The organism is Latilactobacillus parafuchuensis (assembly GCF_055271665.1).
This window is the reverse complement of the sequence record NZ_CM143875.1, coordinates 1,095,760-1,153,430: the sequence shown is the minus strand read 5'-3', so window position 1 is coordinate 1,153,430 and position 57,671 is coordinate 1,095,760. Positions and strand designations below refer to the sequence as shown.

Here is a 57,671-nt window from a genome sequence, read left to right as displayed (position 1 = left end):
CCGGTTTGGATAAAGGCATTAAAAAGTTAAGTGCTTGGCACATTTACACCGCCATTGGTTTCTTATTATTGGTCTTATTAATCGGCCCAACCGTCAAATTGATTGGTGCAGAAGGCTTGGATCTTTTCCATCTAGTCGGTAAATTTGGTCGACTCAGTTTAAACGCCACGGGTAAAAATAGTCAATTCGCCCAACATGAAATGCTCTTCTATTGGGGTTGGTGGTTATCTTACATGCCTGTTATGGGCTTATTCATCGCCCGGATTTCACGAGGTCGGACCATTCGCCAAGTCTTACTTGGGATGGCGACTTATGGTGCCTTAAGTTGTATGAGTTTCTACGCGATTTTAGGCGGTTACGCTTTATACCTACAACGCACCGGTGCAGTTGATTTGGTCCACATTCTCAACACACAAGGCCAAGCCAGCGTGATTGCTGCGTTGATTGGCACCTTACCTTGGAAGATTGTCATGCTCACGATTTTCTGTTTGTCATGTTTTATCTTTTTGGCAACCACGATTTCATCGTCCGCATTTATCGTTTCGTCATTTACCAGTCTCGAATTAAAAATTGGCCAACAACCCGATCGTTGGAATCGGATGGCTTGGGTCGTCATCTTCATCCTATTTTCTCTCGGAATTGTGGTCGTCGGTGGTTTCGAAACAGTCCAAGCAATCTGTGTCATAGCGGGCTTCCCACTGATTTTCGTCTGTGCACTGCTCTTGATTTCGATTTTCCATGCCGTCAAGACCAACGAGACCCCGCTTAAATAATTTTCAATAACCTTTAAAAAAATAAATCCGCTTTTCTGAAAAAAATAACTTATGCCACAAATTTTTTTATGGTACGGTTATAACTGTTAACTTTTCAGAAAAGAGGATTTTTTAATGCCCCAAAATAAGAAACAAGGTATTTTCTTCACGGCCATCATGTGTGTCTGCATGGTGATTGGTATGAGTTCTTACAATATGATTATTCGTGATAGTTTCACGATTAAGGCATTCGCAACGATCTTTTTGCCATGTTTTATCATCGCTTTTATCCTAGAAGCATTCATCGTCGGTAATCTGGTTCAATTTGTTTTGGCTAAATTACCATTGAATCATGAGAGCCGTTTTCAAATGATTCTAGGCACTTCATGTTTAACACTTTTATACATGGTGACTTGCATGTCCGTTTTCGGCATGTTGGTCGAAGGTGGGATTCCCACTGACATCATGCACACCTATTTTGCCACTTGGCGGACGAACGTCGTCTTCGCTTTCCCTTGGCAATTAATCATCGTCGGACCTTTCTGTCGCGCGATTCTGGGGCGGGTACAAAATCGCCAGGTCGCCGCACAAGTCGACTAATTTTATTAGAAAAACCTCATCTTCTAAAAAAATCACTTACGAGCGCTATTCGTTTATGCTACGGTGGTAATTGGTTACTTTTAGAAAGAAGGTTTTGTCGATGCCCCAAAATAAAAAAGAAGGTATTATTTTTACAACCCTAATGTGTTTCTGTATGGTATTAGGGATGAGCATCTATAACCTATTGCTCCATGGTGCACTCTCTTGGATTGCACTAGTGACTGGTCTAATTCCCGGCTTCATCGTGGCATTTATATTAGATTCATTTGTAATCGGCGTACTCGCTAAAAAGATTGCGTTCAAATTGCCGTTAAATCAGGACAGCAAATTACAGATGATTCTAACCATTTCATGTCTCATGATTCTTGGGATGGTGACTTGCATGTCACTATTCGGCGTTTTAATTGAAAGCGGGATTCCTAATGATTTATCCGGGGCCTACTTACACGCTTGGCGCATGAACATCATCGTCGCGCTACCACTTCAATTGATAATTGTTGGTCCTTTTTCTCGATTGATTCTTGGTCGAATTCAAGCCAACGCCTAACCAAAGAAAGAAGCAACTCACCCGTTACCAATGGGGAGTTGCTTCTTTTTTAGAATCATTTTTATTTTGTCGTTAATATCTGATTAATTGTTGCTAATTCTGCCGGTTCAAACGTCAGATTATTCAACGCGCGAACGCTGTCTTGCAATTGGCTAATCCGGGAAGCCCCGACTAAAACACTGGCAACAGTTGGTTGTTGTAAATTCCAAGCCACTGCCATTTCGGCTAAGCTTTGACCCCGTTGTTGCGCAACTTGGTTCAACTTTTGAACCGTCGCAATCGTTTGGTCCACCCGTTCTTCGGATAAGAATGGGCTGTCCGGACGCGCTGCTCTGGAATCAGCTGGAATCCCGTTGAGGTACCGGTTGGTCAACAAACCTTGCGCTAACGGACTAAAGGTAATCGCGCCTAATTGTTCTTCCGCTAAAACATTCGTTAAACCATCTTCAATCCACCGATCCAGCATATTATAACGCGGTTGGTGAATGATAAACGGGGTCCCTAACTGGCGGAAAACCTTAGTAATCGCTTGGGTTTGCGCCGCCGAATAATTCGAAATCCCGATGTACAGTGCCTTGCCTTGTTGCACCAATAAATCTAAAGCACGCGCCGTTTCTTCGATTGGCGTATCAGGATCTGGCCGATGGTGGTAAAAAATATCGACATAATCCAACTGCAACCGTTGTAACGACTGATCACAGCTAGCGATGATGTTCTTCTTAGAACCCCATTCGCCGTAGGGACCGGGCCACATATAATAACCGGCCTTTGACGAAATAATCATCTCGTCTCGATAACTTTTTAAATCATCATGTAATATCCGGCCAAAATTGGTTTCGGCACTACCAGCTGGTGGCCCATAATTATTCGCTAAATCAAAATGCGTAATGCCCATATCAAACGCACCAAAAATAATTTCTTTTTGGTTGGCGACTTTATCCGTCTCCCCAAAGTTATGCCATAAGCCTAATGAAAGTGCGGGTAGTTTTAACCCGGAATTACCGACGCGGCGATAAAGCATATCTTGGTAACGATTTTCGTTTGCGGTGTAGGTCATCAAGACCCCTTCTTTCTCCATTTATAATAAACGCTTCTAAATATTAACCAATCTTGCGAATGGCGTCTTCGACCATCTGCCAAAATTTAGCATGGTCTAATTTAACGGCGACACTCGTTTGGCAATCTTCAGGAATTGGATATCTGAAATCAGCAACGGTCATCCCACGGGTGAGCGTGCCATTCAATTCAATATCAACGGGCACTTTTTTGGTAATCATCACCGTCGGATCGATGACGTAAGCGACGGCACACGGATCATGAACGGGCGGCGCATCGAAATTTTGCCCTTTTTTATACATATCGCGGAAGAAGGCCAATAAATCGACCACAAAATCTGACGTTTCCGTTTTAATCGCTTTAATTTGGTCGACAATCTCAGGCGTTGCTAAAGCGGTATGCGTGACGTCTAAGCCGACCATTGTCACTTGCCAACCGGCGTTAAAGACAATCTTGGCTGCTTCTGGATCAAACTTAATGTTGAATTCCGCGACAGCGCTCGCGTTGGCATCGTGATAAGCGCCGCCCATTAAAACGACTTCCTTAACCCGGTCGATAATTTGCGGTTCCTTACGAGTAGCCATGGCGATATTCGTCAGGGCACCCGTTGGTACTAAGGTAATCGTCTTGGCGGGATTTTGCATAATCAAATCAATGATTAAATCAACCGCGTTAATTTCTTCAAGCGGCACGGTCGGTTCTGGTAAAACAACACCGTCCAAACCAGATTCACCGTGAATATCAGCTGCCACTTTAATTTCTTCAATTAGGGGTCGTGAACAACCCGCCGCGATTGGGACATCGTGCATTCCGATTAAAGTTGCGACCGAGCGCGCATTCCGCGTCACCTTGTTCAGCGTTTGATTAGCAGCAACGGTCGTCACCGCTAATAGATCAATCTCCGGATTCCCATATGCCAACATCATGGCAATGGCATCATCATGGCCTGGATCACAATCTAAAATTATTTTTTTACCCATTATTCAAAGCCTCCATTTTGGTGCTAATTCACTTCTTATGATAACATATTCATGAAACGGTTTCATTAGAGGCGCGACGCTAGTCTTTAATGACACTTGCAACCAACTTAGGGAGGATGACCATCATGACCTATACCCCATTCTTTTTCCTAGTAGCAGTCTTATTGGTACTAGAAGCTTGGCTCATTTACAATTACCTGCGACATCGCTCAAAAGTGCTATTAATATTGAGCATCTTTTTAGCTGTCATCATCTTACTCATGTTGCTGCCGATTATTATGTTTTTGATTCAATGAAAAAGCTAACTTATTCCATAGCTAAAAAAGATATCACCGACTGGGGTGATATCTTTTTTGGCTAGCGCTATTTAATTGATTTACGTTGACCGTATGTTTTAAAACGATCCATCATGCTATCCATTTCAGCATCGTCCAAGACAACTGGTTCGCCAATACTTTTAGCACGATAGTAAATGCTAGCACAGTATTCGACTTGTTCTAAGACATTATAAGCCCCTAACATATCATGTTCACCGACTAAAACACCGTGATTGGCTAACAGAACCGCTTTGCGATCTTGCATACCTTCAAAGGCATTTTCGGCGAGTTCCTTGGTGCCATAACTAGCATATTTTGCACATTTCACATCTTTTCCTGCAACAGCAATCATATAATGGGTTGCTGGTAAGTCCCAACGTAATTCAGCAAGAATTGTTGAATAAATCGTATGTGCATGAATCACACAATCAATATCGGTTCGTCTTTCATAGAAATTACGGTGCATCACCCACTCGCTTGAAGGTGTCCGAGTACCTTCGACAATTGTGCCGTCGGTTTTCATCACAACAATATCCTCTGGTTGAATTTCAAAGAAACCAATTCCGGAAGGAGTGATTGCCATGGTCTGATTTTTACGATCAAACAAGCTCAGATTACCACCTGTTCCTAATGTAAAACCGTCATTCACTAATTTTTTCCCATATTCAACTAACTGCTTACGTTCTTTCTCCATTAACATGTTGTTGCCTACTTTCTCTTAATTGTTGATTCATTTCACTTTACTTGGTTCATGCTTAGTTAACGACACCCTTTTTAATAATTAAATTACCATACAGCGCCGTTTCTCCAGTTTGAACCACTGCAAAACATTTCTTTGAATACTGATAAAAGCTTTGACGTTCCATCTTTTTAATAACCGCACCTTCAAAATGTTGTTCCACTTCTGATTGATAATCATCCCAAATCGTGGGAACAACTGGATCACCAGGGACAACCTCCATCAATATTCCTTGATAGTCAGCGTACGAATCCAATGGCATTATTGCTAGTATAGCTTTTAAAATATCAGTTGCACCAATGCCATCAGCTCTAATCACACACTCGTTATTGGTCTTAGCCGGATAATTAGCATCAGCAATCAATATTTCATCACCATGACCCATTTCCATTAACACCTTGACCAACTCTGGTGATAAAATTTTTGGAATTCTATTTAACATCTTAATTAGTACCTTCTTTCGCTTCCCAATAATGTTCTATTTCTTCTAATGATTTACCTTTGGTCTCTAACACATGTTTATGGATATAGATAACCGCAAAGAATGATAATGCCGCGAAAAAGTAGAAAATATTAATCCCAATTTTTTCTAAAATCATCGGAAATACTAAAGAAAAAATGGCATTTAATAAATACTGGGTAAACGTGATAACGCCCACTCCTAATGCCCGTGCCTTCATTGGTAGTATTTCTGGTACATAAGACCAAAAGACAGGCCCCAGACCAAAACCAAACATGAAAACATACAGGAAGATAGCGATGATGGCCACTGTCGCATTATCGGACCAGATGCACAACGCAATTGCGGGTAATACCTGTCCACCTAAACTAATTTCTAACAATTTCTTCCGACCTAATCGATCAATGAAAGGTAAAGAAATAAAGGTTGAAACGACTAACGCAATCCCAACACCGAAGTTAGCCACAATACTAGCATTGGCTAGACCTAAATTATGGAATATTTCTGGTGCATAATAAACCGCAGCGTTAATCCCCGTAAAGACTTGAAAAGCCGTTAGTGTAAATAACAGATAAAGCACTGGTCTAAATTTATGGAACAATTCACCCAGTCCAGCCTCTTGGGTTTTTAAACTCTCCTGAATATCTGAAATTTCAGTTTCAACTTCGATTTTAGAAGTTCTGACTTTCATTAAGACCTTACGAGCTTTACTAACTTGACCATCCCGAATCAACCAACGTGGGCTTTGGGGACTAACTAGCATCCCAATAACAAAGATTGCCGATGGAACGACCCCTAATCCTAAGGTCCATTCCCACGCATTATTATTTAAATTATAGGCCCCGATAATGTAGGCCACCAAAATCCCAATATTGACACTAAGCTGATATAACGACGACATTAATCCCCGAATATGTTTTGGTGCCAGTTCCGAAAGATAAATCAAGCCGTACATATTAGCGATCCCCGCAGCGATTCCTAAAATGAAGCGCCCAATCATTAAAATAATTTTAGTGGGTGCCATCGCACACATCAAGCTACCAAACATGAAGATAATCCCACCAAGAATTAATACGTTACGACGTTCGATTTTCTTTTCAATTGCCGTAAAGACCACAATCGCTGGTAAAGCGCCAAATAGCAGAAAACTCACAACGAGTCCTTTTTCAGCAGCATTTAGGCCAAATGCCATCGTAATTGACGGCAAAGCCAATGAAATTGCTCCTGAATCATACCCATACAATAGCCCCGCAAAACCACCTAGAATGGCAAATAGATAAACAATTGGTGCTGTTTTATTTTTTTCAAGTTGTCCTTCATTCGCTTCCAAAAAAAGCATCCCCTTTATTGAATTAAATCGTTGAACTTAGCTAATTGTGCTTGTAAAGCCGCTTGTTGTTGATTAGGTTGTATTTTTTTAGTCGCAAATGAATTTTTTAAAACCGTGACTTTATCAGCTTCTGATAGTTGATGCGTCACCATTAATTGGCCAACAATATTGCCCATCACACTCGCTTCCACTGGTCCGATAGCAACCGCTTTTTGAGTATAATCAGCGGTTAATTGAACTAGATACTCATTTTGAATACCACCACCAAACATATGAATCGTTTGAATAGTAGCCTGACTACAGTCTTCTAGTAATTGAATCGTCTGTGCATAACTCAACGCTAAGCTTTGATAAATAACTTTTAACAGTTCACCTTTTGATTGAGGTTGTTCCTGATTCGTTTTTGTCAGGAATTGTTCAACTTTTTCCGCCATCTTACCAGGAGTGGCAAATGTCGGCGCCTTTGGATTAATGAAACTAGGGATGTCGCGAGCCGCTTTGGCCAAATTTACCATGTCGCCATAAGAAATCATTTCACCTTGAAATGACCATTCTTTCTGTAATTCTTGAACAATCCAAAGTCCCGTAATATTACTTAATAACCGATTGCCACCACCAAAACACCCTTCATTGGTTAAGCCGTTTTTAGCAACCAATTCATTAATAACCGGCGTATCGGTTTGGATTCCCACAATTGACCAAGTGCCACAACTGATAAAAGCCGTTTGATGTTGGTCTTGTTTTTCAATTGGTAATGCCAACACAGCGGCAGCCGTATCGTGCCCAACGGCATTAATCACTTGAATATCAGATTTTAAACCAACTTCATTCTTGATAGCTGGTAATATTGGCCCTAAGACAGCACCGTGTTGGTTGATTTCACCAAATACCGCTGGTTGTATCTGTAGTTGTTTCAAAACAGTCGGTTGTAACTGGCGACTCTTTTGATCTAGCAGACCGCTGGTTGAGGCGATTGTAAATTCATTTGATTTAATTCCAGATAAGAAATATTCAATTAAGTTAGGCATAAAAAGAATGCTCGCAACTTGCGCCCTTAAATAAGGACGTTTCGAAAATTCAGCAAACAATTGATTGATTGTGTTAATCACATTACTTTGGACACCGGTTTTTTCAAAAAGTTGGCAATTTTCAAAAGTCATCTCAAATTGTGTCTTGGTTTCAGTGGTTCTAGCGTCGCGATAACTGTGTGGTGTCCGTACCAGTTCACCTTCTTGATCCAATAGGCCATAATCGACGCCCCAAGTATCGACGCTTAAACTTTCAATCTGGCCCAAATCTTTTTCCGCAATCGATAAACCATATTTAATTTCTTGAATTATTTTTAGATAATCCCAATACAAGGAACCATTAATTTCGATTGGTTGATTTGAAAAACGAAATTGTTCTTTTAACGTAATCCGATTTCGATCAAAAGTTCCTGAAATTAAACGGCCAGAACTAGCACCAAGATCAACCGCGATTAAATTTTTAATTGCCATGTTGATTCCTCCAATTACCGATATAAAGGTCCAAAAGTTTGGCAAGCATTAAAATCGGTTGCTTCTAAATTTTCAGTGCCTAATGATGACCAAGCGCGTGGTCTGAAAATATCTTCTTCAGCCACATTATGCATATTAACTGGAATTCTTAAGATTGAAGCCAACGTGATTAAATCGGCACCAATATGACCGTAACTAATGGCGCCATGGTTAGCGCCCCAGTTATTCATCACGTCATAAACTGATTTAAAAGCGCCCTTGCCCGTTAAAGTTGGTACAAAGAATGTTGATGGCCAGCCTGGATCAGTCCGATTATTCACTTCATCAAAGACCTTGCCAGGTAAATCAACGGCGTATCCTTCAGCAATTTGCAAGACCGGTCCAACCCCTTTAACTAAGTTAATCCGAGTCATTGTAACGGGCATCCCTTTAGACCCACCCTTAGTCACATAATTACTTGAGAAACCGCCACCTCTAAAGTAGCCAATGTTGGCAGGAATCCAGCGCGTATGATCCAAATTAGCTTGTGCTTCTTTTTCATCTAATTCATAGAATGGTTTGATTCCTGGCGCCCCATTGACACTCTCTTGTCCCGAAGCATCTAACGTTTGTGCACCTGAATTACTTAAATGTAGGAAGCCATTAGCTAATAGTCCGTCCATTTTAACACCAGTTGTTCTTTCAACCGCCTTGCTACTCCAATAGGTCCGAACATCCGCAAAAATCTGAGGGGTATTCGTCAATAAATAATTGAATAACATTGAAGCACCATTCAATGAGTCATTTTCAGTTGCTAATATATTAGGAGCGCGTAAGCCGTTCCAATCATATTGTGAATTTAACATGGCTTCCATGTAATCCCCATTTGGAAAATGATCAGTCCATTGGCGTTGTCCTTGGAACCCTGCGGCTAAGGCATAATGGCCTTCAGCTTCTTCTTTAAAACCAAGTTCGGCTAATTTTTCATTACCTTGCATTAAACCACGTGCAATCATCGCCATTAGAACACATTTCTTTAATTGTTCCGCTTTAACCTCATCGGTAAATTTTTCAGGATTGTCAGCATTATAAATATCGGGGCCAACTGGTGTATATTGTTTAGCCCAGTTATAAGCTTTTTCGAATTCTTCATGATCGTAAATACCTTCATCCCAACGACGAATAATTTCCGACATATCAACATATTCATTACGCATGCCTAAATAGTCTTGGAAGAAATCTGAATCGACAATTGAACCACCAATCCCCATCGCTACGCTGCCAATCGATAGATAAGCTTTGTTGCGCATCATCCCAGTCGCAAAAGCTGCCTTTGCATAACGCAAAATTTTAACTTTAACATCTTCTGGAATTGAAGTATCATCCGCTTCTTGAACGTCTTCGCCATAAATTCCAAAAGCTGGAATCCCTTTTTGAGTATGCGCAGCTAAAACAGCGGCTAAATAAACGGCCCCTGGTCGTTCAGTGCCATTAAAACCCCAAATTGCGTGTGGGATATCTTTGGTCATATCCATGGTTTCGCTACCGTAGCACCAACATGGTGTCACTGTTAAAGTCCCACAAACATTTTCTTTATCAAATTTTGTTTTGGCCTTAGCGGCTTCGCTAACGCCACCAATCGTCGTGTCAGCAATAACTGTTTTAACGGGTGTACCATCCGGATATTTCAAAGTACTTTCAATTAATTTAGCTGCCGCTTGGGCCATTTGCATCGTCTGTGCTTCAAGTGATTCACGGATGCCTTTACGACGACCATCGATTGTAGGGCGAATGCCTAACTTAGGATATTCAAAACTTAACATAGAAATTACCTCCAATATTTTATTTACAAGCATTATTATAAAGCGCTTACACCAACGTGTTCAATACTGTTCAAACTTGTTGAATAAAGTGCACTATTTTCGCTAAAAGTACACCATATTACGTCAATCATTCACCTAATATAAAATTTCGACATCCGCTGCTTCTATAATTTGGGTTAAGTCAGCCCGAATTGGTTCATTAGTGATTAACACATCGATACTTTCAAAACCACATAACTTGATGTAATTTTGACGATCGACCTTTGAACTATCGCATAATAAAATGACCTTTTCCGTTCTTTCAATCATTCTTTGTTTTAAATAACTCTGTTCTTCGTTCGCCATATACACCCCATGTTCGTCAATCCCGGTACAAGAGATAAAAGCGATGTCTGTCTGAAAATTATCTAAATACTGAATTGCACTTTGACCTAAAATTGAACCAGAAATTTTTTTCACTTTACCACTGCAAACAAATACCTCGACACAATCTGATTCAGAAAGCTGTTCAGCTAAATGCACGCCATTGGTAATGACAATCAGATGTTCAATATTCTTGATATAATAATAGAGCTGAAAACAGGTACTACTTGAATCAATCATCAATGCTTGATTCTCGCCAATAAAATCGCTAGCATTTAACGCAATTTGTTTTTTAGCTTCTGTGTGGTCATTGTTACGAATCTGGTATCCAAATTCGACATTATTATCCTTAACCAATGCGACTTGTCCAAAATAACGTTTAATTTTCTGCTCATTTTCCAATTTAATTAAATCTCTTCTCAAAGTTGACCGACTAATAAATAACTCTTTTTCTAAGTCTTTAATACTCACTGTTTTACGTTTAGCAATTAATGCCAACAATTTTTCAAGTCTTTCAATTTGATACATATTGATACCTCCAAATCATTATAAAAAGACCAAATACTGATTATTCAATCATTTGGTCTCTTAATATTATTATATGGCTAAACGATTTTGGAAGCACTTACTTTATTGGATTCTACTTAATCTTTAAAATATATCTTAGCGACTCGATTAATTAAATGGATCCCATAAGCAAACCCATTTGCATAGATTATCAGCGCTCCTGTCTCAATATCCTGCTTAAATTCAAGTTCTTGTTGATTATCCAACCAAACCACCTTTTGAACAGGTCTTGTAAATCGTTTAAAATTAATTTTTCTAGCCTCTTCTCCCCCTAAAACGACATTCCGATTACCAATATTGCCTAAATGATAAACAAATAAATAATCACCTTTAATAAAATCAGAATGCTTACCCTCCGCCTCATATGTTGGTTGTCCAAAATGACTAGTAGTATAAATCGCCTGACCATAAATTGCCATCCAATGACCAACTAATGTGATTAAATCATATGAATACGTTGGGATTGCCCCGTTAAATTCAAGCCCTGTATTAATTAATAAGTTAGACCCTGCTCGTCGTGAATTACAGATTTGATCAATTAATTGTTGTGGTGAAACAAAATTAATATCATCTTTAGCAACACCCCAATGTTTATTGACCGTCATCGACATTTCAGCCGCTAAATACTTGCTATGGCCCAAATGATTAATGACTTGAGGATTACCGCGTTCAAAAGTTAAAACATCTACCAACTCATTATTAATCTGTCCTTGTTGCTCTAACCCGGTATTATTGATAATAATGGCATTAGGTTGTTTGGTTCTGATTAAGTCGTATAATTTCGATTCTTCCCAATCAGCATCCGGCTTATCCCAATTGCCATCAAACCAAAAACCACCAATTTCACCATAATTTGTACATAATAGATCAATTGTCGCTCTAAGCTCGATCAGATAGGCTGAAAAATCATACTGGTACTTGACATCATGCCAATCATAAGTCGCAAAATATAAAAAGGGGACAATCCCCGCTTTATGACACTCGCTAACAAAGTGCTTCACCACGTCATCTGCAAACGGGGTATGCAGACTATCGTATTGAGAGATGCCTTTCGTATCAAACAAATAAAACCCCTCATGGTGTTTTACCGTCAAGACAATATACTTAAATCCATTTTGGACTGCAGTTGTCACTAACTTTTCAATATTGTTTTTATCTGGTTCGAACTGATCAAAAGCGGTTTGATATTCTGGCATATTCAGAATATTTTGCGCCCATTCACCCTTTGATTCTTTAGAATATAATCCCCAATGCACAAATAATCCTAGACCTAGTTTCTCAAAAGAATCAATTCTATCAATAATCTTCATCTTTGTCCCTCTTAATAATAAAAGTCCGAGAAATTTGATAATCTCTCAGACTTCTTTTTTATTTTATGCGGTTTTTTAACTCATTAAGTGCAATATTGGTCTCAATTAACTCTGTTGCAAAATCTAAAAATGTTTCGGCCGAAATCATCTGATCTTCAGCATGCATATATAATGGATCAATCCGATTGACTTGATCTTTAGCATATTGTGACAACACCTTAAAATGGGCTTCTTGAGCTGTTTTCAAATTTTCACGCGCTTCATCAACCAATTGATCAATTACTTCTCTTTGATTGTCGTGACTTCTTGATTTTTCAATGGCAGCCATTACATTAGCTTTTGCTTGACCAGAATTAGTAATAATATCAAAACTAATCTCTTCCATATTTCCCATAATAACCTCCTAATAGTTGTCGTTATCAATCATTTCAAACTTATCCCACGGCTGGATAAAATCAATAAAGCCCAAATTACTCGGAATAATCTTAGCCACTACATTTTTATGTCCCTCCATATTCGGCATCGCTTGTTTAACGATATTCACTTCGCCCTTATATTGACCAAAACTGTTATTGCCGATTGTTATATCTCCTGCTTCAAGTTGCTCAATCGGATTATTAATTGGTATATCAGCCTTTTGGTAATTTAATTTCACAAATGTTGAACGAATTGAATAACTGTTAATATCACCACGATTAAAATGTAAATTATTCAATACAATCTCTTTTTCCAAATTAGTTGTACCTGGTAAGAATTCAATAAAAAATTGAATCATATCCAAGTTTAATTTGGCAACGTCCGCTAATTCCTGATCAGAAGCAAATGCATTACCGATAATAATATCATCAATTAACCTCGTATTAATTAAATATTGGGCCTGTTCACGTAATACTTGATGCCGATGAATTTCTAACGTCGGTAAACCAGCATTATAGGGATGCGGTCCGATTGTACCTTTTTGAGAGGAGATAAAGGCGGCGGTTTTTAGTCCCATTTTTTTATACTTACGCGTGGTCTTTAAGAAATAATCAGTATCTAAACCCGTAAACGGTTGTGGATAAAAATTATGACAGCCAATTATTTTTTGACTTAACGGTCGATAACTGAAGGTATTAGCAATATTTTCAGTGTCGTTACTGATATTAACTTCGATGGACAAGCCCGATTTATCGTAGGTCATAATTGACTCTGGCATCCCATCAAAGTTCATATCTAACCGGACGATATCTGCGCCTAAATCTTTAAAAAAGGTCAAATCATTATAGGTAATCCCCAGTGTTTCAAACAATCCTGGATTAATATCCAAGCTGACCGCCATTTCCCTCGTTTGTGCGTGATGTAAAACTGTTCTAAACGCGGTCATAATTTCATCCGACTGTTCTGGATTTAACTCCAATAAACTAGTGAACAATCTTTGGTAACCTAAATCGGCAGCTTTATCAATGTAGCTGATGCAATCCTGAACAGTACTTTTATTAGGATAAACTGAAATACCAAGCACGGCTAATTACCTTCACTTTCTAATTTCAATTGGTTGTTATCGAAAGCCTTAAAGAATGGCCAGTAAATTAATAGCGAAATTAAAATATTAATAATACATAAAACTGCTGCTCGCCAATCAAAGCCAGTCGCCATCCATGCCCCAATCGGTCCCGGCAAGGTCCAAGGCGCAACTGCTGTTGTATAAGCGACTAAATGTAATTTCATCGCAACATAGGTGACCCCCGCCATAACGGTAGGTGCTAAAACAAACGGTACTGCAAAGTAGGGATTCATGATGATTGGAATCCCAAATATCAATGGTTCATTGATATTAAAAATTGCCGGAATGATGGTTACAGCTCCCATCGTTTTACTAAATTTAGATTTACTGAAAAATGCTAATAGGATTGCCAAAGATAAAGTAGCCCCCGCACCGCCTACCCAGACAAACCATTGGAAAAATTGTTCGGTCATAAAATGAACTGGCGCGTTCCCATGTGCAATGGCTGTTGTATTTGCATTTAAATTCGCGTACCAGTATGGATATAAGATTGGCGTTGCAATAACCATCCCGTGTACCCCGAATAACCAAATGATAGTGATTAAGAATACCGGCACTATAGCTGATAGGAACGTATCATGCCCAAAGTAACCAATTGGTGAGAAAATCCAAGTTAAAATACTATTAATATCTAATTTGAAGATTTCCTTTAAAACAAAGGATGCGACAATAATTAAAACACCAGGTAGTAAAGCACTAAATGATTTTCCTACCGATGACGGAACGCCATCTGGCATTTTAATAATTAAATTCTTCTTATAAAAGAACCGTACGACTTCAACCGCAAATATTGAACATAAAATAGCTGTGAATAACCCTTGCGCCCCCATATTACCAAGTGGTAGATAAGTTCCAGGTTCGAGTCCACCCACCTTATGATCAAGTACATTCGGCGTAATAGCTAGAATAAAGAACGACATTTCAGCCAGTACTGATGTTGAAATAGGATCCAAATCGTAAAATTTTGCCAAATTTGATGTAATTGAAAACACACAATATACTGCCATCAAACTGATTGAATAATACATCGGAACAGATAACATTGCTGCATAAGGCTGAATAAACGCCTTCCAAGCATCAATTGGTAGATTTAATAAAATAGTAAAGAACGAACCAATAATTGATACTGGAATGATAACGGCCATCCCATCGCGGATTGCCGTCAAATATCGATTATTAGCAACCGCTCCCATTTTTTCTGAAATTGTTTCAAATTTCATATTTCAGTCTCCTTATTAACTAATTCAAATAGTTGATTAATTTTAGCAGGCGTATACATCGTCATTGGAATTACAATTAATTTTGCATCTTTTTGGTTGGCAATCTCTTCAATATATTTCTTTCTAAATGATACTTGAGGTGCTAATAAAACGATTTGATAATCTTTGCTGTTTAAATCATCCGATACCTTATCAATACTCGATTCATTGACTACCCAATCTTTACCCTGTTTTTTTGCCTCCTTAATTAGCGCATCCGCTAAAATTGAAGAACTCATCCCGCCACCACATGCTAATAAAATATTCATTTTAGAACCCCCTTTTCAAATTTGAACCGTTTCAATTACGTGTTTATTATAAAATATTGTTCCAATCATTGCAAGCGCTTTTACAAAAAAACTATCGACAAGTCGATAGTTTTTGGTAACACATTTTTAAGAATTCGTTGAGCTCGCAATAATCTTAGTCGCGCAATAAATTTTTTGAAAACTTTTTTCTTTATCACTGCCAATCAACCGATTAATCAAGAGTTCTCCGGCAGCTCTCCCCATTTCACCGATCGGTTGCTTAATAGATGTAATCTCTGGGTAAAAAATATCATTCATTAGAAAATGGTCAAATACGACCATCCCAATATTCTCCCCCGCCTGCAGTCCTCTTTGTCGTAATGCTTTAATCGCACCTAATGCCATATAATAGTTAATCACAAAAATAGCAGTCATCTGTGGATTATTATCCAGTAATTGATTGGTCCCTTTAAACCCAGACTCAATCGTGTAATCTCCCTGCCAAATATATTGTTTTTTTATCTGAACATTTTTTCCTTGTAGAGCATCATGATACCCACGTTCCCGTTCACGAGCGATATAATTCTTATGATTGCCAGCAATGATACCAATATTTTGATAGCCCGTTTGCATCAACTGCGTTACTGCTTTTTTAGAAGTCTCATAGTTATCAACCAATATGACATCCGAATCAATTCCATTAATTGGCGCATCAATTGCGATAATCGGAATATGTTCATCGCTAAGTTTATGTAACATCGGTGTTCCTTCATCCTGATGAAAAACAACTACCGCATCAATTGAGCGATTGTATAAAAAATTCAATTTTTCTTCAAATCGCTGATTATCCCCTTTATAATCACAAATAATAATACTGTAACCAAAGCTTTCGACGTACCCTTCAATTTCAGAAACAATTGAGATTGCAAACACATCACTCAAGCTGTTAATCAAAACCCCGATTGACATACTTCTATTATTTTTTAATCCTTTGGCAATAATATTTTGATGATAGTCTAAGGTATCCATTGCTGCTTGAATGCGGTCACTAGTGGTTGTTTTCAATTTACCGCCATTTAAATAATTTGATACCGAACCAATCGAAACCTTGGCTAATTCTGCCACATCTCGAATTGTACTCATTTAATCGACCCCTATTAACGATTTATTTTGAATTAATGTCACTGTTTTCTATAGCATACTATTAATATAACTTAAATGGGCACCGATAACGTATCTTTCCCATCGTATTTATTAAACTTATTTAAAATCTAAAAGGACTCTATGTTGAAACGTGCTTTTTGTTGCAACAACTTCCGCCTAATCTAAAATATCCAATAATCTTAAAACCAAGATTATTGGATATTTATAATTAGTGCTCAGTTGCTACCCGCAACGAAAAGCACTCTGTTATTTTGAAACGTGCTTTTTCTCACAGATTCTTCCGTCTAGCTACAAATAAAGCGCTTATGACCAAATACCAGGTCATAAGCGCTTTATTTTAGGCTATACTCAGAATCTACCCGTGAGAATCAGCACTCTTTTATTTTGCTGCTCTTTTGACGTATGTGCCTTCTTGAGTGTTGATTTCTAGGACTTCGTCAGCACTGATGAAATCTGGGACGCTGACCACTAGGCCGGTTTCCATTGTAGCTGGTTTACCTGAGCCTGTCACTGTTGCGCCTTTAATTGAAGGTTGGGTTTCAACAACGCGTAAGTTAACCGTTGATGGTAACGTCACACCGATTACTTCTGAACCGAAGAATTGAATCTTGCAGTTCATATTTTCTAGCAAGAATTTAGTGGCTTCTTCAATGACATCGGTTTGGATTTCATATTGTTCATATGTTTCCATATCCATGAAGAATGCGACGTCGTCTTGTGTGTATAAATATTGAACGTCTTTTGTATCGATCATGGCTTGTTCAACTTTAACTTCAGGGCGCATCGTTGTTTCGACGATTGAACCTGTCCGTAAATCACGTAACTTAACGCGCATAACGGTATTGCCCTTACCTGGTTTATGGTGATTAGCTTCTAATACTTTAATTAATTTGCCGTCTTGTTCAAAAGTCATGCCGGCTCTCAGATTAACTGCTTCAATCATGATTAAATATCCCCTTTGATTTCAGAAATGGTTACTCTCTAACTTTAACAAATGTAAGCCGTTTACGCTACTCTATATCTAACTTCGGCACACTTGTGCTTGACTGTGGCGTGTAGTGTTGATACATCTTCGTAATTGGGACGGTTGGCAACCCGGTTTTAATCAAATAAACGTGTTGTTTCAAATAGCGTTTGTCCGCCGAGTTTTTAAGTTTGTAACATTGAATCGCCATCTTACCAGTACTATTGGCGTTATCCTGTCCTTCGAATTGGACCTTGGCCAGTGGCAAGCTAATCACATCTTGATTCACTTTAAAATACGCCTGGTCTTGATTACTACCGAGATAACTGGTTTTAGCGGTCCCGACCGGTTGATAGAATTGTTTAATCTGTTTTAAACTGTGGTCATCGACCATTTTAACGACCTGCGCATCACTCTTGAAAAGTTGCAAACCGGTTAAATCGTTGCGCACATTTTGCGAACTCATCATCAACCAAACAATCACCAAAATACTGATGAAATATACGATATGCAAGCTTAAACTACTAGCCGCATGGGATAATTTAAAGATATAACTTTCTTCTAAATCTTTATCCATCACTTGGCGCATGATGCGGTGTGCAATTAACTTATACGATAAATACCAAATCGCTAAGGCCACTACCGTTGAAGCCAGTGCCGTTAAAATGGTATTATTTAAAATTTCTGAATCGGTCATCAACGGACTAAAGCCGCTCACGATTTTGACCGTTAAGCCCCCTAGGACTACGATAACAATCATCTGTAAGGCGAAAAAGCGTGTGCGAATACTACTACTAATGGCCGTTGGTGTGACCGTTTTATCTGATTTATGCATGCCAACAAATCCTCCCTCATTAACCTACCCATATTTTAGCATAACCGACGCTCACTAGCTTGTTTAAACCGACTGAATCCCCTTATTTTCGCCAAGACAATAACGTATAAGTCATCGTCGTTCGGCTCGTTAAAGTCGCTTGATCTTGGAATAATCGGTCTAACTCGCGCTTTAATCGGACTTGATCTGGATAATCCGCATAATATTCAGCAACTAATTGGCGTTCAATCAATTCCGAATACTGATATTGAAACGGCTGTTCAACAACTGATTCTGGCAATTGCTGTTTAAAAGCCGCAATGATTTGTGCATCTACATTTGGATCGAACTCGTCAATCCCTAAGCGTCGGGCAAGCGGACTAAATAAATCATCTTCATTTAACGTTAATCGAAGCAATACCGTCCACTTTTGATTCTTTTGACTAATCGCTTGAAGCTTATCAGGTGATACGCTTGGGTTTAAAGCGCTAAAAACAACCTGATAGGTGTCATTGGGCGTCGTCGTCAACCATTGGTCTAGCGATTCTTGACGGTAATCAACATTAGTCATCTGATTTTTCTGGGCTTCTTGTTGCGCGTAATTTAGCATCCCACCTGAAATATCAGAGATTGTATACTGTTGGCTGTTGCTTGCTAAGGCCGGCAAGTAACGCCCACTGCCCCCGCCTAAATCCAAAAGTGATTCGGTTGGTAAAATCCGTTGTGCTTTTAAAAACGCCAGGACATCCTGAACAATCGGTACTTGCGACGCCTGTTGAATCTGATAATAATCGGCCGCAAAATCATCCCAGAATGTTTGAACATCATCGTCCATCTTCACTACCTCGTCTTTTTCCGCTAACTGTCCCCCTAGCTTACCAAATAATTCGTCAAACGCCAAAAAGCAGCCTTCTGGTTTGGAAATCAACCAAAAGACTGCTTTTTTATAGGCTTGTTTGAAACGCGCTTTTGGTTGCAATAGCTTCCGCTTAATCTAACCTAACCAATAATCTTAAAATCTAGATTACCGGTTAGGTTTTATTAATGCTCAACTATGCCCGCAACCAACGCGCTCTTACTTGAAACGCGCTCCTGAGCTAGCTCCTTCCGTCTAGCTACAAATAGCGAATCATGACTAAGCCCACGTCATAATTCGCTATTTTAGGCTATACTCAGAAGCTGATCAGCTCAGTCACGCTCTGTCTGAAATGCGCTTCTCAAGCAAACCTTTCCGCTTAACTACATAATGACAATTATGGTCAAGTTCAACCACAATTGTCATTATTAGGTTATGTTCGAAGATTAACCGTTCAATCAGCACTCTAAACGCGTTCGTCCTCACTGCTTCCTGTGCTTAGCTACGTTTCGCAAACAAAGTCTAAAAATCAGACTTTATTCACGAAACTAGGCTAATGCTCAGAAGCACCCGTGAGGACTCACGCTCTTCTATTCTTCAAACCCATCTTTATCTGCTACTTGTTTGAACCAGTGGCCCGACTTTTTGATTGTTCTTTGACAGTCGTTGTCTAAATCGACTGAGATGAAACCGTAACGGTTCTTGTAGGCGTTGGTCCATGACCAGTTATCCATGCAGGTCCACATATGATAACCCAGACAGTGGCTGTCTTCTTGAATGGCTTGGTGGACGTATTTCAAATGATCTTTGACGAAATCAATTCGATAATCGTCGTCAATCTGACCGTCTGCATTGCGGTAACGTTCTTCGCCTTCAACGCCCATCCCATTTTCTGAGATGAAACAATCGATGTTCCCGTAATTTTCGCGAACGTTAGTCAAAATATCGTAAATGCCTTTTTCGTAGATTTCCCAACCACGATACGGATTAATTTTCTTACCTGGCATCTCGTAGTTGTCGAAGAAATCATCTGGCATAATCCCGTGAGTATGATCAATTGGCGTTTCTTTAGCTTTCACCCGGCGTGGTTGGTAATAATTAATCCCCAACAAATCAACCGTATTGGCCTTAACTATCGCTAAATCACCGTCTTGATGATCAGGAAGCAATTGATTATCTTTCAATAATGCGACTAGATTGCTTGGGAATTCACCCTTTACGGCGGGGTCTAAGAATGACCGGTTGAAAAAGGCATCTGCTATCTTGGCTGCTTTAACATCAGCCGGATTCTTAGCATCGCGTGGATAACTGGGCGTTAAATTCAAAACAATCCCAATTTGACCGCCTTGGTTAAGCGCATGATAGGCTGCAATCGCTTTGGCACTCGCCAACGTTTCGTGATACCCAACTTGCACAGCGTGTTGCAAATTAATTTCATTGGGATAATGGAATTGGTATAAATAACCACCTTCAACGGGCACGATTGGTTCATTATGGGTGAACCATTTCTTGACACGGTCTCCAAATAATTCGAAACACGTTTGGGCGTAATTCACATAAGCATCAACCGTTTTGCGGTTCAACCAACCGCCTTGTTTTTGGAGCGCCATCGGCATATCAAAATGGTACAAATTCATAAATGGCTCGATGTCGTTGGCAATAAGTTCATCGATATAAGCGTTATAGAAATCAACTGCAGTTTGATTAACTGCACCAGTGCCTTCTGGAAATAAACGGCTCCATTGAATCGACGTTCTAAATGAATTATGACCGGTCTCTTTCATTAATTGGATATCAGTTTTAAATTGTTGGTACACATCCGAAGTCTTATCCGGACCGACTTGGTTAAAGAATTTCTCTGGACTTTGTTGATACCAATAGTCCCAGATATTATCCCCTTTGCCGTCGCCGTCAATCCGACCCTCTGTTTGTGGCCCGCTCGCTGCGGAGCCCCACCAGAAATTTTCTGGAAATTTATAAAATGTCATCGTCAATCCAGCTCCTTCTCAATTTGAATAAATTTAGTATAACAACGTTTACATCAAAAAGCCAATCAATTATTTTTAATGTCTAGACTTTTATATTATTGCATGGTATATTAGGTTTTGTAATCGATTACAAATTATTTTATATAAGGACGGTGCTTGCCGTGAATCATTTTATGGACATGCTTAACAAATATATCATGCCACTTGCTACTAAGCTTGGTCAAAATCGTTATTTAACTGTTTTGCGTGATGCTTTTATGCTCTCATTCCCTCTTACAATGTTTGGTTCAATTGTTGTTGTTATTACGAATTTACCTTTCTTTAACGATGCGACTAAAGCGACTTTGACTTCACTATTAGGTAACGGTCAAAACGCGACGATGTCGATTATGACTGTTTTCGTCACTTTCGGGATTGGTTATTACTTATCGACTTCCTATGACGTTGAAGGCATTTTCGGGGGCGCAGTTGCCTTCGCTAGCTTCCTAATCTTAACGCCATTTATGATGACGACTGATAAAGGCGTCGAAGTTTCCGGCGTTCTAAGCCTCGATCGTCTTGGCGCTAAAGGGATGTTCCTTGGTATGATTGCCGCGTTTATTGCGGCTGAACTTTATTGTCGTTTCACTAAAAAAGGGTGGCAAATTAAGATGCCGGATGGTGTTCCGCCAGCCGTTTCTAAATCGTTCGCCGCTTTAATTCCGGCTGTTTTAACATTAACCATTTTCTTAGCCATTCAAGCAGCTGTTACTGGCTTATTCCACGTCAACTTACACGATGTGATTTATCAAGTGATTCAAAAACCATTAGTCGGCTTAGGTAGTAGTTTACCCGCAACCTTAGTAGCCCTCTTCTTAGTTCAATTACTCTGGTTCTTCGGCCTTCACGGTCAAATCATTGTCAATTCAGTGATGGATCCAATCTGGAATACGTTAATGCTTGAAAATTTAGATGCTTATAAGGCTGGCCATGCCCTTCCCCATATTATTACTAAACCTTTCATGGAAACCTTCACAGTTGGTTTAGGTGGCTCTGGGATGACTTTGGCAGTTGTTATCTTAATGGCATTCGTCATGAAAAAGAAACAATATCGCGACGTTGGGCGACTCGCATTAGCACCGGGGCTCTTCAACGTTAACGAACCCGTTATTTTCGGGATGCCGATTGTCTTAAACGCTTCAATCTTCATTCCGTGGTTAATTGCACCACTAATCGTTACCATCCTCAATTACACGGTGATGGCGATTGGCTTAGTGCCCGCACCAACTGGGGTTTCAGTTCCCTGGACAGTCCCGATCTTCTTCAGTGGGATGTTAGCCACTAATTCCATCTTAGGTGGGGTTTTACAATTAATCGATGTGGTGATTGTCGGATTAATTTGGTTCCCATTCCTTAAAATGTTAGATCGACAAAAAGATCCATTAGCCAACTAAAAAGATTGTCTTACCCCGCACTTTCTACTACACTAGAGAAAGAAAGCGGGGTATTTTTTTGCCAAAATACGAAGAAATTGCAAATACATTGCGTCAACGCATTAAAAAAGGCGTTTATCCGGCGAATACACTCTTGCCTAATCAAATCGATCTCGTTCAAGAATTCGGCGCTAGTCGGATGACCGTTAAAAAAGCCATTACGATTTTAACGATGGAGGGTCTCGTTTTAGCACGTCGGGGTGCCGGCACAAAGATTCTAGACCATTCTTTTTGGAATAAGGCCGCGATGCCTGCCAATCAATACGACGGTATGGCCGCGGACATTGCCCGTTTAGGTAAGACCTTAACCAGCGAAATCATTCAATTTGAAGTCGTCTTCCCCACACCTGAAATTCAAGAATACCTGATGCTTGCCGATCAAGAACCAGTCTATGAAATTATTCGGTTGCGGATTATCGACGGTCTCAATACAACCCTAGAACACACCTATATGCCGGTCAATCGGGCTCCTGGTCTAACCGATGACGTTTTACACCATTCGGTTTATAACTATTTAAAAGAAACGTTACATCTGACTTTCGCCGGGGCTTTCCGGAATATTCAAGCCGATAAGGCCGATGAATACGACCAGAAGTATCTCGATTGTGCACCCACCGATCCCGTTTTGGAGGTCGAACAAGTGATTTATTTGGATAATGGTGAACCGATTGAATACTCACGTAGTCGCAACCGTTATGATCGCCGGAGTTATACGTATCTCGATGTTAAAAGTTAATGACACAAAAAAAGCTAACCAACTGGTTAGCTTTTTTATTTAGTGCTATTTTTCAACATCTTGTAATTTTTGATTATCATCTAATTGCGAAATACCGGCTTGGCCGATTTTTTGCAAATGAGTCATGCTAATCCATAATAACACGAGCGCAATCGCGATGAATAATAAGAGTACAAAGAATGTTTGTACAATTTGACCGTTACCTAAGCCAGACGTAATCGCTTGTCTGAAGCCTAAGATTGAATAGCTCATTGGTAAGAATGGATGGATCACATTGTAGAAATGGTTCGTGATTTCCATTGGGAACGTCCCACCAGAACCACCTAATTGTAACATCAGGAGTACCATGGCTAAGAAACGACCTGGATTATCGAAGGCCATTGATAGGAACATGATAATCGCCATCGAGGTTAACGCGAAGGTGACTGAAACTAGGAAGAATTGTGCTGGATGATCGACATTTAAGCCTGCGACCATCATCAAGGCTGGTTCAATTAAGCCCATGCCGATTGCGACAATTGCGCCAACCGCAATTTTGCTCAAGAACCAAGCAGTTGCTGATTGACCTTCCATTGAAATCTTACGGATTGGATAAGCAAAGTTAAAGACGATTGCCCCAACGAATAATGCTAATGATAAAACATATGGTGCTAAAGCATGGCCGTAATTTGGCACATAGCTATAATTAGAATGTTTCAAATCACTTGGTGCCGCGAACATGTCTGCGGTACTATTCGTTAATTTAATTGAGTTGACTTTATTCGCACCAGAATTCAAACCAGTGGTTAAAGTCTTATTACCGTTCTTCAATTGAGTGGCCCCAGAATTTAACTTAGTTGAGTTGGCCGCTAATTGGCTTGTGCCATCAGCTAATTGATCAACACCACTTGTTAAAGTTGGAATCTTGCCATTCAATTGGACTAAGCCCCCATTTAAGGTTGTTGAACCAGTCGCTAATTGACTAACACCACTCGTTAATTGTGGCACTTGACTGTTCAATTGAGCAGTACCGGCAGCAAGTTGCGTCGAACCAGTCGCTAATTGACCAATCCCACCCGTTAAAGCAGGCACTTGACTGTTTAGTTGAGTCGTACCGGCAGCAAGTTGGGTACTACCTGCCTGTGCTGATGCTACTCCATTTGTATATGTCAAAAGGCCAGGTACTAATCCTAATTTACCAGTAGTTCCTTTAAGCCCAACTTGAACTTGTTTTAAGCCAGCATTAATTGTTGATGAAGCTTGAATAGCGCCCATTGTATTCGGCGTGCTTCCGGTTTGCTTCAAGCCAGCATTAACCGTTTCAAGTCCACTAACTAATTGGGTAATCGCACCTTGTGCTTGAACAAGCGCCGTATGACCACCCTTTTCAGGATCATCAGAAGCCAACGCCGCAACGCCCGCTTTCAAACTTGTTAATTTAGGAATTAACGCTTGAATTGTTTGCATTTGACTTGAAATAGTTTTTAAACTTTCCCCATTAGAAGCCGTATCTGCACCAATTAACCCTAAATTAGTTTTAATATTAGCAGCATCACTACCAGCTGAAGTTAATTGTGTCCCAACAGCTTGAGTACTTGCACCAGCACTACCTACCAATGCCATAATTTCAGCTTTTTCAGCATCCGTAGCACCTGAAGATTGAACCAAACTACTAATTTGTTCAAGTTCTGCCTTTGTTTTACCAAGGTTAACAGCAGCACTATTTGTATTGGTTTGGTCGAAAAGTTTTGTATTTATATTACCAAGACTAGCTCCCGTACTTTGTAAAAGATTACCTGTATTTTCAGAATTATTTTTAATATTCATCAAACCAGATGTAATGCCAGCTGCATCAATATCAGGCATACTAGAATGGTTCAATTCTTGATCCATCTGCTGAATTCCAGAATCAATACTACCTAAACCACCTACTAATTTCGCAATTTCTTCTTTTTGTGGTAATTTTTTATCAATACCATTAGACGCAGCGACTAGTCCTGCCGTTAGTTGAGAACTCCCTGCAAGTAATTGACTAACACCACCATCCAAAGTATCGACACCATCGTTTAAGGCATCGCTATTAGCAGTTAATTTATTCAGTCCGCCATTTAATTGACTTGCGCCACTGTTCAACTGAGTAACACCAGTTGAGAGTGCACCGGTCTTGCTATTTAACGTTTGTAAACCAGTGTTTAATTGGCTAGCACCGCTATTTAATTGACTGGCACCTGATGCTAATGTGCCGGTCTTGCTGTTTAACGTTTGGAGACCTGTATCCAATGCTTTTGAACCCGCGGCTAACTTCTGAATGCCATCTGATAATGGCACAACGCTTGTTTTCATCGTCATGACACCATCGTTGACTTTGTCGACACCCGCCGTATAAGTGTTTAAACCGTCCGCTAACGTAATTGAACCATCCGTTAACTTCTTAGCGCCCTTAGCAGCGGTTGTGAAACCTTTGCCGGCCGTCTTAACTTGTTTAAACATGACTTTAGCATATGACTTCGTAACGGTTTCCCGTAATTCAGCATTGACTTGTTTAGCGCCCGCTTCACTAATGACTTCAGCGATGAAGTTTAATGAGTCGTTCGTTTTATAGTTGATTTGCATTTTCTTAGGATGCTTATCTAAAACGGTGGCCGCATTGGCTGAGAAGTTTTTAGGTAAGGTAATTACGGTGTAATATTCCTTATCCTTTAACCCTTGTTTTGCCTTTTTAGCTGACACAAAACGCCAACCGATTTGGTCGTTTTTCTTTAATTCTTTGACCAAATCTTTCCCTGCGTTTAATTTTTGACCTTCATAAGTGGTTGGGACGTCATTATTGACGACGGCCACTGGTAGATTTCCGGTACTACCGTAAGGATCCCAAACTGATTTCAGGAAGAAGATACTATACAAGAACGGAATAATCATGATCGCGATTAACGAAATCAAGATAATTTTGTTCTTAGCAATGAACTTAAATTCATTTTGAACCATTTTCATTTCTGCCAAACTCCTTATATACTTTTGTTTTACAATCAATTACATTTAATATCCATAATAACTTGACTATCTTACCGCTTTTTTTGAAAACTTTCAAGTCCTAAATACCTATTGTCTGAAAATAGCCAAAAAAACACGACTAATTAAGTATATTAGTCGTGTTTCTTCTATAAATAAGTTATTTATTGTGTGATGACGGTTCCGACCGTTTCAGCCGCACTGACGGTTACGTCTGCTGCTTTTTCAAAGGTCAACGTCTTGACGCGATCCATATTCGTGACCAAGACTAACACCGTTTCGGCTTTTTGACTTTCACGAATCATTTCGAAATCAACCTTCGCTAGTTGCGTAGTCGTTGAAACACTCTGACCTTCTTCAACTAAAATCTCGAAGGGCTTGCCTGCTAATTCGACCGTATCTAAACCGATATGCACGAGGATTTCTAACCCGGAGTCCGTTTTAATACCTAACGCGTGTTTGGTTTTAAAGATATTCGTAATTGTCCCGCTAACGGGTGAATAAACCGTATCACTAGTCGGTTGCACACCAAAGCCGTCACCGGCCATCTTTTGTGCGAAAACAGGATCAGCAACTTGGTCTAACGGTACAAACTGGCCCGTAATTGGTGCTGCTAATTCAGTACTGACTTCTTTGGCTTTAAATAGTTTAAACATCTGGTTTCCTCCTAATCGTCGCGTCCTAATATTTGATTGATTTCTTGACTTAATAAATCAGCTTTCCCGCCAAAAACGGCTTGAATCCCACCGTTGACTTCGAAAACAGCTGTGGCGCCCAATTGTTTAATTGGTGCCTGATCAACAAGCTTGCCATCAGTGACGGCAACCCGTAAACGCGTGGCACAAGCTGCAACGGTTTCGATATTCGCATCCCCGCCGAGCGCTTCAATAATGATTTGAGCTTCATCGTTTAACGTTGATTTTTTGCCAGTTGTTTTTGGCATCGCCGCGGCATCAGCCACAATATCATCTTCCATCCCAGGAATCGCCACTTTGAACTTGCGAATTGCAAAACTGAAGACGAAATAATAAACAAGTGCCCAGACAATCCCGACTGGAATCACTTTCAACCAGTTGGTCTTGGCTTCGCCTTGTAAGACCCCAAATAATAGGAAGTCAATTAAACCGCCGGAAAAAGAATTCCCAATCCGAATGTTTAAAATATCGGCAACGAAGAATGAACAACCATCTAAGAAAGCGTGGATTACGTATAACCATGGTGCAACGAATAAGAACGTGTATTCAACGGGTTCAGTAATCCCCGTCAAGAATGACGTGAGTGCGCCACTAAAGTAGAGACCACCATTCTTTTTCCGATTAGCTTTAGGAATAGCGCGGTACATCGCCAAACAAGCGGCTGGAATCCCAAACATCATGGTTGCAAACCGACCGGCGAAGAACCGCGTGCCATAAGTGAATAGACCCGTATGGTTTGGATCAGCTAATTGCGCAAAGAAGATATTTTGAGCACCCGATATGGTATGACCCGCAACGACTTCGGTGCCACCTAATGAGGTGTACCAGAACATTGGATAAATCGTATGGTGCAAGCCAACCGCACCGGTTAACCGTAATAGGAAACCGTATAGGAATGAACCAAAACTCCCCATTTGGGCAATTTCTTTACCGGCGACGACTAAAACGCCTTGAATTGGTGGCCAGATCATATAGAAGAAGGCCCCCAAGATAATTGCAGCAAACGATGAAACAATCGGGATAAAACGCGAACCACCGAAGAATCCCAAGAATTGTGGCAATTCAATTTTACGATAACGATTATGCAAGAATGCCACCGTACCACCAATCACGATTGACCCGACAACACCGGTATCAATCATCGCCCCTTTAGCGGAAAACATCTGCAACAAACCACTAATCGTTGCGGTGTAGACTAGAAAGGCTACCCCACCGGCTAATCCGGCAGTCCCTTTATCACCCTCGGCTAACCCGACGGCGATCCCAATCGCAAAGATTAAAGCAATGTTGGTGAAAACGGCGTTCCCGGCAAAACTCATCACCGATAGAATCGTCTGTAACCACGTTTGATCTAAGAATGGGTAAGCCAGTAGGGCACTTTTATTAGTTAACGCCCCACCCAAACCCAATAATAGACCGGCTGCTGGTAAAATAGCGATCGGCAACATGAAAGCGCGACCCAATTGCGAAAATTTCTTAAACATATTAATTCCTCCCAGAATTCAAGCTATCTTTGAGCATGACTGACTATGATTGAAGTGCTGCGATAAACCGTTGCGCAATTTCCTTAGGCCGCGTAATCGCGCCACCAACGACAATCCCAGTGGTGCCGATTGCTTTAACCGCCTTGACCTGTTCAGGTGAATGGATTCGACCTTCAGCAACCACGGTTAAATGATTGGCGACTAATTGTTCTAGTAACGCCATATCGGGGCCCTCTAGTTTGGGACTTTCTTCCGTGTAACCGCTTAAAGTTGTGCCCACAAAATCAACACCGGCTTTGGCTGCGTTCAAACCTTCTTCTAGATTTGAAATATCAGCCATCAATAATTGATCGGGATATTTCGCTTTAACGTCGCGAATAAATTCGTTGATGGTTAAACCGTCATGGCGAGGGCGTAATGTGCAATCCAACGCAATGACTTCAACACCAGTTGCGACTAATTCATCAATTTCACGCATCGTCGCTGTGATAAAAGGCTTTTCAGGTAAATAATCGCGTTTGATAATCCCAATCATGGGTAATTGGCAAACCGCTTTGATTTCAAGGATGTCGCGAACCGAATTCGCGCGAATCCCAACTGCACCGGCTTCTTCAGCAGCTTTGGCTAATAGTGGCATGACGCCACCCTGTTCAGTATATAAAGGTTCACCAGGTAATGCTTGACAGGAAACGATGAGTCCATTTTGGATTTGATTGATAAAAGTTTGTTTATTCATTTCATTTTCTCTCCAATTCATAATTATTCTGGAACTTCTCTCCGAAATAACTATAACACACTCCAAACAAAATGCAAACGCTTTATTTCAATTGACTTTACCGGTCATTAATTGCAAACTTAGGTTACTAGTACCCTGAAAGGACAACTCATGAGCTATACACATTTAATCCGTGAACATTATCCAAAACTCACTAAATCTGAAAAAAAAGTCGCTGATTTTATTCTTTCCGCCCAAGATAAAGTGATTTACAGTACCATTAGCGACGTCAAAAAAAATACCGGCGTTGGTGATGCGACCATCATTCGTTTCTGTCAAAAACTCGGTTTCTCTGGTTTCTCCGATTTAAAAATCGAAATTGCCAAAGAAGATTTTAACCATCACGAAGCGACTGATCAAACCGTCAATTTTGCTGATGTCGTTTCAAAACGCCTCGTCGATGCCGTCCTAGCAACCCAACAACTGATTACTATCGAGCATGTTGAAGCGGCCGTCAAATTGGTGACTGAAGCGCGCCATATCTATATTTTCGGGGTCGGCAGTAGTGGTAACACGAGTACTGATTTAGAAGGGATGTTCTTGCGCGCTGGCGTTCAGGCCAAAGCCGTCATCGATCCCCATTTTCAGGCCCAAGTCGCCTCCCTTTTATCCAAGGACGATCTCGTGATTGCTTTCTCACTTTCGGGTAAAACCAAAGATACTTACGATTCCGTGACAATTGCTAAACAAAATCACGCCAAAATCATCAGCATCACCAATTATTTACTCTCACCAATTGCTCGACAAGGCGACGTCGTCTTACAAACTGCGATTGAGGAATTCTTAAATGGTGGCTCACTAGCCGGTAAAGTCTCCCAGTTGTACCTTTGCGACGTCTTGGTCAACGGTTACGAACGTGCCAACGAAATTGATACCCTCGCACTCAAAGAAACTGTCTTACGATCAATTTTAGATAAAAGTTTGGATTAATCAATCAAGTTTTCAACGTAACTTCTAACGGGGTTACGTTTTTTTGTATTCAAAACGACCAAAAAAGAGCCGACAGCTAGCAGACTGTCGACTCATACTTATGATTTATAATTGCTCCCCGTTACTTTTAATCACCGTTTGATACCAGCCAAACGATTTCTTGCGGTACCGATCGAGCGTGCCTTGGCCCGCGTCATCTAAGTCGATGTAGATAAAACCGTAACGTTTCGACATTTGACCGGTCGACGCGCTGACAAAATCGATACAACCCCAAGGTGTGTAGCCGATTAAATCGACGCCATCGTCGATTGCGCCGGCCATCGCTTCGATGTGTTCGCGCAAATAATCAATCCGATAATCATCGTCCACTTGGTGTTGGGCGTCGATTTGATCGACCGCGCCTAAGCCGTTTTCGACAATGAATAACGGTTTTTGATAACGATCATAGAGTTCGTTCAAGGCAATTCGGAGGCCAACAGGATCAATTTGCCAACCCCAATCGCTCGCTTTGAGGAAGGGATTTTTAACGCCACCAATGAGATTTCCTGAAGCCTGTTCTATATCAGCAGTGGTCACTTCAACCGTTGAAGACATATAGTAACTAAAACCGATATAATCGACCGGATTAGTTTTTAACAACTTCAATTCTTCTTGTGTAATATCAAGCTGCTGCCAATCTACCCCCGCTTCTTTTAAGATGCTCTTTGTATAAACTGGGTATTGCCCTCTAACTTGGACATCACCACAAAAATAATTAAACCGTTGATTCTGTTTCAGAGTTGCCAATTGATTAATTGGATTAGCATCGTAACTATACGTCGTTGCATACAAAATCATACAACCGATTTGCAATTGTGAATCGAGTTCATGGCCGATTTTAACTGCTAGCGCCCCCGCAACAAATTGATTATGCCAAGCCTGATAAATATTTTGCATCTCATTAGCACCATTAGATGGCACCAGCCCTTGACCCATGACGGGAAAATGTAACGCACTATTAATTTCATTAAACGTCATCCAATAGTTGACTTGGTCGTGGTAACGGGTTAAAATAACGCGCGCAAAACGTGCATAAAACTTAATCAGTGCTTTATTCTGCCAACCACCGTACTTTTTAGCCAAATTTAACGGCATTTCATAATGTGAGATCGTAATCACGGGTTCAATTTTATATTTCAAACATTCAGCAATCACGTCATCATAGAATTTCAAGCCCGCTTCGTTGGGTTCAAGTTCGTCACCTTGTGGGAAAATCCGCGACCACGCGATTGAGAACCGGTAACATTTAAAACCCATTTCGGCAAAAAGTGCAATATCTTCCTTAAAACGGTGATAATGGTCAATCCCCACATGATTCGGATAGGTATACCGTTGATCATCAAGCGTCCAATCAAAATCAGGTTGTTGCACAATCTTAAATCGGTCTGGGCCACCGGGTAAGGCATCAGCGATTGAAAGACCCTTACCACCTTCCTGATAACCACCTTCTAATTGGTTGGCAGCGGTTGCCCCGCCCCATAAAAAACCTTTTGGAAAATTCATAATATTTCTCCTTTACACAATATATAATATTGAATCCGCAGTCGTGACTTCCTTTTTTTCATTCGGTACAACTTCAACAAATTGTGTTGTATTCGTGACAACGATTGGCGTAATAGTGTCATATCCAGCCGCGACAATTGCTTTTAAATCAACATCCATTAATAACTGACCTTTTTGAATTTTTTGGCCATCTTGTACGTGTTCTTTAAAAGGTGCTCCCTTTAAATTAACCGTATCTAAACCGATGTGAATTAATAATTCGATACCCGTGTCACTCGTCAAGCCAATCGCGTGTTTCGTTGGGAATATCGTCGTCACAGTCCCATCAAACGGCGCATAGACGTGGTTATCGTCTGGAATCAACGCGACACCCTCACCTAACATTTTTTGAGAAAAAGTTTGATCTTTAACGGATTCCAAAGGGATTAACTGGCCTTTCATTGGGCTAAAAACGCGTTTAGTTTCTTTCGAACCGGATTCGACGACCGGTTGTGTTTCTTTCACAGCAACTGGCTTACCCGTACCTTCTTCATCAATTCCTAAGATATAAGTTAAAATAAACGTCAACACAAATGACGCCACTAGTACAATAATCGCATTAATTAAATTCCGGCTATCGGTACTGCTAACAAATTGGGGTAATGAAATAAGGGATGGCACTGCAAACGCAAATGATTTTAAATTAACAATTCCCATATACAAACCCGTTATTCCGCCAGAAATCATGGCAGCGTATAGCGGTTTTTTATATTTAAGAGTGACACCGTACAGGGCCGGTTCAGTGACACCAGCTAACAAGGCCGAAATACTAGCGGCGGTCGCTACTTGACGCGTGCTCTTATTCTTGGTTTTAAAAGCCACTGCTAAACAAGCAGCCCCTTGTGCAATATTGGCGGCCAACATTGCTGGTAAAATTAACGTATCCGGACTAGCGACAGATGCTGCTAAAAATAGTGGTGCAAATGCCCAATGCATCCCGGTCATAACGATTAATGGCATAAAAGCGGCCATTAGCGCCATTGCTAACCAGCCCGCTTTACCTTGGATGAATAGAATAATATCTGATAAGAACTTACCTGCAAAGGTACCGATTGGTCCGACAAGTACAAGTGCTAACGTTCCTGAAATAAAAATAACTAATAACGGTTTAATAATACTTTTCAGCGATGCTGGACAAATCTGATCAATCCAACGTTCAATATATTTCATCACCCAAACCATCATTAAAATTGGGATAACAGATGATGAATAAGTTGCCAAGGTGACTGGTAGTCCCATCAATGAGACACTCTTACCCGCAGTTACTAAGGCTGTAAAATTGGGATGGATCATAATCCCGGCAACGGTAACGGCTAGCATCGGCGTGACTTTGAAATACTTAGCCGCCGTGTACGCTAACATCACTGGCAAAAAGTAAAACGGCGCATCGCCAAACGTGCTTAATAAGGTATAGGTTTGACTCTTGGTGCTCAACCAACCAAATAAAGGTAACAGAATTAAAATGACTTTGATCATCCCACCACCAATTAGGGCAGGAATTAACGGTGACATACATGATGAAATAAAGTTCGCAAAGCGATTGAAAAGATTCGTTTTTTCAACGGGTTCGTCAGCTTCTTGATTGCCAAAATCACCTAACTTCATTAACTCTTGGTAATAATTAGCGACATCATTACCAATAATGATTTGGTATTGACCAGACTGATGATTCACCCCGACTACTCCGGGAATTTGTTTGACCACCTGATCATCAACCTGACTTTCATCTTTTAAACGAAATCTTAATCTGGTCATACAATGAATCAATGAATTAATATTCTTTGATTCCCCCACCGCTGCGTAAATTTGTTTTGCTGAATCTTGATAATCCATAATATAAACACTCCTTTATTATAAAAAAATGACCCAGGCCAAAAAAAACGGCCTAGGTCATGCTCTGTTAAGATAACATCCCTAATTAATTTATAAATTTTTAACTAATCGGCTAATGTGCACCGTTAAATACAATAATTCCGTACTGCTAATTTCGTAATGATATTTATCAGCAATATATTGTTTAATTTTTTCAGTACATTGATAAGCTTTTTCATACCGTTTCTTTAAGGTTGATAAGAGATCATCATCCTCATCATCATAATGTTTCCCCATCAGTAAACGTTGGGCAAAAAATTTAAGATGTGTGATAAATCGATAATAATTCAACGAAGACTCATCAAATTCAGTATGGTAGTATGTTTTCACAATATCTTCAATTTCTTTAACAATATCGGTAATTTCGTAAGCAATATTCTGCTCATCCGCGGTCTCTGACTCGGCGTTTACAAAGTGTAGCGCAATAAACGCGGCTTCATCGTCTTCTAACTGACTACCTAAATCATTTTGGATAACTTGCACCGCTTTTTCACCAACCACATACTCATCCGGATAGAATCGTTTGATATCCCATTTTAATGGGTTTCGCAAGATAATCCCCTCTTGATAGCGTTGGATGGTCGTATGAATATGGTCCGTTAAATTGACGTAGATAATATCGTTAAATTGCTTGCCTAGTTTGATTTTAGCAAAGTTAATAATCTTTTCAGTGGCTGTAATTTCCACTAAGGGCACATCAATCACTAAATCAGTGAATTTATTCAAGGTTGCCTTATCCTTGATGATAAAAGTCTTCTCAACTTTTTCCATATCGATGGATTGACCTTTTTTCTTACCAAAGGCAATCCCTGCCCCCATTACTAGCACATCCAAATCATTATAATTCGTCGAAATAGCCGTATTATTATTTAACACTCGTTTAATTTTCAAATGAATTCACCTATTAAAAAAACTTATCTGCAAAAAGAGCTATTAGCCCTTTTACAAATAAGTCATGCTCAAAATTTTGATAACACCTTTATTTAATCGTTATTCAATTAAAACCGCACATGCTTACCCGAAAGTAATAACATCGTGGTTACAAGTCTATGTTAGCAGTAAATGTATCCGCTGTCAAATTGATTATAGTTGTTCCCCATTACTTTCAATCACCGTTTGATACCAGCCAAACGATTTCTTGCGGTACCGATCGAGCGTACCGTGACCCGCATCGTCTAAATCGACATAGATAAAACCGTAACGTTTCGACATTTGACCGGTCGAAGCACTGACCAAATCGATACAGCCCCAAGGTGTGTAGCCCATTAAATCAACGCCGTCATCAATCGCGCCGGCCATCGCTTGAATATGTTCGCGTAGGTAGTCGATCCGATAATCGTCGTTGACTTGGTGCTGGTCGTCGATTTGGTCAACCGCGCCTAAACCGTTCTCGACAATGAAGAGTGGTTTTTGATAACGATCATAGAGTTCATTCAAGGCAATGCGCAGACCAATCGGATCAATCTGCCAACCCCAGTCACTCGCTTTGAGGAAGGGATTTTTAACGCCACCCAATAAATTACCGGCCACCGTTTCTTGTTCCGCGGTCACTTCGACCGCGGCCGACATATAGTAACTGAACCCGACGTAATCGACCGGATTGGCTTTTAAAAGCGCTAATTCTTCATCGTTCCAATTTAAATCATTGAAGGTAAAGCCATATTGGCGCATCAAACGGTCCGTATAGGCGGGATATTCACCGCGAATTTGGACATCCCCGCAGAAATAATTGAAATCCTGATTTTGTTGAACCGTCGCTAATTGGTTCACCGGGTTCGCGTCATAGCTGTAAGTTGTCGCATACAGAATCATACAGCCAACTTGGAGATGTGGATTGAGCTCATGACCGATTTTAACAGCATGTGCGCTCGCGACAAATTGATTATGCCATGCTTGAAAAATATTTTGTTTTTGACTAGCGCCATTGGCCGGGACTAAGCCTTGGCTCATCACTGGAAAATGCGCGGCACTATTGATTTCATTAAACGTCATCCAATATTTAACTTGGTCGTGATAACGGGTTAAAACGACGCGCGCAAAACGTTCATAGAACTTAATTAACGCTTTATTTTGCCAACCGCCATACTTTTTGGCCAAATTCAATGGCATTTCATAGTGCGAAATCGTAATCACTGGTTCAATCTTATATTTCAAACATTCCGCAATGACGGCATCGTAGAACTTTAAACCGGCTTCGTTAGGTTCAAGTTCGTCACCTTGTGGAAAAATCCGCGACCAAGCAATTGAGAAGCGGTAACATTTAAAACCCATCTCGGCAAAAAGTGCAATGTCTTCCTTGAAACGGTGATAATGATCAATCCCCGTATGATTGGGATAGGTATACCGTTGTTCATCAATCGTCCAATCAAAATCAGGTTGTTGCACAATCTTGAAGCGGTCTGGACCACCTGGCAAAGCGTCTGCGATTGAAAGGCCTTTGCCGCCAGCCTGATAACCACCTTCTAATTGGTTGGCAGCTGTTGCCCCGCCCCACAAAAAACCATCTGGAAATTTTGTCATCTAAATCCCTCCTAATGTCTATACCAATATTGTACTATATTTTTAAAGCGCTTACTATCGATAGCTAATAAAAACGCCAATCCAATACTTTTGATAGTATCAAAATTGCCGTCATTATTTCATTCAATTCGATTAATTAAAGTTTCATTAATCCGTTCTTTTAGAATTTTAGTTCTTTCAGGATTAATGGTTTGTAATTCCTGACAAATCAAATCAATTGCTGCTAACTGTCCCAAGACTGGTAGAAAATCAGAACTATCACGACCACTACCAGATGGTGCGATTAGCGCAAGATTACTTATCTCTGAAAGTTTGGAGTTCAAATAATTAGAAATCGAAACAACCGGAATTCCTGAACGTTTAACAATTTCAACATTTCGTAACAAATCAGTTGTATTCCCACTGGTTGAAATTGCAATCACCATATCATCGGCATGTAACACTGCAATATCAATCGCTTGTAGATGAATATCGGCATCGAAAATAACCGGAATCCCCATCCGAATTAACCGTGATTTCAAATAAGTGCCGACAATCGCTGAAACGCCTGCTCCAAAAATACAGATACTGTGCGCCTGATTCATCATCATCGCAATTTTATGCAACTTATCCTGACTAATGGCAGTATTGAAACGATCAAGATATTCAATATACTCGCTAGTCATTGATGAGCTGTCGGTTAATCCGTCAACTAAGCGGGCCCGATTAGTCGCCAAATCCCGAGCTAAGCTCAGTTTAAAATCTTGATAACCTTTAAATTTTAATTTACGACAAAAGCGAATAACGGTTGTTTCAGCTACTTCAGCTTTAACCGCCAATTCACTAATTGACATTTGCTCAACATCTTCGGAATTAACCAGTACATACTGAGCAATTTTCTTTTCTGCTTTTGTTAATGATGGATATGAGCCATTAATCATCGTGAGAACGTCCATACAAATCCGCTCCTTTAGGTATTTTGATTATACCATATAAGGGCGTTGTCCATATATCTAGACTTTAGCGCGGTTTGCAAGCCGTACAAACGGTAAGTAAATTAATGTCCCGATTGCAATTAAAATAACCTGTAATAGTGATGCACGAATATCCCCATTAGTCGCTAAGTAACCTGAAATAATGGCCGGCGTCGTCCAAGGCGTCATCACTGATGTCCGTGCCACCAATCCTGCAGAAGTTGCGAAGTAAGCAATCGTTGTGGTCACAAGTGGTGTAATCACCAACGGAATTCCGATAATCGGGTTAAAGACAACCGGTAACCCAAACATAATCGGTTCACTCACATTAAACAAAGACGGTACCAAACCGATTTTACCCATCGTCCGATAATCATCCCGTTTAGAACCAATCAAAATGGCTAAGACTAAACAGAGAATCATCCCGCCACCGCCACACCAAGCAAAAGCATCTAGGAACGGCTTAGTAACAATATTAGGCAGTGCGACACCCGCCTTTAGAGCATCCATATTTTGTTGTAGTGACGTCAATAAGACAGGTTCGCCAATTGAACCTAATATAAATGTCCCATGTAGTCCAAAAGCCCACAAGAAATTACTTAAGAAGACATAAATTAACACACCTATTAACGTTTGGAAACTACCAACTAATGGTGCTTGGAAGAATTTAGTGATTAAATCAGGCACATTCGTATGCAAACCAACTTCGGCTAAAAATTCGATGAGTCCCAGCAACAACGTGACTAAAAATGCTGGAATCAATACGTTAAACGATCTAGCCAATGCTGGTGGCACTGAATCTGGCATTTTAATCCGTAAATGTTTGTTACGATTTAACTTACAGAGTAAGGTGACCCCTAATAAACTAGCAATAATGGCTAAAAACATGCCAGTGGCACTGGTTTCACTCTGCGTAAAGATGGCTGCCACGTTAACGACCTTGCCCTTGGCAGTTGTCACATCAAGCGCTGCTGGCAATAAGACGAAGAAGCTGATGACCCCAAAAACACCGCCAAATGCTGGGTCTGGATCTTTGTACTCTTGCGCCAGACGTTCACCAATCGTATAGGCAATTAAAATCGCCAATATTCCTAAGGTCGCGTTATAAATTTGGCCCCCAATTGCGGTTAACTTCATCGCCCAAGCATACTTGCCTAATAGGCCGGTGCTGCCAAATATCAGATTGTTAATTAAAACCCAAAATGACGCAATAATCGTCGCCGGCATTAACGTGATAAAACCATCCCGTATGGCCATAATATGCTTTTCTGCTGCAAATTTATTGGCTTGCACTAATAAAGTTTGAACAAAACCATTACCATCTTTCTTATCCATAACTAATCATTCCTCCAAATTCATAAAGGTACATTCAATTTCAAACATGCGATTCCACGGAAATTTAACTTGCGGTTGTAACTGATTGGCGCCACTTAATGTGACCCGTAAATAATCAGTCGCTAACTCGACCAGTGACTGTTCAACATGAGTTGCGACCGCCACTGCTTGATTCTTTAAATCAAAATAATTTAAGCCTCGCTCTGGTAACCAATGATCCGTCACTGCACCTCTCACAATCGCCTGATAGAATCCATCATCTAAAAGTGCTTTGAGTATTTCGGTTAATTTAGCCGCCTGTGGTAAATCAGCTTGAATGACGGCCGTCCCAATAACACTCCCCAGCGTATTACAATTGGTATTCCAGCCCCGATAAGCCGCTAATTTAGTGATTAAATTCTGCTCATCTAACATGCTAATTAATTCTAAATCCGCACCGTTCGCGTAAGCACTATCCGCAATAGCAACAACTTTTCCTTGCTTAAGATAATGCTCGATTGAATTGACAAAAGACCGAAGATTTCGACAAGTATCATAGGTCATATTCGGTTTGGCTAACTGTTGACTCGCTTCAATCATTTGTCTACCAGGGGTATTTACTGCTAGTACAATATCAGCTTCTTCTGAAGAATCAACTAGTAGCGCACCTGTCGCCAAAATATGGGATTTTAAACTTTCGATCAATGGCCGATCTTCATATAACGGAATTTGCACTTTGCCAATATCACTTGCGAAAAATGGATAAATTTTGTATTGATACTGTTTAAGTTTTTGCATCGCCCGGGCTAATAGCGTATAACCCGCTTCATCCGCCCCTGGATAAACGGCCACTCGATTTTGTAGCCGTTCTTTTTTGATTGTCGGATAGACCACCGCTTGATCCTTGGCCGTATAACCATAGGGAGCGCTATCATCTTGTGGAATAATCAAATAATCAATAACGCCTTGTTTAACTAGCTGGATATTCGCAAGGTTAACTTTCAGATTTGCGGCTCGTCTTGCTTCGTAATCGTTAATATAGACCAGCGGCACCTTTTTATGAAGCGTTTCCATTTCCGTGAATTCTTCTTGTGTCAACGTTTCGCGAGATTCTTGATCACTCAACCAACCGTATCGGAAAATATCAGCGCCAAATTCTTCATAATAATCCGGTTCTTCATCCCCACTGCTATAGCGCGGTGTTCGCATAATTAGATTTGAAACATAAATCGTCAAATCAGCATTAACCGTCTTAATTTGTTTCACAAAATCCACATATTCCGTCACGGTTAATTTTTCTTCACCTACCTTATAAATTCGTGATGGTAACAACCCACCATACGCGACCATTTCTGTCGAGAAAATCAAAAGGTCCGCGTCAACGGCCTCATCTAAAATAAATTGGCGAATGCCTTCCAAATCAGCAGAACTCTTTTTGTTCCCCAGCAAGTCCTTAGCCGGATAGACAACTTCCAGCGCTTCGGACTGTTTAAACAGGCGCATCGGATAGGCCAAATTACAGGGCCGTTCATCAAGCGGAATATAAATAATTTTTTTAGCCATTATTGATCAAACTCCATTTCTTTAAGAATTTCGCCAACCGTGTTGACGTAGTGTTCAGCAGCATTAATCGTCGCAGTATCGGCCAATGGTCCAACTGCATAACTATGGAGTGTTAACGGAAACATCGTCGTATCATTTTCAGCATCCCCAGCAACGTAGACTTGCTTGCGGTCATAACCTTTTTCTTCGATTAACCCACTGATAGCCTGGCCTTTAGAAGCTTGCTTTGAAAAAATCTCAAGCGAGGTCGGACTGGTTTGTTGAATGTTAACTTGCTCTCCAACTACCGCTTTCAATTCAGCAATAATCGGTTTAAAAATGGCTGTGTCACCAAAAATTAAATAAATAATGGCTTTAAAGCCTTTTTCCTGAGTAAACGCGGGCAGATTTTCTGTCACAATCGAGGTGTCGATAAATTCAGCGACTTGTTCCGGATCACGTGGTGACGGAAAATAACGATGATTGATGTCCGAGACCTCAACCCGTAATCCGCGTGAAAAAACAATTTGGTTAATTTCAGGAATCAACTCTTCTGGAATCGTGGCTGCCGATAACAGCACACCGTCTTGATTACGAATGACAGCTCCATTTTGGCTAATTCGATAAGCCCCTTGGACCCCAATTTTATGTTCAATAAATTTAATATCTTCATCTAAACGACCCGTACAGACACAAAAATCATTGTCCGAACGAGCGTACTTTTTAAGTAAGGCCAAACTTTCTGCATCAATTTGGTTTTGTTGATCGAGTAACGTCCCGTCTAAATCGCAAACTAAAAGCTTTTTCATTATTCTCTACCTAATTTCTATTTTTAAATTATCCGTCTTACCAGGACATTACGTTTAACGTCTTTTCATTTATTATAGTACCCGAATTCGATAAAGAAGTAAATATCTTTTTTTATTTATTTTAAGGAGTTTATATTCTTTTATTTAATTCAACAAAAAAACAACCTATCGTTTACGACAGATTGTTTTATGCATTTGCTATTTAATTAATCACTAGTTTCTCTTAATCGATTAAGCTGATTGACTCGTCAAATTGCGGTCAAAATAGCGATACGCAAAACCGATCAGATAAACGACGACGACCCCGAATAAAACGAACAGGAAGCGGTCAACTAACATCACATTCGGCGTTAATGACAGCGAGAAAACCGCGGCATTAAGCGCATTAACCGTATTAAAAATCATTTTAACAAAATAGGTTTTTACAAACATATAAGCGTAACTAATCCCAATTAATAAGGTGGCAAAGTAAGTTTGCGGTACTAACACTAAGAATAACAACGTGAAAACTAGCAGCCCGATGACAGTGGCGGTCAATCGTTGCCCTGATTTTTGCCGGGTGAGTGCCAAATCCGGTTGTGTTAATGAAATCACCGTCAACATAATCCAACCAACCTTAACGGCACCTAGCCACTGGCCAACCAGATAGGCACAGAGAATTCCGGCAGTTAATTTAATAATCAGGCTTTGATTCTGTTGCAAGCTTGGTTTGAAGGCGGCTTTTTCTAACGAATCGGGCCAATTTTTCGCGCGTTCTTTTCGATAAAGTACAGCCACTAGCACCACGACTAATCCACCGACTAAAGCGGCTACCAATCGCGGCCCAATTGGTGTGCGATCTTGTTGATTCAACGCAAATAACATCAAAAAGGGAATGTAACTTTGATACTGCAGGGTCCTGACCAACACTAATAGAATAATTAATACCGTGCTCGCCACTAAGAACAGCTTTACGAATTCCGGCAAAACCAATGTTAACCAATAAGGGACCACCGTTACTAACCCGTAAAACGCCGGCACCAGTAACCACTGACGTTTTAAAGAAACCCCTAATGGCATTTCTTTAAACATCAATAACCCAGTCAACACAAACACCCCAACGTATAGACTTGTCGGGCCAAAGATTCCTTTAAAGCCCCCGATAAAAACCAAAATAAAGACTAATAACCCGAACTTTCGACTCACTAATTGCCACCCTTTTTTCACGACGCTAACTCCTAACCACTTTTTGATAATTAGGAAACAGTATACAACAAAATACCGGGCAAACCTAATTAAGATTTGCCCGGTACACTGCTTTATAAATTCTGCTTGGCCATCATTCTTTGGGTCAAATAACCAAAGAGCAACATGGCAACAATTTCAAGTACATAAACTAAAATATAATGACCTGTGACGTTTGTGTCGGCAATCGGAATGAGCTTGATAATCAGGGCTGTCACCAACTTATAAACCCACGTCAAACCGATGAAGACTAGAATTGCTTTCTTAGCGCCCCGCATCCAAGTACAAGCTAATAACATTAACGTGACTGTGGTTAAGTAACCGATGATTAAGTCAATCACATATAAAGGCATATTGCCTTGCGTTATTGAACTAGCCAGCATCGTCCACATACTTCCATTGAATTGCGCTTTAGACATTAAAATAATTATCGGAATTAATATTAAGACGAGTGCGGCTAAGATCGACAAACAAATGGCCGTCACTAATTTCGCGTAGAACAAGTGCTTCCGTTTAATCCCAGAAGCCATCATCAATGCTAACACGTCGTTATTATAATCCACCGATAAGACGTGGAATGGGTACCAATACAGTAGAATAAAATTCGCGAAAATCAACAAGAAGAAGCTGAGCATGATAAAGACTAGCAGGCCAGCACTATTGCCAGTCGCCGTGTTAATACTATCGCTATTGATGGCTACTACTGTCCAGATAATGTTCATTAAGGACATAATCCCAAACGTCCATAGATAGGCTTTCTCATGGAAGAATTTAAAGAACTCCATTTTAATAATCCGTTGAATCGTCATTTTGTCACTTCCTTAATTTAACTTATTGTTCAATGCGCTGAGCACACCGATTTCATTGATTTCAATTTGTTCATTGGCCATTTGGACTTGTACTTTTGACCAGTTGGCGTCTTTAATTGATAATTGAATCCGACCATCGGCTAACACGTCGTGCACATAGGCCAACTCAGTTAATATCGCTTGAACCCGTGTATTATCCGTCGTATCTAAAAGCCGTAACTTCTTATCGGTTTCAGCTGCTAAATCAATGGTTTCAATCAATTGGCCATGATCAATGACGAAAACTTCTTTACATAGTGCTTCAATATCACTTTGGACGTGACTTGAAATTAACAAGGTCATCTCTTGTTTTTCGACCAAAACTTGTAGGTATTGTTTGAACCATTGGACCGTTTCCAAATCTAAACCCCGGAATGGTTCGTCTAAGATTAGCAATTCTGGTTGATGTAATAACGCAATTAATAGAATTAGTTTTTTCTTCATCCCGTACGAATACGTTTTAACTTTTTGATTGAGGACGTTATTAATGCCGAGTTCCGTCGCTAATTCTTGCGCCCGATTGCGATCAAAAGTGCCCCGCAACCCACTAAAATATTCAAGGTTAAACCAACCGGTTTGGCCCATATAAACGGACATGCCATCCAAGACAATCCCGACTTTACCCAAAATGGCAGGCTGTTCACGCACATTTTGGCCATCGATTTTAATCTCACCCGCATAATTAGTAATAATGTTCGTCAAACTCTTGAAGAACGTCGTTTTACCCGCACCATTATGCCCGACAATGCCGTAAGCGCCGCCATCTGGTATCGTTAATTCGGTTAGATCTAGCGCGATGTTATTGTGGTAGCTAACCACTAAGTTGTTCACTTCGATTTGCATACTAATCCTCCTTGCCTAATGAGTTGTATTATAACGCTTAAAGATGACGAATTTGTGAAAGTCCACAATTTTATGGAAAATGTAACAAAAAAACAGATTATGACTAATAAATAGGCATAATCCCCGTTATTAGGTTAATCCTCAAAGCCTGACAAACTCGGTTCAGCACTCTAAACGCGCTTCTTGAGCAATCTTCTCCGCCTAACCTAAAATCACCAATTATCTTAAGTTCAAGATAACTGGTGATTTTTGTTAATGCTCAGTTGCTACCCGCAACCAACGCACTCTTATTCATGTAGTTCGTCAAATCCGAAGACCATTTCTAGATGCAATAGGACTGTTGCGATTAATTCACCTGGCGCGGTTTCAATATACTTAACGGCCCGACCCGCATCCATAAAATCCATGGTTCTCACTTGAAACGGATTAACACTGCCTCGCACTTTCTCTAACCCATTAATCCGCACAAAATGCTGTTTAACATTCTTGGTTGACGTAATCGGGCACACGGCAATCATCCCCGTGACTTGATTATAATCATCGTTACTGACGACAATTGCCGGTCGCGTTTTTTGAATTTCATGACCTTTACTCGGATCAAAATTAATCGTGACAATATCGCCTAATTGAGGTGTATAACCGATTTTTGTCATTTTCATATCTGTTCATTACCCGATTGACTATCGTCACTAAATTCTGAACCGATATCGATTTCTTGATGATCAGCCACAGCTTGTTTAAAAATATTGGGTGTTTTTTTCACGAAAGTAATCGCGTCATCGTGACCCTTGTAAGCAACATACTCAACATCACTTTGCATATTAAACTTCGCCGGGACGGTTAGAACAGTTGCATTGCCTTGTTTACGAATTCTCATTTCAACGCCCCCCTTATTTATCTTTATTATAGCGCTTAAAAAAAGTGAATACAATGTATTCACTTTTTAAGTTGTTGCTTATTTTAGGAAGGACCAACTCGGATTAGCGCTCTAAACGCGTTCCTGAGCTAACTTCTTCCGTCTAGCTACAAATACCGAACCATGACTAAAGGTCAGTCATAATTCGGTATTTTAGGCTATATTCAGAAGTTGACCAGCTCAGTCACGCTCTATTTAAACGCGCTTTTCCATGCAAGTTTCTGTGCTTAGCGACGCTTCGCAAACAAAGTCCATAACCCGGACTTTATTCACGAAGCTAGGCTAATGCTCAAAACTTAACCGCATGTCGTTAGCGCTCTATTTCTTTTCTATCTTTGTCATGCCGCCCATGTATGGGACTAGTACTTCTGGGATTGTGACGCTGCCGTCTTCGTTTTGGTAGTTTTCTAAAATAGCGGCCACTGTCCGGCCGACTGCTAAACCTGAACCATTCAGGGTGTGGACCAAGTTAACACGGCCGTCTTCGTCACGATAACGAATTTGGGCGCGGCGTGCTTGGAAGTCAGTACAATCTGAACAACTTGAGATTTCACGATACGTATTTTGGGCAGGTAACCAAACTTCAACATCGTACGTTTTAGCGGCGGTAAAGCTAGCATCACCAGTCGCTAACGTAATCACGTGATATGGTAAGTTTAATTTCTTCAAAATATTTTCAGCATCGCCAGTCATTTTTTCAAGTTCGTTAAATGATTCTTCAGGACGCGTGAACTTAACCATTTCAACCTTGTTAAATTGGTGCATCCGGATTAATCCCCGCGTATCACGGCCAGCACTACCAGCTTCTGAACGGAAAGCGGGTGATAAAGCGGTGAAATAAGTTGGTAATTGCGCGGCGTCTAAGATTTCATCGCGGTAAAAGTTCGTTAATGGGACTTCAGCCGTTGGAATCAAAGTCATTGGTTCGCCTTCATTGGTCATGGTGTACACATCTTCAGTAAACTTAGGGAATTGACCAGTCCCAAACATTGATTCGTTGTTAACTAAATAAGGCGTGATCATTTCTTCATAGCCTTCTTCAGCGTGTTGGTCCAACATGAAGTTATAAACGGCTCGTTCTAGACGTGCACCGGCACCACGATAGTAAACGAAACGACTGCCAGAAACTTTAGCGGCACGTTCAAAATCTAAAATGCCCAATTTTTCGCCTAAATCCCAATGGGCTTTTGGTTCAAAATCAAATTGACGTGGTGTTTCCCATTTGCGTTCTTCACGGCTAAAACTTTCGTCTGGTCCGACAGGTGCTGAATCGGCTGGGAAGTTAGGCAAGCGAACTAAGATGTAATCAACTTGTTCTTTAACCGCCGCTAAGGCTTCATCCAATGCTTTGATTTGGCCACCGACATTCTTCATCGCGTTGATTTGTTCAGTTGCATCTTCTTTGTTCCGTTTGGCAACGGCGATTGCTTCGGAAGCCTTATTTCTTTGTTGCTTTAATTCTTCGGTCTCAACGATTAAAGCCCGGCGTTTTTCATCAAGTGCAATTACTTCATCGACTTCTGCAGCTTTAATGCCCCGAGTTGCTAATTTGTCTTTAGCCCATTGTGCGTTGTCGCGGATTACTTTGATATCTAACATCTAAATCGCTCCCTTTTTAAAAAAATTATACAAAAAAAGCCTTCTCATCCCCTAAAATTGGGACGAAAAGACTTCACATTCGCGGTACCACCCAAGTTCACCCGTCACTAAAGACTGGTGCCCTTCATTGCTGATAACGGTCAGGAGCCGTGTAGCTGTTCACTACCCACTATTGCGCTGGAATGTTGGATTTGATGGCTTGCACCGACCGCCACTTCTCTGTAAATCCATATAGGCGCTTATTCGCGTGTTTAAATCTTGACCATAGCATAACCTATTTACGAATTAAATTCAATCACATTCTGTTGATTTTTGTAACCAAAGTTCACGTAGAATGCCATACATCCGACCATAATGGTCACTATCCGCGTTCCGACGCCATTTAAACATCACCGCTTGTGGATTAACGTCGTCTGGTAGTTCAATACTGGACGTAGTAATAATCATATCGGCGTCTTTCAAATCCGCATCTTGCATACTGATATTGACGTAGCGAATCCCCTTTAAATCCGTTAATAGATCTAAATAACCCATGTAAGATTGTTCGGCCACTAAAACAACGTTGACCCGGTGTAATGGTGCTCGCTGTTGGATGAGCTGTATGAAAACGTTGTAGTAACCATTAACGATTTCATCATGCATGTCTTTTAAGAAAGCAACATCACTATTCATGAATAAATGATCAACCGTATCTTCAACGTCCCGTTTCAAGAGTTGATCCTCTTTTAAATTCAAATTGGCATCTAATAAGAAACGGTTAACCCGCGACGTCACGTCTTTTTTATAAATATAAGTTGAAGCCGTCATCGCGATTAGCGTCCGTTTCAAAATATCGACTTCTGCGTCATCTAATTTTAAGAAATAATGAACATTTAACGGAATCCGATCAACAAAATCTGAGACAAACTGATTAATTTCAGGCACATAGCGCGTATGTTGTTCGCCATCAGCCAAGGCATACCGGTTCTCGCTATGCAAAAAGATGGGACTAAAATTAAACGTATAATACATGTTCAACGATTCTAACATGGCTTCTTGATCCGTCATCTGCGCTAAAATACTACGCATCCGGATTGCTTCGCGGGTAAATGGCCGCACCATAAATTCGTGCGTCATATTAGGCACTGGGTACCGAATAATATCTTGGGCCGAGGTGTCTTTAATAAACTTCTTTTGCATTACACGATGGTAAATCACGGCCATCGCGTAACCACCGATTTCACGCGTTAATAAATTAGGTTGCGCTAATTGGAAGCGTTCAACGGTCACATCAAACGCTTCTAGGGCATCGCCACGATCGATTGCTTCGAATGGCCAAGAATGACCATCCGTTGCCATCCAGAAAAGCATAATCAAGATTAAACGAATCGTACTTTCATCGCCTTCTAAGCGGATTGGGTCATAAAAAATCCGGACATCAAAAGAACGGATGAAATCCCGTAAACTCTTCAGATGGCGTAAAACTGTTGCTTTACTACTATTATGGTCCTCCCAGAACGTCTGGAAGCCCATTTCTTCACCAGTCAATAATATTTTTACGAAATCATAAACATCGGACTTGCTGACCAATGAAAAGTGATAAACATCAGACGGCACACTAAATAGCAGCTGTGTTTCTTCCGTATCTTGGCCCACAATTTTTTTCAAATCGTCGACAATACTCATATACATATTATATAAACTGCCATAATTGCGATTCAAAAGTGTCGCAACTTGTTTTAAATTAACGTCATCAACTAATGGATCATTGCTTCTAGAGAGTTCAATCCGCTTTTTGACCGGTAGTTCATCGCGCTTTAAACTAGCGATATCAAGCAGTAAATCATATTTTTCACAATCTGATTGCATCAGATAGATATTAGTATTGTCCACCTTTTATTAGTCCTCCCAAAGTGATTCATTATCATTAATTAATTTTAACACTATTTGAATCGTAAAAATAGCTCACTATAAATAAGTTAAACAAAGATTGCTTTTTAACCCGAAAATGCTAGAATATTCTAGTGAGCTTTGCTCAATTAACACTATATGTTGTATAATAACCAATAGATTACCACAATTTGCAGTTAAAAGAGGGAGACTGATGACATTGCTCGTACTTGCTGGCACAATCGGTGCAGGAAAAACTAGCTTAACTAAATTTTTATCCGATCATTTAGGCACGAAAGCCTTTTATGAATCCGTTGACGATAACGAGGTCCTACCATTATTTTATAAGGATCCTAAGAAATACGCTTTCCTACTTCAAATCTATTTCTTAAATAAACGTTTTGATAGTATCAAACAAGCTTACGCTGATGATAACAATATCTTAGACCGTTCAATTTTTGAAGATTCATTATTATTCCATTTGAATGCTGATTTAGGTCGCGCAACGGATACTGAAGTCCAAGTTTACGATTCATTATTGGACAACATGATGCAAGAATTACCTTATGCTGCCCATAAAAAGCGCCCCGACCTACTCGTTCACGTACGGGTCAGCTTCGAAACCATGCTTTCACGGATTCAAAAACGCGGTCGTTCATATGAACAATTAGATTACGATCCAACCCTCTATGATTATTACAAGGAATTAAACAAACGTTACGACGCTTGGTATGACGACTACGATGAAAGCCCTAAGATGCAAATCGACGGCGACCAACTAGATTTCGTCGAAAACGAAACAGACCGTAAAAAAGTCATCAACATGATCGACGAACGATTAAAAACACTAGAGAGTGACTAAGCTGTTTAGCTTTTGAGTATAGCCTAAAATGGCGAATTATGACTGTCCTTTAGTCATGGTTCGCCATTTATAGCTAGACGGAAAAAGTTAGCTCAGGAACGCGTTTTAAAGAATGTGAGTCCTCACGGGTAGCTTCTGAGCATTAGCCCAGTTCCGTGAATAAAGTCTGGGTTTTAAGACTTTGTTTGCGAAACGTCGCTAAGCACAGGAAGCTGTGATGACGAACACATTTTAGAGAGTGACTAAGCTGTTTAGCTTTTGAGTCTATCAATATCCAAAAAGAGTACCTGCCTTTTAGCAGATACTCTTTTTTGTGGTTACACCAATGATTCTTTTAGTTATAAACTATCGATTAATCGAACGCGCCATTCGAACAATCGCATGCCGATCACCACGAATGGTCCGACTAAGTGCAAAAATATTTTCAACTGGCGATTGAATGCCCCACGCGGCGTCACCGATATGTTGAATATCAACGCCGGCAATCTTATTGCGTAGCGCAACGGCCTCGATAAAGTGTGAACCAGAACCCTCTTGGCTCGTTCCAATCGTACTCATCACTAACACACCGTGTTGATGCGCAAGTTTTACGATTGCTTTAAGTTCAGCATCATCAAATTCAGGGACAGTTCCCACAGCGGGCACTAAAATGACATCAGCACCAGCTTCAATAAAGGCGCTGACGGCCGTTTCACTAACAACCGGTTCGTTAACCCCAGCACCGTGCATCTTACCAGCAATGATTAGCCCTGAGAAATTCTCTTTTGCTAATTTAATATTCTTGGCGATTTGTTCATTCGTCACACCAGTTCCTGGATTACCCGTTAAAACAATAAAGTTCAGCCCTAATTGTTCTGCCGCTTTAAAAGTTTTAACACTCGCCATCCGACCTTCTGGAATCACTAACCGACTTTCAGCCATATCAGCCTCTGGATCGACGGGTTCTAAATTAACCCCAATTGGTCGACCAACTAACTTCTGTAATCGTTGAATAATCGTGCCATCGGTATGCACCTTGGCAGTCGCCATGGTTTCTTCACCTGGATAGAGTCCCAAAATTAGAGGTTTCAAAACATCTAAAGCGTTCAATAAAATTAAATCCGCCCCGAATGCCGCCGCTATTTCAGAGGTCGTAATCCCGTCCATTGGTTCATGAACGACGACATTTTCACTGAGTACGACGCGCCCTTCACTCGCCTTAATACTTTGTTTTAGTTCTTGACCGTTCATAGCGAGTATTTCGCTACTGTCGGCACTAATTAATCGTTTCATGATTATACCACCATTTTCCTAATTTTTTGATGCTTTCTGTTCGCTGTCTTCAGCTATCTTTTGTTGATTGTTCAAAGAAAGCATGAATGGGAAGTAAAGCAAAATATCAATAATAATATTAACGATTTGTAACAGTGAGCCGTTAATGCTATTGGTTGCTAAGAAGCCAGAAATAATTGGTGGCATTGTCCATGGAATAACCGCACCCGTTCCTAGTGGGACAATCCCGCTAGCCATGGCACCGTAAGTAATGATAGCGTTGACAATTGGTGCGACAATAAATGGAATGATAATAGTCGTATTTAAGACTACTGGCAACCCAAACATCGTTGGTTCATTGATGTTGAATAAACCAGGCGTAATCGTTAATGGTGCTAATAGAGTTGATTGTTTAGAAGCTCGATGAGTTGCAACAATAATCCCAAGAGCTAAAACTAAGCCAAGGGTCGCACCACCGCCACCCATATAAACAAAGTTATCTATGAAGGACTGTGTAATAATATGACCACCATGGGCAATATCTAAATGACCCGCTTTTAAGAGCAGGCGATTGGCATCAGTATTCATCAACCAAAGTGGTTGAATGATATTATTGATGACATTAGCCCCATGAATGCCGACGAACCAGAAACAACTATTTAATAGAATGGCGACAATCGTGCCACCAAGCGTATCTGATAATAGACCAAGTGGTGTTGCAAAAACATTTAATAATAGATCATGCACGTTACCCCAATTAGCCCAGGCAAAAATGGCATAAACAAGCCCAAATAAGGCGATAATGACGGCGCCTGGAATTAATGCTGAAAAACTTTGAGCAACTGCTGGTGGTACTGTATCTGGTAAATGAATTTGAATATTATGATTAATAAACCATTGGAAAATCCAACCAGTCAGTAGGCCAATGATAATCCCAATAAATAACCCTTTTGAACCTAAATAACCATAAGGCATCCCTTCTAGTGGCACCTTAGCGGCACTCATGACACTAGGCGTCACAACAAAATATGACGCAACGGCAATGATCCCCGCTGATTTACCATCAGTGTGATGCTGTTCAGCAAAACTCGATGCAATCCCAAAGGTCCCAATTAGACCAAGTAAACCAAATGAACCATTGGTGATTTTATTAAAAACATCGGCAATGCTGGTACCATTACTAGCTGTATTCGTAATCCAATCCGTCCAAGCAACCACTGGAAAGCTACCTAGAATCATGAAAAATGACCCCACGATAATGAGTGGCATCGCAAGCGTAATCCCATCACGAATCGCAATCAGCGGTTGGTAGGCCCCTAGCTTAGCAGCAACTGGCATTAAATAGTGTTCCATAAAACTATTAAATTTAGAAGTCGATTTATCCTTCACGAAAATATCCTCCTTTGATCATTCATTTCTAAAAGAAATTTAAGATATACTTTATCGGCCGATAAAAGCGCTTCATTTCCTTACAACGCTCATGTTAGTCCACCCATTGTTAATTTTCAAGAGTCTAGACCAATTATCATTCTTTTTTAATTGCTAAAAGAAAGTTAAAGCGCTATCATAGTTATCAACATCAAGCGAGGTAACTTTTATGAGTGATACTAAAAAAGACAAACTCAAAAAAAGCAAATTATCAAAATTATCACGATTCATGGCCCACTTTCGCGAGTCGATATCGCCCGGATGACCGGTATCACCCAGGCGATTACGGGTGCGATTGTCAACGACTTAATCGCCACCAATATCGTCCACGTCGTTGGCGAAACCGGGCCAACCGTTCCCGGTTCCGGTCGACGTCGCATTTTGTTAGCGGCTGTCGGCAAACGAGAATTCTTCATTGGCAGTGAACTATCGGAACGTTTCTTAACTTTCAGTCTAGTGGATAATATTGGACAAATTTTTAAACAGACTAGTATTCGTATCGACAAAACGACGTTTAATCAACAGTTAACTGGCACTTTTTATTATCAACAATTACAAACATTTATTAATATCTGCCAAAATTACCACCCCAGGGCCGTTGGGATTGCCTTACCTGGGCATTTCGATGCAGAAGCGCACCAAATTGTCAGCAATAATCCACTCTGGTTAAGCTTTGATTTAACATTGATTTTGAATAAGATTGATCTGCCAATCTATTTAGAAAATAACGTTCACTGTATGGCAATCCGCGAACGACTATTCAATGACGCACATCACGACATGAACTTCATCTTCTTCCACGTTGGTCGTGGCCTTTTTTGTTCGTCCATGAACCAGGGCCAAATTTACGGTACTAACAATTTCTTGGTCGGTGAAATTGGCCACAATATCATGAATCCTAATGGTGAATATTGCGAATGCGGTCGCCGCGGCTGTCTTCAGACTTACGCTAGTGAGGGTTGGTTAATCAAAAAGACCCAGTTGCTATATCAAAAATTACCCCAAAGCTATTTACGTCAACTCGTCGATAACGTTGCTGATATCACGATTGAAGTGGTTTTACAGGCCTATGAAATTGGTGATGAAGGGGTGATTAACATCCTTGATCATGCCATGCAATATCTGGCACAAGCTGTCAATAATATCTCAACACTTCTCGATTCCCAACAGATTATTTTACATGGACAAATATTCGTTCAACCCGGCTTAGTTGCGTTACTCCGCCAATATATTCAACAAAATCAATTTCTTATTAATCGAACGGCCATTCAACCCGTTATTCTAAAACCCTATCAAAAATGTGATGGTTCAGATGCCGCTGCGACAATGGCTGCATTGCAATATTAACTAGTCAAAAAGAAACTGTGCCATAAGCCTTAGTATTCTGGATATTAAGCGAACATTCTTCTTCGACGCGCGCCATAACTCATCAATTTCCGTTCAAATCAAAAAATCGTCTATCCTTAGTTCGGGATAGGCGATTCTCCAACTTGATACTCAATTGATAACCGAGTTCTGTCACAGATTGTTTTTGCTAATTAATTACTAATAGCGATTTTATTTAATCACGCTTCTTACGCCGATTATAATAAACAACTCCCCCAATAATAATCAATCCGATTCCAATCCAAACCGTCGCTTTCATGAAATCTTCACCCGTTTGCGGTAAAAATTCGGTTTGATGCGATTGATTCGGTTTATTAGGTTTGCCAGGCTTCTTGGGTTTAACCTTAGGCGTTACCCGTCGATTGGCAAAACGGCCAACGTTCACCATTGTCGGTTCGCCCTTTGCACTAGCTTGAATCTCAAATTTAATAGGTGTCGTCTTTAAAACGTATCCAGTCGGTGACTTGGTTTCAATAAAACTGTATTGACCAGGCGCTAAATGCATCGCGGTCACCAGTCCTTGTTGATCTGAAATAATATCTGCTAAACCGTCGACTGTTTGACCCTTAACATCAACCACTTTAAAGTGTGCACCCGCTAGTGTTTGACCATTAGTCTCAGTCTTAATCAACTGCGCACTTCCTTGATAGTTGACAAAATGCGCACTAGCGGTCACAACCGCTGGCTTACCGACCGTGTTGGCTTTAATCTCAAACGCGACTGGCGTTGTATTGATGACGTAACCATTCGGCGCTTTGGTTTCAATGAAGCTATAAGCACCTGGTGCTAAACCAGTCGCTTTCACAATTCCTCGGTCGTCTGAAATAACATCTGCTAAACCGTTGACTGTTTGGCCCTGAGTATCAACCACTTTAAAGTGTGCACCCGCTAATTTCTGACCTTCAGCATCGGTCTTAACTAACTTCGCACTACCTTGGTAGTTAACAAAATGGACACTTGCAATCACAACTGCTGGTTTGCCAGAATCATTTCTTTTAATTTCAAACTTAACTGGCGTTTGATTTAAGATGTATCCCGCTGGTGCCTTCGTTTCAACGAAACTGTATGTGCCTGGCGCTAAATTTGGTGCCTTGGCAATCCCTTGCTGATTCGAAATAACATCTGATAACCCTTTAACAGTCTGGCCTTTGGCATCGATGACCTTAAAATGCGCACCTGCTAATTTTTGACCAGCGACATTAGTCTTTATCAATTTAGCAGCACCTTGATAATTGATAAACTTCGAGCTGGCAGTTACTATTACCGGTTTGCCGGCTGCGGTCGCTTTAATTTCAAACTTAACTGGCGTTTGGTTCAATAGATACCCCTCTGGCGCTTTAGTTTCAATGAAACTGTAAGTCCCAGGTATTAAATCAGCGGCTTTTACAACCCCTTGATTATCCGAAACGATATCCGCTAAACCGTTAACCGTTTGACCGCTAGCATCAATCACCTTAAAATGCGCACCCGCTAATTTTTGACCAGCAACATCGGTTTTAATCAGTTGAGCACTACCTTGATAATTGACAAACGCGCCTAAATTAACAATCTCTGGACGGCCAATTTGAGCTTTAATCGCGAAGGCTTTAGGTGTTGTATCTAAGATATAACCCGTTGGTGCTTTGGTTTCAACCATCACATACCGACCAACTTCAAGCCCTTTAAAGACGAATTTACCAATCTTATTGGTCTTAATTTCAGTCGTCTTTTGTCCATTCACATCATAAACTTCTAACGCCGCACCGGTCGGTTGATTATTTTGACCTGCTTTGAAAACTTGATAAACGGCACCCGCTAACCCGGCTTTGTGTTCGTTTGTTTTCTGACCTTCAATTACAGATTGATAATTAGGAAAATTCAAGTTATCAATCACTTGATTCTGATCATCATTCTTAGTAACAACAAAGTAAACGGGTTGCGCATTAATTAAACAACCTGGTGCTGCTTTGGTTTCAATCACTTTATAGTTCCCGACTGGTAAATTATCAATATTCAACACACCATTTTCAGGAACAACAATCTTCTTGACTAATGTTTCTTCACCATCAACTATCCGATAAAGCTCGAATTCGGCGCCCGCCACTTGACCATCTTTGACAATCTTCGTGATTGCTGCTTTACCCTTAAAGTTTTGGAAATAACCTAATTTGAAAACTTGGGGATCACCCGCAAATTTATCAGGAATGACCACTTTAATTAAACTGTCATTCACGACATAATCGTGCTGACCATCTAATTTAGGCGCTTTTGTTTCTTGATAATAATACGTTCCCGGTGCTAAGTCGGTAAATTTAACGACCCCTAGATTATCACTGACTACTTTATGATTCAATGGTTTCTTTTGACTGTCGTACAACGTAAATTCAGCACCTTTTAGCGTATGGAAGCTTGTATCAATTTTGACAATCTGGAAAGCCCCTTTGTAATTAATAAAGGCTTTGGCGACCTGTACCACACTTGGTTTTCCGTTTGCTTGATTCTTAATCGTAAAATCAACTGGATCAGTATTCAATAGATAACCCGTTGGTGCTTTGGTTTCGATAAATTGATAGTCACCTGGTGCTAAATCAGTGACCTTCAAAATCCCTTTAGCGTTCGACGTTAATCCTGTTTGAACTGTTTTACCTTGGGCATCAACGACTTTAAACTCGGCACCCGCTAATTTTTGGCCGATTTTATTTTCTTTAACTAATTCGGCACTCCCACGATAATTGACGAAATTATCATTAGCCATCACGGTTTGTTTACCTTGATATTTAGCCTCAATTGTAAACGAAACCGGCTTCGTATTTAGCAGATAACCCGTTGGTGCTTTAGTTTCAACAAATTGATAATTCCCTGGCGCTAGATTTTCAACCGTTACTCGACCTTGTTGATTTGATTTCAACCCAGCCTGAACGGTTTGACCCTTTGCATCAACAACCTTAAATTCAGCCCCAGCCAATACTTGACCTGTTTCTGATTTCTTGATTAATTGTGCGGCCCCTTTGTAATTAATCTTATCGCCTAAATCGACATTCGGAATTTGACCGTTATCTTTTTGACGAACAACAAATCTAATTGGCGTCGCATCTAATACGTAACCGGCTGGTGCTTTGGTTTCAACCAATTGATAACGACCTGGTTTTAAATTTTCAATCGTTAATTGGCCGTTCTTATCCGTGACTAATCGTTCGTAGCCTTTAACCACTTTATTTTTAGCATCCCGCACTTCAAATTCGGCACCCGCCAATGCGGATTGTACGGTTTGCCCAGCATTATTCACCAGTTCACCTTTTTTATGCATCGTCACTTTGGTAGGTTGGTTCGTAATTTTTTGAATCCCAAACGTATTGGTTTCTGTATCCTTTTGGATCGTGATTTTTTTACCTTTTAATAATTCATCACTAATCGTATATCCCGCTGGTGCTTTGGTTTCAACCAATAGATAGTCTTGAACCCGCAGATTGCCGAGTTTTAATTGACCCGCGGCATTTGTATCACCCTCACGGACCAATTTATCTTTTTGACCGTCTTTACCGATTGTCCATAATTGTAAATGAGCACCGGCTAATTTTTGACCCTCTAGGCCTTGTTTAACCAACGTAACGGACCCTTTAGAGCCTTCTGCCGAACCCCCACTGACAATCACTGACGTGTCAGTTTCAGTTTCTTGTTTGATTACTTTATTATTTTCAGCCACAATTGACGCGTGGTTACTGACCGTATCATTGGCCTTATCAGACGTAATCAACCCCCGGTATTCAATGATGTACGGTGTTTTAATTTGATTTAAAAAATCAACTTTGATCGTTTGTTGCCCAGTCGTACTGTCGGTCGTAATACTCAACGTGTAATCTTGACCTTCTTTTAAAATCCGACTAGGGTCTTTTTCAATCTTACCGTCTTTATCGACTTTAGTGCCGTAAACCACGACATCCTCTTTTGAAACATAAGTGTTCGTTGACGGTGTATCTTTGACGTGCACGTTATCTAACGTTGAACCAGAACTATTGACCGTCAAATCCCATTTAACGTAACTACTATCATCGGGATCTTGTTCCCCCGTCTTTTCAATGATACTCCCAGAATGTTGGGCTTCAATGCTGGCACTTAAATCATGTGAAGTCCCGTCATTCGTGAAGTTCGCCGTATTCTTGTACTGTTCGCTATCAATTAATTCACCAGCCAAACTGGTTTCAAAAACTAAAACATAAGCTTTATGACTGCCTTCTGGCAAATTAACTTTAACTTCTGACTTCGACTTTGTTGGTTCCGTAATCTTGGCGTTTTGAACTTCACTGCCTAAGGTGTACGAACCATCTTTATTAATCGTTGCTTCATAAAGATGCGCACTACCATCAACATAGTTTTGTTTCACCGAAATTGGATCAACAATCGTTGCGTTCTTCAATTCCTGTTGATTATAGTTGACCGCCACGGTCCAAGTGATTTTCTTGGACGTTGCATTATAATCACCCGATTTTTGACCATTGTATTTAAAAGCGGGTTTGGGGTCAAAATTCTCATCGGTTTCATTATGATGTTTGCCACCATTTGCATCTTGCCAGTCCATCGATGCCCCGTTGTTAAACGTCACATCCCCTTCATGACCAGTCCCATCATCAATCGACTCT

48 protein-coding genes (2 of these 48 only partly in view) are annotated in these 57,671 nt (G+C 40.4%); 8 read left to right on the top strand and 40 right to left on the bottom strand.

Annotation, left to right across the window (positions count from 1 at the left end; all coding sequences use genetic code 11):
- The 3 genes from ACVPPQ_RS05750 to ACVPPQ_RS05740 all read left to right on the top strand — a co-directional run.
- On the top strand, positions 1-773 hold the 3' portion of the coding sequence (locus ACVPPQ_RS05750; RefSeq protein ID WP_254680674.1) for a BCCT family transporter. Its footprint begins 697 nt before the window's first position; 773 of the gene's 1,470 nt are visible here — the last part of the coding sequence; its start codon lies beyond the left edge, outside the window; the stop codon is at positions 771-773.
- A 114-nt stretch (positions 774-887) separates the two neighbouring features.
- Entirely contained in the window at positions 888-1,352 is a 465-nt protein-coding gene (locus ACVPPQ_RS05745; RefSeq protein WP_463493251.1) for a DUF2798 domain-containing protein, read from the top strand.
- A gap of 100 nt (positions 1,353-1,452) precedes the next feature.
- A complete protein-coding gene (locus ACVPPQ_RS05740) occupies positions 1,453-1,899 on the top strand; it encodes a DUF2798 domain-containing protein (RefSeq protein ID WP_463493249.1) in 447 nt (148 codons plus the stop codon).
- Positions 1,900-1,960: 61 nt separating this feature from the next.
- Here the strand turns inward: ACVPPQ_RS05740 and ACVPPQ_RS05735 are convergent, their stop codons facing one another.
- From ACVPPQ_RS05735 to ACVPPQ_RS05650, 18 genes are all read right to left on the bottom strand, one after another.
- Positions 1,961-2,956, bottom strand: coding sequence for an aldo/keto reductase (locus ACVPPQ_RS05735; protein ID WP_463493248.1), 996 nt, complete (start codon positions 2,954-2,956; stop codon positions 1,961-1,963).
- A 43-nt stretch (positions 2,957-2,999) separates the two neighbouring features.
- Complete coding sequence (gene uriH, locus ACVPPQ_RS05730; protein ID WP_463493246.1) at positions 3,000-3,935, bottom strand: uridine-preferring nucleoside hydrolase UriH; 936 nt, start codon at positions 3,933-3,935, stop codon at positions 3,000-3,002.
- 363 nt (positions 3,936-4,298) lie between these two features.
- Positions 4,299-4,946 carry an L-fuculose-phosphate aldolase gene (locus ACVPPQ_RS05725; RefSeq protein WP_463496344.1) on the bottom strand — a complete coding sequence of 216 codons (648 nt, stop codon included), beginning with the start codon at positions 4,944-4,946 and terminating at the stop codon, positions 4,299-4,301.
- A 61-nt stretch (positions 4,947-5,007) separates the two neighbouring features.
- Positions 5,008-5,433 carry an RbsD/FucU family protein gene (locus tag ACVPPQ_RS05720; RefSeq protein WP_463493244.1) on the bottom strand — a complete coding sequence of 142 codons (426 nt, stop codon included), beginning with the start codon at positions 5,431-5,433 and terminating at the stop codon, positions 5,008-5,010.
- 1 nt (position 5,434) lies between these two features.
- On the bottom strand, positions 5,435-6,781 hold the full coding sequence (locus ACVPPQ_RS05715) for a sugar porter family MFS transporter (protein ID WP_463493242.1): 1,347 nt from the start codon (positions 6,779-6,781) through the stop codon (positions 5,435-5,437).
- Between the two features lie 14 nt (positions 6,782-6,795).
- Positions 6,796-8,280, bottom strand: coding sequence for a rhamnulokinase (locus tag ACVPPQ_RS05710; RefSeq protein WP_463493240.1), 1,485 nt, complete (start codon positions 8,278-8,280; stop codon positions 6,796-6,798).
- Positions 8,281-8,294: 14 nt separating this feature from the next.
- Positions 8,295-10,082 carry an L-fucose isomerase gene (locus tag ACVPPQ_RS05705; RefSeq protein WP_463493238.1) on the bottom strand — a complete coding sequence of 596 codons (1,788 nt, stop codon included), beginning with the start codon at positions 10,080-10,082 and terminating at the stop codon, positions 8,295-8,297.
- 135 nt (positions 10,083-10,217) lie between these two features.
- Complete coding sequence (locus ACVPPQ_RS05700) at positions 10,218-10,973, bottom strand: DeoR/GlpR family DNA-binding transcription regulator (protein WP_463493236.1); 756 nt, start codon at positions 10,971-10,973, stop codon at positions 10,218-10,220.
- A 116-nt stretch (positions 10,974-11,089) separates the two neighbouring features.
- A complete protein-coding gene (locus ACVPPQ_RS05695; RefSeq protein WP_463493234.1) occupies positions 11,090-12,322 on the bottom strand; it encodes an alpha-L-fucosidase in 1,233 nt (410 codons plus the stop codon).
- A gap of 58 nt (positions 12,323-12,380) precedes the next feature.
- Positions 12,381-12,716 (bottom strand): PTS lactose/cellobiose transporter subunit IIA, encoded by a 336-nt coding sequence (locus ACVPPQ_RS05690; RefSeq protein ID WP_463493232.1) that lies wholly within the window; start codon positions 12,714-12,716, stop codon positions 12,381-12,383.
- Positions 12,717-12,725: 9 nt separating this feature from the next.
- Positions 12,726-13,823, bottom strand: a complete 1,098-nt coding sequence (locus ACVPPQ_RS05685; RefSeq protein ID WP_463493230.1) for a DUF871 domain-containing protein — start codon at positions 13,821-13,823, stop codon at positions 12,726-12,728.
- A 2-nt stretch (positions 13,824-13,825) separates the two neighbouring features.
- Positions 13,826-15,085, bottom strand: a complete 1,260-nt coding sequence (locus ACVPPQ_RS05680; RefSeq protein WP_463493228.1) for a PTS sugar transporter subunit IIC — start codon at positions 15,083-15,085, stop codon at positions 13,826-13,828.
- Entirely contained in the window at positions 15,082-15,393 is a 312-nt protein-coding gene (locus tag ACVPPQ_RS05675; protein ID WP_463493226.1) for a PTS sugar transporter subunit IIB, read from the bottom strand. The genes ACVPPQ_RS05680 and ACVPPQ_RS05675 overlap by 4 nt, the downstream gene beginning before the upstream one ends.
- Positions 15,394-15,519: 126 nt before the next feature.
- On the bottom strand, positions 15,520-16,515 hold the full coding sequence (locus ACVPPQ_RS05670) for a LacI family DNA-binding transcriptional regulator (RefSeq protein ID WP_463493224.1): 996 nt from the start codon (positions 16,513-16,515) through the stop codon (positions 15,520-15,522).
- 400 nt (positions 16,516-16,915) lie between these two features.
- Complete coding sequence (gene efp, locus ACVPPQ_RS05665; RefSeq protein WP_025083533.1) at positions 16,916-17,479, bottom strand: elongation factor P; 564 nt, start codon at positions 17,477-17,479, stop codon at positions 16,916-16,918.
- Between the two features lie 67 nt (positions 17,480-17,546).
- The gene (locus ACVPPQ_RS05660; protein ID WP_463493222.1) at positions 17,547-18,335 is read right to left on the bottom strand and encodes a hypothetical protein; all 789 of its coding nucleotides are present in this window, start codon (positions 18,333-18,335) and stop codon (positions 17,547-17,549) included.
- 82 nt (positions 18,336-18,417) lie between these two features.
- On the bottom strand, positions 18,418-19,293 hold the full coding sequence (locus ACVPPQ_RS05655) for a class I SAM-dependent methyltransferase (protein ID WP_463493221.1): 876 nt from the start codon (positions 19,291-19,293) through the stop codon (positions 18,418-18,420).
- A 467-nt stretch (positions 19,294-19,760) separates the two neighbouring features.
- Positions 19,761-21,158: a glycoside hydrolase family 1 protein gene (locus tag ACVPPQ_RS05650; RefSeq protein ID WP_463493219.1), complete on the bottom strand. Its 1,398-nt coding sequence runs from the start codon at positions 21,156-21,158 to the stop codon at positions 19,761-19,763.
- Between the two features lie 161 nt (positions 21,159-21,319).
- Between ACVPPQ_RS05650 and celB the strand changes: the two genes are divergently transcribed.
- Positions 21,320-22,591 (top strand): PTS cellobiose transporter subunit IIC, encoded by a 1,272-nt coding sequence (celB, locus tag ACVPPQ_RS05645; protein ID WP_463493217.1) that lies wholly within the window; start codon positions 21,320-21,322, stop codon positions 22,589-22,591.
- Positions 22,592-22,649: 58 nt separating this feature from the next.
- Entirely contained in the window at positions 22,650-23,366 is a 717-nt protein-coding gene (locus tag ACVPPQ_RS05640) for a GntR family transcriptional regulator (protein ID WP_463493215.1), read from the top strand.
- 45 nt (positions 23,367-23,411) lie between these two features.
- Here ACVPPQ_RS05640 and ACVPPQ_RS05635 read toward each other — a convergent pair whose 3' ends face one another.
- The 4 genes from ACVPPQ_RS05635 to ACVPPQ_RS05620 all read right to left on the bottom strand — a co-directional run bounded on the left by ACVPPQ_RS05635 (position 23,412) and on the right by ACVPPQ_RS05620 (position 29,269).
- Positions 23,412-26,336: a YhgE/Pip family protein gene (locus ACVPPQ_RS05635; RefSeq protein ID WP_463496343.1), complete on the bottom strand. Its 2,925-nt coding sequence runs from the start codon at positions 26,334-26,336 to the stop codon at positions 23,412-23,414.
- A 182-nt stretch (positions 26,337-26,518) separates the two neighbouring features.
- A complete protein-coding gene (locus tag ACVPPQ_RS05630) occupies positions 26,519-27,010 on the bottom strand; it encodes a PTS sugar transporter subunit IIA (protein ID WP_025083539.1) in 492 nt (163 codons plus the stop codon).
- A gap of 11 nt (positions 27,011-27,021) precedes the next feature.
- Positions 27,022-28,533, bottom strand: a complete 1,512-nt coding sequence (locus ACVPPQ_RS05625) for a PTS transporter subunit EIIC (RefSeq protein WP_463496309.1) — start codon at positions 28,531-28,533, stop codon at positions 27,022-27,024.
- 43 nt (positions 28,534-28,576) lie between these two features.
- Positions 28,577-29,269, bottom strand: coding sequence for an N-acetylmannosamine-6-phosphate 2-epimerase (locus tag ACVPPQ_RS05620; RefSeq protein ID WP_463496308.1), 693 nt, complete (start codon positions 29,267-29,269; stop codon positions 28,577-28,579).
- Positions 29,270-29,419: 150 nt separating this feature from the next.
- Here ACVPPQ_RS05620 and ACVPPQ_RS05615 point away from each other — a divergent pair, with 150 nt between their 5' ends.
- Positions 29,420-30,238, top strand: a complete 819-nt coding sequence (locus tag ACVPPQ_RS05615) for a MurR/RpiR family transcriptional regulator (protein ID WP_463496307.1) — start codon at positions 29,420-29,422, stop codon at positions 30,236-30,238.
- A 105-nt stretch (positions 30,239-30,343) separates the two neighbouring features.
- Here ACVPPQ_RS05615 and ACVPPQ_RS05610 read toward each other — a convergent pair whose 3' ends face one another.
- From ACVPPQ_RS05610 to ACVPPQ_RS05540, 15 genes are all read right to left on the bottom strand, one after another.
- Entirely contained in the window at positions 30,344-31,780 is a 1,437-nt protein-coding gene (locus ACVPPQ_RS05610; protein WP_463496306.1) for a glycoside hydrolase family 1 protein, read from the bottom strand.
- Positions 31,781-31,792: 12 nt separating this feature from the next.
- On the bottom strand, positions 31,793-33,652 hold the full coding sequence (locus ACVPPQ_RS05605) for a beta-glucoside-specific PTS transporter subunit IIABC (RefSeq protein ID WP_463496305.1): 1,860 nt from the start codon (positions 33,650-33,652) through the stop codon (positions 31,793-31,795).
- A 90-nt stretch (positions 33,653-33,742) separates the two neighbouring features.
- A complete protein-coding gene (licT, locus tag ACVPPQ_RS05600; RefSeq protein WP_463496303.1) occupies positions 33,743-34,582 on the bottom strand; it encodes a BglG family transcription antiterminator LicT in 840 nt (279 codons plus the stop codon).
- 192 nt (positions 34,583-34,774) lie between these two features.
- Positions 34,775-36,211 carry a glycoside hydrolase family 1 protein gene (locus ACVPPQ_RS05595; RefSeq protein ID WP_463496302.1) on the bottom strand — a complete coding sequence of 479 codons (1,437 nt, stop codon included), beginning with the start codon at positions 36,209-36,211 and terminating at the stop codon, positions 34,775-34,777.
- Positions 36,212-36,330: 119 nt separating this feature from the next.
- Positions 36,331-37,146 carry a MurR/RpiR family transcriptional regulator gene (locus ACVPPQ_RS05590; protein WP_463496301.1) on the bottom strand — a complete coding sequence of 272 codons (816 nt, stop codon included), beginning with the start codon at positions 37,144-37,146 and terminating at the stop codon, positions 36,331-36,333.
- A 57-nt stretch (positions 37,147-37,203) separates the two neighbouring features.
- Complete coding sequence (locus tag ACVPPQ_RS05585) at positions 37,204-38,499, bottom strand: PTS sugar transporter subunit IIC (RefSeq protein ID WP_413476613.1); 1,296 nt, start codon at positions 38,497-38,499, stop codon at positions 37,204-37,206.
- A 6-nt stretch (positions 38,500-38,505) separates the two neighbouring features.
- Complete coding sequence (locus ACVPPQ_RS05580) at positions 38,506-40,041, bottom strand: DUF4127 family protein (RefSeq protein WP_463496299.1); 1,536 nt, start codon at positions 40,039-40,041, stop codon at positions 38,506-38,508.
- Entirely contained in the window at positions 40,041-40,829 is a 789-nt protein-coding gene (locus tag ACVPPQ_RS05575) for a Cof-type HAD-IIB family hydrolase (RefSeq protein WP_463496297.1), read from the bottom strand. Before ACVPPQ_RS05575 ends, ACVPPQ_RS05580 begins: the two co-directional genes overlap by 1 nt.
- A 231-nt stretch (positions 40,830-41,060) precedes the next feature.
- Complete coding sequence (locus ACVPPQ_RS05570; protein ID WP_463496296.1) at positions 41,061-42,035, bottom strand: FUSC family protein; 975 nt, start codon at positions 42,033-42,035, stop codon at positions 41,061-41,063.
- 92 nt (positions 42,036-42,127) lie between these two features.
- Entirely contained in the window at positions 42,128-42,862 is a 735-nt protein-coding gene (locus ACVPPQ_RS05565; RefSeq protein ID WP_463496294.1) for a hypothetical protein, read from the bottom strand.
- 12 nt (positions 42,863-42,874) lie between these two features.
- Positions 42,875-43,744, bottom strand: coding sequence for an ABC transporter ATP-binding protein (locus ACVPPQ_RS05560; protein ID WP_463496292.1), 870 nt, complete (start codon positions 43,742-43,744; stop codon positions 42,875-42,877).
- A gap of 287 nt (positions 43,745-44,031) precedes the next feature.
- Entirely contained in the window at positions 44,032-44,403 is a 372-nt protein-coding gene (locus ACVPPQ_RS05555) for a type II toxin-antitoxin system PemK/MazF family toxin (protein ID WP_463496290.1), read from the bottom strand.
- Positions 44,400-44,621 carry a type II toxin-antitoxin system PemI/MazE family antitoxin gene (gene mazE, locus ACVPPQ_RS05550; protein ID WP_463496289.1) on the bottom strand — a complete coding sequence of 74 codons (222 nt, stop codon included), beginning with the start codon at positions 44,619-44,621 and terminating at the stop codon, positions 44,400-44,402. Before mazE ends, ACVPPQ_RS05555 begins: the two co-directional genes overlap by 4 nt.
- 357 nt (positions 44,622-44,978) lie before the next feature.
- Positions 44,979-46,259, bottom strand: a complete 1,281-nt coding sequence (gene serS / locus ACVPPQ_RS05545; RefSeq protein ID WP_463496287.1) for a serine--tRNA ligase — start codon at positions 46,257-46,259, stop codon at positions 44,979-44,981.
- Between the two features lie 291 nt (positions 46,260-46,550).
- On the bottom strand, positions 46,551-48,131 hold the full coding sequence (locus ACVPPQ_RS05540) for a helix-turn-helix domain-containing protein (protein ID WP_463496285.1): 1,581 nt from the start codon (positions 48,129-48,131) through the stop codon (positions 46,551-46,553).
- 211 nt (positions 48,132-48,342) lie between these two features.
- On the opposite strand from ACVPPQ_RS05540, the gene ACVPPQ_RS05535 reads away from it, so the two are divergent.
- Positions 48,343-48,990 carry a deoxynucleoside kinase gene (locus ACVPPQ_RS05535; protein ID WP_463496283.1) on the top strand — a complete coding sequence of 216 codons (648 nt, stop codon included), beginning with the start codon at positions 48,343-48,345 and terminating at the stop codon, positions 48,988-48,990.
- A gap of 345 nt (positions 48,991-49,335) precedes the next feature.
- Here the strand turns inward: ACVPPQ_RS05535 and ACVPPQ_RS05530 are convergent, their stop codons facing one another.
- The gene (locus ACVPPQ_RS05530) at positions 49,336-50,265 is read right to left on the bottom strand and encodes a DUF7916 family protein (RefSeq protein ID WP_463496342.1); all 930 of its coding nucleotides are present in this window, start codon (positions 50,263-50,265) and stop codon (positions 49,336-49,338) included.
- A gap of 15 nt (positions 50,266-50,280) precedes the next feature.
- On the bottom strand, positions 50,281-51,594 hold the full coding sequence (locus ACVPPQ_RS05525) for a PTS sugar transporter subunit IIC (RefSeq protein WP_463496341.1): 1,314 nt from the start codon (positions 51,592-51,594) through the stop codon (positions 50,281-50,283).
- 336 nt (positions 51,595-51,930) lie between these two features.
- Between ACVPPQ_RS05525 and ACVPPQ_RS05520 the strand changes: the two genes are divergently transcribed.
- Entirely contained in the window at positions 51,931-53,016 is a 1,086-nt protein-coding gene (locus ACVPPQ_RS05520) for an ROK family protein (RefSeq protein WP_463496281.1), read from the top strand.
- Between the two features lie 214 nt (positions 53,017-53,230).
- Here ACVPPQ_RS05520 and ACVPPQ_RS05515 read toward each other — a convergent pair whose 3' ends face one another.
- On the bottom strand, positions 53,231-57,671 hold the 3' portion of the coding sequence (locus ACVPPQ_RS05515) for a SpaA isopeptide-forming pilin-related protein (RefSeq protein WP_463496279.1). The gene runs 2,207 nt beyond the window's last position; only the last 4,441 of its 6,648 coding nucleotides appear in the window; its start codon lies beyond the right edge, outside the window; the stop codon is at positions 53,231-53,233.

Coding starts and splice junctions, on each gene's coding strand:
- ACVPPQ_RS05595 (WP_463496302.1), bottom strand. CDS start 36,211: ATGACAAAATTTCCAGATGGTTTTTTGTGGGGCGGGGCAACAGCTGCC.
- ACVPPQ_RS05635 (WP_463496343.1), bottom strand. CDS start 26,336: ATGAAAATGGTTCAAAATGAATTTAAGTTCATTGCTAAGAACAAAATT.
- ACVPPQ_RS05710 (WP_463493240.1), bottom strand. CDS start 8,280: ATGGCAATTAAAAATTTAATCGCGGTTGATCTTGGTGCTAGTTCTGGC.
- ACVPPQ_RS05680 (WP_463493228.1), bottom strand. CDS start 15,085: ATGAAATTTGAAACAATTTCAGAAAAAATGGGAGCGGTTGCTAATAAT.
- ACVPPQ_RS05660 (WP_463493222.1), bottom strand. CDS start 18,335: ATGCATAAATCAGATAAAACGGTCACACCAACGGCCATTAGTAGTAGT.
- ACVPPQ_RS05625 (WP_463496309.1), bottom strand. CDS start 28,533: ATGTTTAAGAAATTTTCGCAATTGGGTCGCGCTTTCATGTTGCCGATC.
- ACVPPQ_RS05725 (WP_463496344.1), bottom strand. CDS start 4,946: ATGGAGAAAGAACGTAAGCAGTTAGTTGAATATGGGAAAAAATTAGTG.
- ACVPPQ_RS05610 (WP_463496306.1), bottom strand. CDS start 31,780: ATGAATTTTCCAAAAGGTTTTTTATGGGGCGGGGCAACCGCTGCCAAC.
- ACVPPQ_RS05675 (WP_463493226.1), bottom strand. CDS start 15,393: ATGAATATTTTATTAGCATGTGGTGGCGGGATGAGTTCTTCAATTTTA.
- ACVPPQ_RS05585 (WP_413476613.1), bottom strand. CDS start 38,499: ATGGATAAGAAAGATGGTAATGGTTTTGTTCAAACTTTATTAGTGCAA.
- ACVPPQ_RS05620 (WP_463496308.1), bottom strand. CDS start 29,269: ATGAATAAACAAACTTTTATCAATCAAATCCAAAATGGACTCATCGTT.
- serS (WP_463496287.1), bottom strand. CDS start 46,259: ATGTTAGATATCAAAGTAATCCGCGACAACGCACAATGGGCTAAAGAC.
- ACVPPQ_RS05735 (WP_463493248.1), bottom strand. CDS start 2,956: ATGACCTACACCGCAAACGAAAATCGTTACCAAGATATGCTTTATCGC.
- ACVPPQ_RS05740 (WP_463493249.1), top strand. CDS start 1,453: ATGCCCCAAAATAAAAAAGAAGGTATTATTTTTACAACCCTAATGTGT.
- ACVPPQ_RS05575 (WP_463496297.1), bottom strand. CDS start 40,829: ATGAAAAAGCTTTTAGTTTGCGATTTAGACGGGACGTTACTCGATCAA.
- ACVPPQ_RS05525 (WP_463496341.1), bottom strand. CDS start 51,594: ATGGAACACTATTTAATGCCAGTTGCTGCTAAGCTAGGGGCCTACCAA.
- ACVPPQ_RS05555 (WP_463496290.1), bottom strand. CDS start 44,403: ATGAAAATGACAAAAATCGGTTATACACCTCAATTAGGCGATATTGTC.
- ACVPPQ_RS05700 (WP_463493236.1), bottom strand. CDS start 10,973: ATGTATCAAATTGAAAGACTTGAAAAATTGTTGGCATTAATTGCTAAA.
- ACVPPQ_RS05520 (WP_463496281.1), top strand. CDS start 51,931: ATGACCGGTATCACCCAGGCGATTACGGGTGCGATTGTCAACGACTTA.
- ACVPPQ_RS05670 (WP_463493224.1), bottom strand. CDS start 16,515: ATGAGTACAATTCGAGATGTGGCAGAATTAGCCAAGGTTTCGATTGGT.
- ACVPPQ_RS05560 (WP_463496292.1), bottom strand. CDS start 43,744: ATGCAAATCGAAGTGAACAACTTAGTGGTTAGCTACCACAATAACATC.
- ACVPPQ_RS05580 (WP_463496299.1), bottom strand. CDS start 40,041: ATGGCTAAAAAAATTATTTATATTCCGCTTGATGAACGGCCCTGTAAT.
- ACVPPQ_RS05615 (WP_463496307.1), top strand. CDS start 29,420: ATGAGCTATACACATTTAATCCGTGAACATTATCCAAAACTCACTAAA.
- ACVPPQ_RS05745 (WP_463493251.1), top strand. CDS start 888: ATGCCCCAAAATAAGAAACAAGGTATTTTCTTCACGGCCATCATGTGT.
- uriH (WP_463493246.1), bottom strand. CDS start 3,935: ATGGGTAAAAAAATAATTTTAGATTGTGATCCAGGCCATGATGATGCC.
- ACVPPQ_RS05695 (WP_463493234.1), bottom strand. CDS start 12,322: ATGAAGATTATTGATAGAATTGATTCTTTTGAGAAACTAGGTCTAGGA.
- ACVPPQ_RS05535 (WP_463496283.1), top strand. CDS start 48,343: ATGACATTGCTCGTACTTGCTGGCACAATCGGTGCAGGAAAAACTAGC.
- efp (WP_025083533.1), bottom strand. CDS start 17,479: ATGATTGAAGCAGTTAATCTGAGAGCCGGCATGACTTTTGAACAAGAC.
- ACVPPQ_RS05630 (WP_025083539.1), bottom strand. CDS start 27,010: ATGTTTAAACTATTTAAAGCCAAAGAAGTCAGTACTGAATTAGCAGCA.
- ACVPPQ_RS05605 (WP_463496305.1), bottom strand. CDS start 33,652: ATGGATTATCAAGATTCAGCAAAACAAATTTACGCAGCGGTGGGGGAA.
- ACVPPQ_RS05720 (WP_463493244.1), bottom strand. CDS start 5,433: ATGTTAAATAGAATTCCAAAAATTTTATCACCAGAGTTGGTCAAGGTG.
- mazE (WP_463496289.1), bottom strand. CDS start 44,621: ATGAGAATTCGTAAACAAGGCAATGCAACTGTTCTAACCGTCCCGGCG.
- ACVPPQ_RS05690 (WP_463493232.1), bottom strand. CDS start 12,716: ATGGGAAATATGGAAGAGATTAGTTTTGATATTATTACTAATTCTGGT.
- ACVPPQ_RS05565 (WP_463496294.1), bottom strand. CDS start 42,862: ATGACGATTCAACGGATTATTAAAATGGAGTTCTTTAAATTCTTCCAT.
- ACVPPQ_RS05705 (WP_463493238.1), bottom strand. CDS start 10,082: ATGTTAAGTTTTGAATATCCTAAGTTAGGCATTCGCCCTACAATCGAT.
- ACVPPQ_RS05650 (WP_463493219.1), bottom strand. CDS start 21,158: ATGACATTTTATAAATTTCCAGAAAATTTCTGGTGGGGCTCCGCAGCG.
- ACVPPQ_RS05590 (WP_463496301.1), bottom strand. CDS start 37,146: ATGGACGTTCTCACGATGATTAATGGCTCATATCCATCATTAACAAAA.